This is a genomic window from Mesorhizobium sp. Arg314 (assembly GCF_053714275.1).
Genome location: NZ_JBSKBP010000036.1, coordinates 1 through 51,717, shown reverse-complemented (window position 1 = coordinate 51,717; position 51,717 = coordinate 1). Strand labels below are relative to the sequence as shown.

General features: G+C 60.1%; 50 protein-coding genes and 2 pseudogenes. 30 read left to right on the top strand and 22 right to left on the bottom strand.

The annotated features are described in order from the left end of the window. Positions 1 to 286 precede the first annotated feature (286 nt). On the top strand, positions 287 to 1,444 hold the full coding sequence (locus tag ACWGS9_RS27315) for an acyltransferase family protein (protein WP_454508165.1): 1,158 nt from the start codon (positions 287 to 289) through the stop codon (positions 1,442 to 1,444). Between the two features lie 167 nt (positions 1,445 to 1,611). Here ACWGS9_RS27315 and ACWGS9_RS27310 read toward each other — a convergent pair whose 3' ends face one another. The 4 genes from ACWGS9_RS27310 to ACWGS9_RS27295 form a co-directional block, all read right to left on the bottom strand. Continuing rightward, entirely contained in the window at positions 1,612 to 2,070 is a 459-nt protein-coding gene (locus tag ACWGS9_RS27310) for a hypothetical protein (RefSeq protein ID WP_454508164.1), read from the bottom strand. After that, positions 1,986 to 2,669, bottom strand: coding sequence for an acyltransferase family protein (locus ACWGS9_RS27305; RefSeq protein WP_454508163.1), 684 nt, complete (start codon positions 2,667 to 2,669; stop codon positions 1,986 to 1,988). The genes ACWGS9_RS27310 and ACWGS9_RS27305 overlap by 85 nt, the downstream gene beginning before the upstream one ends. A 327-nt stretch (positions 2,670 to 2,996) precedes the next feature. Next, complete coding sequence (locus ACWGS9_RS27300; protein ID WP_095769050.1) at positions 2,997 to 3,314, bottom strand: YMGG-like glycine zipper-containing protein; 318 nt, start codon at positions 3,312 to 3,314, stop codon at positions 2,997 to 2,999. Between the two features lie 166 nt (positions 3,315 to 3,480). After that, positions 3,481 to 3,741, bottom strand: coding sequence for a type II toxin-antitoxin system HicB family antitoxin (locus ACWGS9_RS27295; protein ID WP_454508162.1), 261 nt, complete (start codon positions 3,739 to 3,741; stop codon positions 3,481 to 3,483). A 64-nt stretch (positions 3,742 to 3,805) separates the two neighbouring features. Between ACWGS9_RS27295 and ACWGS9_RS27290 the strand changes: the two genes are divergently transcribed. Both ACWGS9_RS27290 and ACWGS9_RS27285 read left to right on the top strand, forming a co-directional pair. Next, entirely contained in the window at positions 3,806 to 5,371 is a 1,566-nt protein-coding gene (locus ACWGS9_RS27290) for a recombinase family protein (RefSeq protein ID WP_454508161.1), read from the top strand. A 2-nt stretch (positions 5,372 to 5,373) separates the two neighbouring features. Beyond that, positions 5,374 to 6,210, top strand: coding sequence for a plasmid partitioning protein RepB C-terminal domain-containing protein (locus tag ACWGS9_RS27285; RefSeq protein WP_454508160.1), 837 nt, complete (start codon positions 5,374 to 5,376; stop codon positions 6,208 to 6,210). Here ACWGS9_RS27285 and ACWGS9_RS27280 read toward each other — a convergent pair. The 3 genes from ACWGS9_RS27280 to ACWGS9_RS27270 all read right to left on the bottom strand — a co-directional run bounded on the left by ACWGS9_RS27280 (position 6,186) and on the right by ACWGS9_RS27270 (position 7,832). Continuing rightward, a complete protein-coding gene (locus tag ACWGS9_RS27280; protein ID WP_454508159.1) occupies positions 6,186 to 6,617 on the bottom strand; it encodes a hypothetical protein in 432 nt (143 codons plus the stop codon). The two genes, ACWGS9_RS27285 and ACWGS9_RS27280, sit on opposite strands and share 25 nt — an antisense overlap. Before the next feature lie 3 nt (positions 6,618 to 6,620). Next, positions 6,621 to 6,830: a hypothetical protein gene (locus ACWGS9_RS27275; protein WP_454508158.1), complete on the bottom strand. Its 210-nt coding sequence runs from the start codon at positions 6,828 to 6,830 to the stop codon at positions 6,621 to 6,623. A gap of 168 nt (positions 6,831 to 6,998) precedes the next feature. Next, positions 6,999 to 7,832, bottom strand: coding sequence for an alpha/beta hydrolase (locus tag ACWGS9_RS27270; RefSeq protein WP_454508157.1), 834 nt, complete (start codon positions 7,830 to 7,832; stop codon positions 6,999 to 7,001). 515 nt (positions 7,833 to 8,347) lie between these two features. Here ACWGS9_RS27270 and ACWGS9_RS27265 point away from each other — a divergent pair. From ACWGS9_RS27265 to ACWGS9_RS27175, 19 genes and pseudogenes are all read left to right on the top strand, one after another. Next, positions 8,348 to 9,277 (top strand): MBL fold metallo-hydrolase, encoded by a 930-nt coding sequence (locus ACWGS9_RS27265; RefSeq protein ID WP_454508156.1) that lies wholly within the window; start codon positions 8,348 to 8,350, stop codon positions 9,275 to 9,277. Further along, positions 9,222 to 9,611 carry a (2Fe-2S)-binding protein gene (locus tag ACWGS9_RS27260; RefSeq protein WP_454508155.1) on the top strand — a complete coding sequence of 130 codons (390 nt, stop codon included), beginning with the start codon at positions 9,222 to 9,224 and terminating at the stop codon, positions 9,609 to 9,611. The genes ACWGS9_RS27265 and ACWGS9_RS27260 overlap by 56 nt, the downstream gene beginning before the upstream one ends. Further along, positions 9,608 to 10,087: a VOC family protein gene (locus ACWGS9_RS27255; RefSeq protein WP_454508154.1), complete on the top strand. Its 480-nt coding sequence runs from the start codon at positions 9,608 to 9,610 to the stop codon at positions 10,085 to 10,087. Before ACWGS9_RS27260 ends, ACWGS9_RS27255 begins: the two co-directional genes overlap by 4 nt. A 104-nt stretch (positions 10,088 to 10,191) precedes the next feature. Continuing rightward, a pseudogene (locus ACWGS9_RS27250) lies at positions 10,192 to 11,099 on the top strand (MBL fold metallo-hydrolase); the annotation flags it as partial. Between the two features lie 744 nt (positions 11,100 to 11,843). Further along, a complete protein-coding gene (locus tag ACWGS9_RS27245) occupies positions 11,844 to 12,602 on the top strand; it encodes an SDR family oxidoreductase (protein WP_454508153.1) in 759 nt (252 codons plus the stop codon). A gap of 487 nt (positions 12,603 to 13,089) precedes the next feature. Beyond that, complete coding sequence (locus tag ACWGS9_RS27240) at positions 13,090 to 13,926, top strand: alpha/beta fold hydrolase (protein WP_454508168.1); 837 nt, start codon at positions 13,090 to 13,092, stop codon at positions 13,924 to 13,926. A 90-nt stretch (positions 13,927 to 14,016) separates the two neighbouring features. Further along, entirely contained in the window at positions 14,017 to 14,427 is a 411-nt protein-coding gene (locus tag ACWGS9_RS27235; protein WP_454508152.1) for a cupin domain-containing protein, read from the top strand. A 37-nt stretch (positions 14,428 to 14,464) separates the two neighbouring features. Further along, positions 14,465 to 14,902: a CBS domain-containing protein gene (locus ACWGS9_RS27230; protein WP_454508151.1), complete on the top strand. Its 438-nt coding sequence runs from the start codon at positions 14,465 to 14,467 to the stop codon at positions 14,900 to 14,902. A gap of 749 nt (positions 14,903 to 15,651) precedes the next feature. After that, positions 15,652 to 16,887 carry an HlyD family secretion protein gene (locus ACWGS9_RS27225; RefSeq protein ID WP_454508167.1) on the top strand — a complete coding sequence of 412 codons (1,236 nt, stop codon included), beginning with the start codon at positions 15,652 to 15,654 and terminating at the stop codon, positions 16,885 to 16,887. 140 nt (positions 16,888 to 17,027) lie between these two features. Beyond that, positions 17,028 to 18,638, top strand: coding sequence for an MDR family MFS transporter (locus ACWGS9_RS27220; protein WP_454508150.1), 1,611 nt, complete (start codon positions 17,028 to 17,030; stop codon positions 18,636 to 18,638). Between the two features lie 321 nt (positions 18,639 to 18,959). Next, positions 18,960 to 22,595 carry a PAS domain-containing protein gene (locus ACWGS9_RS27215; protein WP_454508149.1) on the top strand — a complete coding sequence of 1,212 codons (3,636 nt, stop codon included), beginning with the start codon at positions 18,960 to 18,962 and terminating at the stop codon, positions 22,593 to 22,595. Next, positions 22,592 to 23,248 (top strand): response regulator transcription factor, encoded by a 657-nt coding sequence (locus tag ACWGS9_RS27210; protein ID WP_454508148.1) that lies wholly within the window; start codon positions 22,592 to 22,594, stop codon positions 23,246 to 23,248. Before ACWGS9_RS27215 ends, ACWGS9_RS27210 begins: the two co-directional genes overlap by 4 nt. Continuing rightward, positions 23,235 to 23,624 (top strand): response regulator, encoded by a 390-nt coding sequence (locus ACWGS9_RS27205; protein WP_454508147.1) that lies wholly within the window; start codon positions 23,235 to 23,237, stop codon positions 23,622 to 23,624. Before ACWGS9_RS27210 ends, ACWGS9_RS27205 begins: the two co-directional genes overlap by 14 nt. Continuing rightward, positions 23,614 to 24,303, top strand: a complete 690-nt coding sequence (locus ACWGS9_RS27200; RefSeq protein ID WP_454508146.1) for a response regulator transcription factor — start codon at positions 23,614 to 23,616, stop codon at positions 24,301 to 24,303. Before ACWGS9_RS27205 ends, ACWGS9_RS27200 begins: the two co-directional genes overlap by 11 nt. Before the next feature lie 683 nt (positions 24,304 to 24,986). Beyond that, positions 24,987 to 25,970, top strand: a complete 984-nt coding sequence (locus ACWGS9_RS27195; RefSeq protein ID WP_454508145.1) for an alpha/beta fold hydrolase — start codon at positions 24,987 to 24,989, stop codon at positions 25,968 to 25,970. Between the two features lie 634 nt (positions 25,971 to 26,604). Next, positions 26,605 to 28,167 (top strand): ABC transporter substrate-binding protein, encoded by a 1,563-nt coding sequence (locus ACWGS9_RS27190; protein ID WP_454508144.1) that lies wholly within the window; start codon positions 26,605 to 26,607, stop codon positions 28,165 to 28,167. 49 nt (positions 28,168 to 28,216) lie between these two features. After that, positions 28,217 to 30,019, top strand: coding sequence for an oligopeptide/dipeptide ABC transporter ATP-binding protein (locus ACWGS9_RS27185; protein WP_454508143.1), 1,803 nt, complete (start codon positions 28,217 to 28,219; stop codon positions 30,017 to 30,019). Further along, entirely contained in the window at positions 30,016 to 30,879 is an 864-nt protein-coding gene (locus ACWGS9_RS27180) for an ABC transporter permease (protein WP_454508142.1), read from the top strand. Before ACWGS9_RS27185 ends, ACWGS9_RS27180 begins: the two co-directional genes overlap by 4 nt. Continuing rightward, positions 30,880 to 31,869: an ABC transporter permease gene (locus ACWGS9_RS27175; RefSeq protein ID WP_454508141.1), complete on the top strand. Its 990-nt coding sequence runs from the start codon at positions 30,880 to 30,882 to the stop codon at positions 31,867 to 31,869. An 18-nt stretch (positions 31,870 to 31,887) separates the two neighbouring features. Here ACWGS9_RS27175 and ACWGS9_RS27170 read toward each other — a convergent pair whose 3' ends face one another. From ACWGS9_RS27170 to ACWGS9_RS27150, 5 genes and pseudogenes are all read right to left on the bottom strand, one after another. Continuing rightward, a complete protein-coding gene (locus ACWGS9_RS27170; RefSeq protein ID WP_454508140.1) occupies positions 31,888 to 33,729 on the bottom strand; it encodes a PAS domain-containing sensor histidine kinase in 1,842 nt (613 codons plus the stop codon). 51 nt (positions 33,730 to 33,780) lie between these two features. Continuing rightward, positions 33,781 to 34,491, bottom strand: a complete 711-nt coding sequence (locus ACWGS9_RS27165; protein WP_454508139.1) for a response regulator transcription factor — start codon at positions 34,489 to 34,491, stop codon at positions 33,781 to 33,783. A gap of 628 nt (positions 34,492 to 35,119) precedes the next feature. Then, positions 35,120 to 35,476, bottom strand: a complete 357-nt coding sequence (locus ACWGS9_RS27160) for an SPW repeat protein (RefSeq protein ID WP_454508138.1) — start codon at positions 35,474 to 35,476, stop codon at positions 35,120 to 35,122. A 340-nt stretch (positions 35,477 to 35,816) separates the two neighbouring features. Further along, a pseudogene (locus tag ACWGS9_RS27155) lies at positions 35,817 to 37,004 on the bottom strand (ABC transporter ATP-binding protein/permease); the annotation flags it as partial. 237 nt (positions 37,005 to 37,241) lie between these two features. After that, positions 37,242 to 37,481, bottom strand: a complete 240-nt coding sequence (locus ACWGS9_RS27150; RefSeq protein ID WP_454508137.1) for a DUF680 domain-containing protein — start codon at positions 37,479 to 37,481, stop codon at positions 37,242 to 37,244. 555 nt (positions 37,482 to 38,036) lie between these two features. On the opposite strand from ACWGS9_RS27150, the gene ACWGS9_RS27145 reads away from it, so the two are divergent. From ACWGS9_RS27145 to ACWGS9_RS27135, 3 genes are all read left to right on the top strand, one after another. Next, positions 38,037 to 38,684, top strand: a complete 648-nt coding sequence (locus ACWGS9_RS27145; protein WP_454508136.1) for an HD domain-containing protein — start codon at positions 38,037 to 38,039, stop codon at positions 38,682 to 38,684. Positions 38,685 to 38,791: 107 nt separating this feature from the next. Next, positions 38,792 to 39,526 (top strand): sensor histidine kinase, encoded by a 735-nt coding sequence (locus ACWGS9_RS27140; protein ID WP_454508135.1) that lies wholly within the window; start codon positions 38,792 to 38,794, stop codon positions 39,524 to 39,526. Next, positions 39,508 to 39,759, top strand: a complete 252-nt coding sequence (locus ACWGS9_RS27135) for a DUF1810 family protein (protein ID WP_454508166.1) — start codon at positions 39,508 to 39,510, stop codon at positions 39,757 to 39,759. The genes ACWGS9_RS27140 and ACWGS9_RS27135 overlap by 19 nt, the downstream gene beginning before the upstream one ends. A 292-nt stretch (positions 39,760 to 40,051) precedes the next feature. Here ACWGS9_RS27135 and ACWGS9_RS27130 read toward each other — a convergent pair whose 3' ends face one another. From ACWGS9_RS27130 to ACWGS9_RS27085, 10 genes are read right to left on the bottom strand one after another with little or no spacing between them, the layout of a single operon-like run. Continuing rightward, positions 40,052 to 41,089, bottom strand: a complete 1,038-nt coding sequence (locus ACWGS9_RS27130; protein WP_454508134.1) for a Gfo/Idh/MocA family protein — start codon at positions 41,087 to 41,089, stop codon at positions 40,052 to 40,054. 7 nt (positions 41,090 to 41,096) lie between these two features. After that, positions 41,097 to 41,546, bottom strand: a complete 450-nt coding sequence (gene aroQ, locus ACWGS9_RS27125; protein ID WP_320217295.1) for a type II 3-dehydroquinate dehydratase — start codon at positions 41,544 to 41,546, stop codon at positions 41,097 to 41,099. Between the two features lie 33 nt (positions 41,547 to 41,579). Next, positions 41,580 to 41,948, bottom strand: coding sequence for a 5-carboxymethyl-2-hydroxymuconate Delta-isomerase (locus ACWGS9_RS27120; RefSeq protein WP_454508133.1), 369 nt, complete (start codon positions 41,946 to 41,948; stop codon positions 41,580 to 41,582). 14 nt (positions 41,949 to 41,962) lie between these two features. Further along, a complete protein-coding gene (locus ACWGS9_RS27115; RefSeq protein ID WP_454508132.1) occupies positions 41,963 to 42,823 on the bottom strand; it encodes a shikimate dehydrogenase in 861 nt (286 codons plus the stop codon). 18 nt (positions 42,824 to 42,841) lie between these two features. Continuing rightward, positions 42,842 to 43,615: an amino acid ABC transporter ATP-binding protein gene (locus ACWGS9_RS27110; protein WP_454508131.1), complete on the bottom strand. Its 774-nt coding sequence runs from the start codon at positions 43,613 to 43,615 to the stop codon at positions 42,842 to 42,844. Positions 43,616 to 43,622: 7 nt separating this feature from the next. Then, positions 43,623 to 44,447: a transporter substrate-binding domain-containing protein gene (locus ACWGS9_RS27105; RefSeq protein ID WP_454508130.1), complete on the bottom strand. Its 825-nt coding sequence runs from the start codon at positions 44,445 to 44,447 to the stop codon at positions 43,623 to 43,625. Positions 44,448 to 44,488: 41 nt separating this feature from the next. Next, on the bottom strand, positions 44,489 to 45,139 hold the full coding sequence (locus ACWGS9_RS27100) for an amino acid ABC transporter permease (RefSeq protein WP_454508129.1): 651 nt from the start codon (positions 45,137 to 45,139) through the stop codon (positions 44,489 to 44,491). A 9-nt stretch (positions 45,140 to 45,148) separates the two neighbouring features. Further along, positions 45,149 to 45,817: an amino acid ABC transporter permease gene (locus ACWGS9_RS27095; protein ID WP_454508128.1), complete on the bottom strand. Its 669-nt coding sequence runs from the start codon at positions 45,815 to 45,817 to the stop codon at positions 45,149 to 45,151. 46 nt (positions 45,818 to 45,863) lie between these two features. Continuing rightward, positions 45,864 to 46,685 (bottom strand): sugar phosphate isomerase/epimerase family protein, encoded by an 822-nt coding sequence (locus ACWGS9_RS27090; RefSeq protein WP_454508127.1) that lies wholly within the window; start codon positions 46,683 to 46,685, stop codon positions 45,864 to 45,866. Next, complete coding sequence (locus tag ACWGS9_RS27085) at positions 46,685 to 47,422, bottom strand: GntR family transcriptional regulator (RefSeq protein WP_454508126.1); 738 nt, start codon at positions 47,420 to 47,422, stop codon at positions 46,685 to 46,687. The genes ACWGS9_RS27090 and ACWGS9_RS27085 overlap by 1 nt, the downstream gene beginning before the upstream one ends. A gap of 258 nt (positions 47,423 to 47,680) precedes the next feature. Between ACWGS9_RS27085 and ACWGS9_RS27080 the strand changes: the two genes are divergently transcribed. From ACWGS9_RS27080 to ACWGS9_RS27060, 5 genes are all read left to right on the top strand, one after another. Beyond that, complete coding sequence (locus ACWGS9_RS27080; protein ID WP_454508125.1) at positions 47,681 to 48,574, top strand: intradiol ring-cleavage dioxygenase; 894 nt, start codon at positions 47,681 to 47,683, stop codon at positions 48,572 to 48,574. Positions 48,575 to 48,598: 24 nt separating this feature from the next. Then, entirely contained in the window at positions 48,599 to 49,381 is a 783-nt protein-coding gene (locus ACWGS9_RS27075) for a fumarylacetoacetate hydrolase family protein (RefSeq protein WP_454508124.1), read from the top strand. Positions 49,382 to 49,389: 8 nt separating this feature from the next. Continuing rightward, positions 49,390 to 50,181: a 4-hydroxy-2-oxoheptanedioate aldolase gene (gene hpaI / locus ACWGS9_RS27070; RefSeq protein ID WP_454508123.1), complete on the top strand. Its 792-nt coding sequence runs from the start codon at positions 49,390 to 49,392 to the stop codon at positions 50,179 to 50,181. Beyond that, entirely contained in the window at positions 50,168 to 50,851 is a 684-nt protein-coding gene (locus tag ACWGS9_RS27065; RefSeq protein WP_454508122.1) for a transporter substrate-binding domain-containing protein, read from the top strand. The genes hpaI and ACWGS9_RS27065 overlap by 14 nt, the downstream gene beginning before the upstream one ends. Positions 50,852 to 51,234: 383 nt before the next feature. Continuing rightward, positions 51,235 to 51,597, top strand: a complete 363-nt coding sequence (locus tag ACWGS9_RS27060) for a hypothetical protein (RefSeq protein WP_454508121.1) — start codon at positions 51,235 to 51,237, stop codon at positions 51,595 to 51,597. Positions 51,598 to 51,717: the final 120 nt, after the last annotated feature.

The window sequence follows — 51,717 nt, the reverse complement described above, 5'->3', positions numbered from 1 at the left end:
CTCGATATCGACGCCCAAGCGGCCATGAAGTATCTCAGGGAAGAGGATGCGGGCTTCTTCGACTGAACCTTTCCTCCAGCCTGCAGACGCGAACCGCTTACGCAGACTATCGCCCGAATGACATGCTTAGGGCCATGCACGAAACAACCAGGTTTGCACCTTAAGACTGCCGGTCCGCTTCCGGCCCTCGAACTGCCACTACGAGCACTTGGGCTCTCGCGCTATGCCGAACCAGGTTGACATTCCCACCCCGGTGACCATGCTGCAATGCAACATGGAGTGTAGCATGAGCCAGTCATCGCGCATCGAATGCCTGGACGGCCTTCGCGCTGCCGCCGCATTGTGGGTGCTGGTCGGCCACTGCCTGCTCCTCACCGGCTGGCATGTTCCGGTGCTTGGCGATCCTGCGCTCGGCGTCGACCTCTTCATCATGCTTTCCGGCTTCCTGATGGTGTTTCACTATCAACTGCGCCAGGACAAGGAGCCCTGGCAAAGGCCTGAGACCTGGCTCAAATTCTGGACGCGGCGTTATTTCCGCATCGCGCCGCTGTTCTACGTCATGCTGTTCTTCGCACTGGCGCTCGGCCCGTATCTTTATGAATCGCGGATGGTCATCGATGCATTCCTGCAGCGCGCGCCGCAGGCGCCCGAGCGCTTCCTCGACAGCGGCCTGAAGAACATTGTAGCCCACCTGACATTCCTGTTCGGCCTTTCCCCGAACCTCGCCTACCGGACGCCGCTGCCCGACTGGAGCCTCGGGCTGGAAATGCAGTTCTACGCGGTCTTCCCCGCGCTCATGCTTTTGGTGCGCCGTTTCGACTGGGTCTGGAGCGCGATAGTCGTGGCGGCGCTCGGCGGCATCGCGGTGATGGTCCTTGGTTGGATGTCGGTCCGTTTCCCGATGCCGTCATTGCTGCCGCTGAAGATACAGGTCTTCCTGTGCGGCATGCTTCTGGCGGGCGTTCTGGGTCAGAGGCAACCGCGGCCGCTGCTGCACCTGGCCCTGGCCATGGCGCTCGCGGCCATCCCCTTCGGCGATGGCTACGGCCTTTCGAAGCTCGTGATACGCGAAGCGCTGGTGCTCGGGTTCTTCGCCCTTGTCCTCTACCGGATGCTGCCGGGCCAGGCGGGCGCCGTGGCGCGAAGGATCGCCGTCGCATTGGGCGGAGGCGTCTTTCATGTGCTCGGCGAACTGTCCTACAGCATCTATCTGATCCACCTTTTGGTTCTGCAACCAGTGGCGGCGTTCGTCATTGCCCGCTATGGCGACGGCCTCAGCGCGCCGCTGCGCTTCGCCATCGTGCTCGCGGTCGTGATGCCCGGGGTTTGTCTCCTGTCCTGGGTCACCTACACGGTCTTCGAAATGCCCGGCCAGAAACTGGGCCGCGCGGTGTTGCGGCGGTTCGCGCGTAAGCCGGCGCTGAAGCCAAGTCCCGCCGAGTAGCATCGGCAACGGTTGCAAATCGTTGGTCCGGCGCATTGTCCGATCGCCGCCGATGCGGCAGGACTAATGCATGTCGCCCAGAAGTGTACGCGGTTCTGGGACAACGACATGCATAAAAACAAGGACTTAAAAGCGCGTCGCCTGAATCCGTTTCAGCGCGACGCGCTTTAGAACTGCGTCACCCCCTCGCGTGCGCGCCGCAGTGAAAGCAGATGCCGCAGCAGCGTCCGGACATTCTTGTCGTAGACATAATGCGCGAACGCCGAGACCGCGATGACGAGAATGGATGTTCCCACGACGAATGGCAGGCCGTGCTGGTTCCACAAGGTTCCAGTGACGGATTCGTCCAGGATGTTCACGATCCTGATCAGCGGCGTGTGAAGCGCATAGATGGCGTAGGAGATATTGCCGGAGAACAGGGCGATCGCGCGCCAGAAGCCCGAGAGCCGCAAGCGGGAAGCCGTGAGAACAAGCCAGGGCCAGACCAGCACTATAATCGCCAGATCGTACAATTGCGCATTTCCGGCGGGACGGAAGATCATCAGTCCCGCGCAAAGCGCCAGCAGGATCGGCATGTAAAGATTGCCGTCCCGGCTGTCCCCGGTCGCATATCGCCGCAGATACACCCCGAGGAAGAAGGAAAAGGCGATCCGGGCGGGAGCCGCGATCGTGCCGTCCCATGGGCGCCGCCGCCCAGGATGACGCCGTCCCAGGCCATCAGCGCCAGCGCCAGGAAACCAAGGCCGAAGATAGCGGCCAGCGAGCGGCGAGCAAGCCTCAGGGCCAGTGCGGCGAAAACCGCGTTGGCGACGAGTTCATAGAAAAGCGACCATGCCGGACCGTTCAGCGGAAAAAGCACATCTGGACCGACTGAAAGCGACGGCGGCGTGGGCAGGAAAAGAAGGGAAAACGCAAGGCTCGCAAGCAAATCCAGCCGCGAATACGAGCCTAGCCCCTGCGTTGCGATGACCGCGCCCACGCCGACCATGGCGACACCGATGGCGGCGAAGTATAACGGGTAAAGCCTGATGATACGGGCCTCTGCGAATTGCCAGAAAGACATCCCTTTTCGGAACTTCTCGTCATAGGCGTGGGCAATCACGAAGCCGCTCAGCAGAAAAAACAGGTCGACGGCAAGAAAGCCTGACGGCGCCAGATCAAGATGCTGCGCCGTAAGCTCGCTGAAATGACCAAGCATCACCAGAACGGCAGCGATGCCTCGCAACCCGTGCAACGCGTCGAAGTGGGTCGTCTCCGGTCTCAGATCCGCTCTCCGGTCATCCTGAACCCGCCAGCCTTACCCAAAGCCATCTACGCATTGATTGTTGCGTTGCACAAGAACCTTTTGCGGTGCACGCGACCGGTATGCGTCCACCAGTGTTCCCTGGCCCTCGTGCAAGGCACAACATGGGCGATTCCCGCGCCCGCCAAGGCCGCTTCTGCTCCAGCACTCGACAGCGTCAGAATCTGAGACCTTGGCGCTGCCCCACCCTTCGGGGCACCTTCTCCCCGTGAACGGTCCGTTCACGGGGAGAAGGAAGAGCCGACACGATCAATAATTGCCGTTGTAGTACCGGTCGTCGCAAGGCGCGGTGTAGATGCGGCCGTAGCGATCCTGGTAGCGGCAGAGCTGCTCGCCGCGGCGCTGCGGCGTGGTGGCCGAGCCGACGACGGCGCCGAGCAGCGCGCCGCTCGCCGCGCCGATGACGGTGCTCTTGGTGTTGCCGCCGATCGCCTGGCCGACCAACGCGCCGCCGGCGCCGCCGATCAGCGCGCCGGTGGTGGCCCGCTGCTGGCCTTCGGTCTGCGTCTCGCAGCCGGCGAGCGCTGCGGTCATGAGCACGGCCAGAATGGCCTTCTTGATGATCATCACTAGAACTCCTCTGAAGCCCCAGGGAAATGACAACAGGTTGAAAACAGGGGCGATTTCGCCCAAGTGCGGGCGCATTGCGGCGGAACGGCGGCGGAGCTCGCTCACGAAGTGAATCACGGTTTCCCGGCAGTTGATCGCCATGGTTGCCAAAGAGGAAAGACGTTCAGCGGGTCCTAAGCGGAACCATGATGGTTGTAAGTTCCCCACGGTCAGCGTTTGCCGCGACCTTCTTAAGGGAAGTAGGATCAGGAACAACGTCGCCGTCGTCGATAAGACCCTCGACGTGGAGGGCAAGAGCCTGTTCGGCTAACTCGCGCACCTCTTCGAGACTTGCGCCGGCCGTGACGACGCCGGGGAAGTCGGGAAAGGATACACCGTAATCGCTGGCGTCCTCTTTGTGGATCAGCCCGACGTACTGGAGCATTCCGTTCTCTTGCCGCGCGGTCATCGACCGCTAGTTTAAAGCACCAGCACGACGGTGCAAGTCGATGGACAAGTTTGCGATGCCCCACAATCCTCCGCCAGCGAGGCGAAGGGTCCGTGCGGCCCAGTATCTGCGCATGTCCACAGACAGGCAGATCTACTCGATCGACAACCAGAGAGATGCGATCCGCAATTATGCGAATGTCATGGGTTACGACATTGTTGCAACCTATGAGGACCCCGGACGAAGTGGCCTCAGCCTTGGGGGGCGCCCAGGCTTGCAGCGGCTATTGGAAGATGTGGAAAGCCGGCGAGCCGATTACGAAACCGTCGTGGTCTATGACGTCAGCCGTTGGGGGCGCTTCCAGAATACAGATGAAAGCGCCTCTTATGAATACCGGTGCCAGATAGCTGGAGTGCGGATCGAGTTCTGCGCCGAGCTATTCGTCAACGATGGGAGCATCGGGTCCGACGTGTTGAAGGCCATCAAGCGCAGCATGGCTGCGGAGTACAGCCGCTTGCTGTCGAACAGGGTCTTTGCCGGTCAAAGCCGCATAATCAAACTGGGTTTCAGCGGCGGCGGCCCGGCCGGCTACGGCTACAGGCGCGTTCTTGTTGACGGCTCGGGAAATCCCAAGGCAATGCTTCATCGCAATGAGCGAAAAGGCCTGGCCAGTGACCGCGTCATTCTCGTCCCGGGGCCTGAGAATGAGGTCTCGACCGTCCGGTGGATGTTCAATCAATTCGTGAAAAAGGGAAAAACGGAAGCCGAAATTGCGGCTGCCTTAAACGCACGCGGCCTGGTCACGGAATTCGGCCGACCATGGACCAAGGCGTGCGTAGGCACGATACTGGCCAGCGAGAAATATATCGGCAACAGTGTTTGGAACCGGATATCCCATAGGCTTCTGCAAAACCGGGTAAGAAATCCGCCAAGCGCATTTGTTCGCGTCGACAACGTCATCGAGCCGCTCGTAACCCGGGCGCTGTTCGATCGTGCGCAAGCTATCAGGCGAGCGCGCGCTTACCTCAAACCCAATGAGGAGTTGCTGGCCGATCTGACCAAGCTCCTGAAAGAGCGGGGGAAGCTGTCGAGCCCAATTATTGACGCCGCCCCGGGCTGTCACTCAGCCAGCATCTACGGACACCGATTTGGAAGCATGAAGGCCGCCTACCAGTTGATCGGATACGACGCATCGGCGAACTTTCGGAAACTCGATGTCAGCAACCGGCTAATTCAGATCCGGCAGCAAACGATCGAGGACTTGATGTCGAACATTGGCAAGGGCGGTGGCTCGGCACTTTACGATCCCAAAACAAAGCTTATTCGTGTCAATGAAGAATTCTCCGTCGCGATATGGATCGCGCGCTATCGGATTGTCGTCACCGGTTTTCCACGCTGGATATTCTGGAACCGGGGTATCGTTGGCCCCGACGTGACGATCTTGATCCGAATGGAGCCTGATCATCAAACTGTTCATGACTTCCTGATTGCGCCCGCTCATGAAGCGCAGTCTGCCCTTCGCATGCTCAAGGCAGACAATGGCGTGCGCCTTGATACCTTCCTCTTCGCTTCGCTTGATCCAGTGGTTGAGATGGCGAGACGAGAACCGATTTCGGCAATTCCGTGAAAATGACCAACGCCGAGCTTCGTCGCTTCGTCGAGAACAACCGGCATGCCATTCGTCTGACTGACAATTTGCAGGCGCCGCTGAATCCATTGCGTGGCCGGGCATTCTTGCGGACCTACAAGCGCCAGTTCGATCGTATGCAGGATTTCATCAGAGAAGCCGACGCAGCGCGGCATCAACTCGAAAGCGTCGTCAATGCCACCGGTCAGATCCTACCCAACGCTGCCTTTCGCGCCTTGCTGCAGACGCATGATCTCGGAACGATGCCTTCGATCTTGACGCGAGGTTCGCCAGCCGGCGGACCGAATTGCCGTTCTGAGGAACAGCAAGGCCCGTTGTGCTTCACAGCCGAGCCGCAGCTTGTCGGCGGTGTCTGTCTCGAGGTTCTCTACCTTCTGAACGATTTTGGCGCCCCCTTGAAGATTTTCCCCTTGTTGCGAGAGGTTGTGCCGAGCCGCCAAGTTGAAATCGTGCGGCTCATGATAGCGTTGGACCGCGTGCAATTTCGAGTGGTGAAAGTCTTGATCGCGCTCACACCACGATCGCAGCTCACCGATCCCTTTGCTCGCCGAAAGCAATATGAGGGCATCTCCTCGTCGCAATTGGCTGCCATGGAAACCGACCTGGCCAAGGTCAGCCATGAATATCTGAGCTTCGCCAGCACCCATGGCGCAACAGTGCTCAACCTAATTGCCGTTACGAGTTATTTTGACAGATTGTTGAACAACCCGAAGTTAGTGCGGTTTGTAGCGCGCAATTTTGTCGGGCACCTTGAGGTTTATCAGAAATTGCTCGACTTTCGCGAAAGTCGATTTCAGAAACGTGCACCGACCGTTTGAACGAGCGAGCGGGGATCACTCAGCTTCAAAACGGTCGAATCGGATCGAGCGCCATCGCTCGGCCGCGAAGGTGCCAACCAGCGACTGAAGTTCGCCGGCTTCTTCGTTGATGCCGATCGTGCGTAGCGCTCGCCGCTGTTCCATTTCATGTCCGTGACGGTGAAGCTGCGCTCCGGTGTCTCCTTCCAGAATTCGTACTTGGAATCGTCAGCATTCTTCAGCGTCGCCGCGGTTGACTTCAAGCTCGCAAGGTCAAGCTTGCGCACCGTTTGGTCGGACGTGACTGCTACAATCGCAGGCGTCTTATCCGCTCCGACGCTTACTGCCAGGTACACCTCGCCAGAGTCAGGCCGCGCTGCCATGTCTTCAACCGTGAGCTTGCCCGGGCCGAGCGAGTTGGACAGCAACTGCTACAAGTTCATGATGTTGAAGGTACCTTCGCCCTTCCTCGGCACAGGTGCCGGCAATGTCAGCGCAAGCACCTGGGCGCCTTTCCAGTCGGCTACAAATAGAATGTTGTCCGGCCCGAATGCGAGCCTCGATACGGACTTGATGTCCGCTGCAAAGGCTGCAGTAGATGCCATAGCTACCGCGACGGCGACTAGTATTTTCGCAAGCATCTCAAAACTCCTATCGCAGTTCCAGGTGGCGTTGCCGCTCAAATCGATTGGCGACGAGGCAGTGACCTTTTCAACCGAGTTAGTGCCGCCGCCGTGCCGCTCGAACGAGAGTTAGACAGTCATAGCGCCGGACGCCTGAGACAACTCGTGGGGGCAGCCTCGCGCTGATCAAGAACTGCCGACCTTGAAGGCGACTGGACCGCCAGTAGCCAAAGAACCTTTGGGCGCGGGGCCGTTCTTCACAGCCCAGTCGAGCGCGAAGTCGGCGACTTCCTCCCAGCCCGGCTGAATACAGGTCCAGTGGGCGCGGTTAGGATAGATCATGAGCTCGGTGTTCGACGGCGCCTGCTTCTGCTTCTCGAACATTGCCTTGGTCATCTTAGCCTCGGCAATGAGGTCGATGCCACCGCCAATGAGGAGCAAAGGCGCGCGATTAGGGTTGTTCCAGCGGATCTTGCCTGCGGCCGAAACCAGGCCGTCCCAATAGATTTTCCCGGGCGTGGGGACAATGTAGCGGTCATACATGGCATCGATCTGCCCCGGCTGTACGACCTGCGCGAAGCGGTCGCTGAAGAACCTGCGCGACATGGTCATGACGCGCCGCCAGCTTCCCCAGGAAAAGAACACGGGGAAGGTCGACTTGATGGTCTGCCACCCGACCAGCACGCCAGAAGTCGGCGCCGGGTCGATGACGACGCCGGCCAGGCCGAGGCCGCGATCAAGCAGGTGCTGTGTAACGGTGCCGCCGAACGAGTGCCCGATCAGGATTGGCGGCTCGGGCAGGTCACGGATTAGGCGATCGTAGTGATTGATGAGCTCGTTGATCCCGACTTTGGCGAGAGCGGGGTTGGGGGACGCACGGAGCTCGGCCGGAGAACGGTCGTCGAGCGGCCACGACGGAGCGATAACCGTGTAGCCCCTGGCTTCGTAGCGGGCCTTGAAGCCTTCCCAGCAGCGGGCGTTCAGCCAGGCGCCATGAATTAGCATGATGGTCTTGGACATTGGTCGCTCCGTTGGTTCTGCCTGATAGCCGTGAGGCGTCCGTTGCGTAGCGCCATCACTAATTATGCCGACCTGTCTGTCGGTGCCACACGCCCGTGCTTCACATCTGCCCGATCGACCAGCGTGCCGACCGGAGTCATGTGGTGAACGCTATGCCGAGAGCGCGCGTGCAGTCGACTGCATCAAGGCCGTGAACGACAGATACCGCAGTATAGGATTGATCGTGATCTTACGCGCCGGGTGTACCAGCGACATGCAAGAGGCACAGCCGTTATTCCCTGACCGAAGCGGCGCGTTCCGACGTTTGCGGGAGGATCACCCGTGCTTGCAACGGGTCTGCCATGGACCTTCGAATTGCCTGACCGATACTTCCGTTTGATGGTCGCGCACGCCACGGCGCCGCAATCTCTTCTGCAGACGCCGGGTGGCCGTCCTTGGAGGCACTTGCCAATCCACGGGGCCAGCGGCCGAGGCGGCCGATAGGGCCGTGGGAAGGCGATCAACAGGAGACAGACATGAACGCAAAAATGAGCCTGGACGACATTTCACACTCCGGCCGATCGAGCCCCGACGAACTGGTTCCGTCGCGCTACGCACTTAAGGTCGGCGAGATTGATGTGCTGATTGTCAGCGATGGAATCCTACCAATTCCATCCCCGACTATCGCATACAACGTCGACCCGGCCGTCCGCGCAGCCTGGCTGGAAGACGAGTTCCTGTCGCCGGAGATGCTCGAGTGGCCACTGAACGTGGTCGTGGTGCGCAGCGGCGGCCAGACCATACTCGTCGACGCCGGCCTCGGGGCGGACCCGGACTTGCACTTGCCGCGGGCAGGGCAGTTGATCCATCGACTGGAGGCCGCTGGTATCGATCTTGCGTCAGTGACCGACGTGGTGCTGACCCACATGCACATGGACCACATTGGCGGGCTGCTGATCGGCGGAGTGAAGGAGCAACTGCGTCCGGACCTTCGTATTCACGTGGCAGCCGCTGAGCTCGAGTTTTGGAAGTCGCCCGATTTCTCCCGCGTCTCCATGCCGGAGGGGTTCCCGGACGCGCTTCGGCGGGCAGCCAAGCGGTTCGCGAACGAGTACCGCAGCCAGCTGCGTCCGTTCGATCAGGAATACGAGGTGGCGCCGGGGGTAGTCGTCCGTCGTACCGGCGGCCACACCCCCGGGCACAGCGTGGTTCGCCTGGCGTCCGGCGACGACCGGCTGACGTTCGCCGGGGACCTCGTGTTCCAAGTCGGATTCGACCATCCCGACTGGTACAACGGCTTCGAGCACGACCCCGAGGAGGCGGCACGCGTCCGCGTCAGTCTTATGCGGGAGCTCGCGGCGAACCGCGAGCCGCTGGTGGCCACCCACTTGCCGTTCCCGTCGATCTGCCATGTGGCGGTGGACGGCGACGCGTTTCGCTGCGTACCGGCTGTCTGGGACTACTGATCGCTTGTCGGGTGAGGATCGAACCAGCCTAGAAAAGGTCGTCGTCGGGAACCATCGCACCATGATCATCTGTTCATGCAATGTGTTGAGCGATCAGGATGTCCGCTCCGTCGTCGAAGCGGGGCGGACACGCTCAATCAGTCAGGTCTATGGTTGTCTCGGCTGCAGCCCCAAGTGCGGCCGTTGTGTGCGGATCATCCGCCGCCTCATGGAGGAGGCGGTCGGTGGCAAGTGTGCGGCATCCTGCAACGGCTGCGCGCGGTCCTCCCAACCCTGCTCGGCCGTCGCCGACCGGTCTTCTGGGAGTAACGCTACCAAAATGGAGCAACCATGACAGACCCCGCCCCCCGCATCGACTTCGCCAACCTGCCCGCGCCAACCGAGGGCATTCTGGTGACATTGTTCATCGCAGTGCGCAAGGTCGCCCGGTCCCGGGACTTCTACTCGCGCGTCCTGGGGGGCACCGTCGTCCTGGACGAGAACCCGTGCATGGTCAAGCTGTCCAATTCGTGGATCATCATGAACCCCGGCGGGCCGCCCACCGACGACAAGCCGGGCATCTCAGTGGTCGACTACCAGCCCGGCAACACCGCCTCGATCTTCCTGAACTTGCGGGTCGCTGACATCCAGGCCTGCTACGAGGAATGGAAGGCAAGGGGGGCGGAGTTTGTCACGCCGCCCATCGATCGTGGAGCGGAGATCCGCTGCTACATGCGTGACCCGGACGGCTACCTCATCGAGGTCGGCCAGTCCACCGGCCTGCCGCACGGCAAGCTCGCCGTGAAGCGCCCGGAGGACCTCTCTGGCTGAACTCTGTCATCGGCCGGCAACTCCGGCCGGTGACCCACCATCCGCTAACCTGGCGCGCTTACGACAAGCCCATGAACAGCAAGATGACGAAAGGAGCACAGACAATGACAGTGATCACGAAAATGGACGGCATTCGGCCGGGACCCGACGAGCTGGTTCCGTCGCGCTATGCCGTGCGGGTCGGCGACATTGACGTGTTGGTGATCAGCGATGGTGTGGTAACGCCGCCATCCGAGTCAATGGCCACCAACGCCGACCCGGCCGTCCGGGGGGCCTGGCCGGATGACAGGTTCCTGTCGCGGGACGCGTTCGATTGGGCGCTGAACGCGGTCGTGGTGCGCAGCGGTGGCCAAACCATCCTCATCGAAAGCGGAATAGGAGGGGAGGTCCCGGACTTCCCGCGGGCCGGGCAGTTTGGACATCGACTGGCGGCCGCCGGCGTCGATCTCGCGGCCGTGACCGACGTGGTGCTGACCCACATGCACTTTGATCACGTCGGCGGGCTGCTCGTCGACGGGGTGAAAGGAACAGCTTCGCCCGGACCTGCGGATTCACTTGGCCGCCGCCGAGGCCAAGTTCTGGGAGGCGCCCGATTTTCTCGCGCACCGCCATGGGGCCGATGCTCTCGGACGTGGCTCGCCGGGCTGCCAAGCACTTCCTGAACGAGTACCACGGCCAACTGCGGCCGTTCGAGGCTGAGTACGACGTGGCACCCGGGGTGGTCGTCCAACGCACCGGCGGCCACACCCCCGGGCACAGCGTGGTCCGCATGACGTCCGGCGGTGAGCGGCTGATGTTCGCCGGCGACGCGATTTTCCCGGTCTCGTTCGACCACCCCGAATGGCACAACGGTTTCGAACACGACCCCGAGGAGGCGACCCGTGTTCGGCTCCGTGTGATGCGGGAGCTGGCGGAGACCGGCGCGTGGCTGGTGTCCACGCACATGCCGTTCCCGTCCGTCGGCCGCGTGGCGGCCGTCGGCAACCTCTTCCGTTGGGTGCCGTCCTGGTGGACTACTGACCCGCCCGCTGGGTTAGGGCCGAACGAGCCGCGATACGATTGCCGTCGAGAACAATCGCGCCATGATCATCTGGTCATGCAATGTGTTAGTGATCAGGATGTCCGCTCCGTCGTCGAGGCGGAGCGGGCGCGCTCGATCAGTCAGGTGTATGGCTGTCTCGGCTGCAGGCCCAGGTGCGGCCCTTGCGTGCATCGTCGCCTCGAGCGGCTAGGGCTCGCGGCTTTGACGACATGGATCACGGGCGCTGTCGCACTGCAAAGTGTGCGCGGGTTCGATTCGATTGGGCGCCACCGCCTTTCCCCACGCTCGGGAAGTGTTGGGCGTGATGACCTGTCTCGCTCCGGCAAGAAGCTGTGGGGAACGGGAAAGTCTGACCCGAAGCAGACGCACGTTTTACACGACGCGAACGGCAGCTTTGCGCCCCATCCTGGTCGAGGAGTTTTGGCGTTGGCCGAAAGCTGCCTTCCGCCGGCCTAGCTGCTGAATGGGGTCTTCCGATCACTCCTGACCGCATGTCGGCTTGGCTAGCACTCAGACGGTGTCTCCTTGCTGACTAGGGTCCCCAATCTACGGATGCATCTATCCTAGACCTTGGCATCGCATGACAGATGCTTCCGTTCGATAGTCTGGGCCTGCAGCTCCGGTGCATCGTCTGGAGCGAAGACAGCTGATGCCCACTAGGCCATTGGCTCGATCAGACAAATCAACCCTGAAACACGAACGAGGAGGTTCGTTATGAAGATCGTGGTCATTGGTGGTACCGGGCTGATCGGCTCGAAAACAGTCGAGCGGCTGCGCAGGAAGGGACATGAAGTATTTGCCGCGTCTCCGAACGGCGGTGTCAACACGATTACCGGCGAAGGCCTCGCCGAAGTGCTCACCGGAGCGCAGACCGTCATCGACCTGGCGAATTCGCCTTCCTTCGAGGACAAGGCCGTTCTGGAGTTCTTCGAGACCTCCGGCCGGAACTTGCTCGCGGCAGAAAAGGTGGCGGGCGTGAAGCACCACATCGCACTTTCGATCGTGGGGGCTGAGCGTCTGCCCGACAGCGGCTATATGCGCGCCAAAGTGGCCCAGGAAAAGCTTATCCGAGGCTCCGGCATCCCTTACACCATCGTCCACTCGACGCAGTTTTTCGAGTTTCTGGGCGGGATCGCCCAGTCAGGAACGGTTGGGGACACCACAACAGTTTCCAGTGCCTATTTTCAGCCAATCGCGTCTGAGGACGTCGCGGACATCATGACCGATGTTGCGCTCTCGCCGCCGGTCAATGGTGTGATCGAGATCGCAGGCCCGGAGCCGAGCCGCATGAGCGAGCTGGTCGCGCGGTTTCTGAAGGCAACGAACGATCCGCGCAAAGTAACCGCGGATCCCCAAGCGCGATATTTTGGCACGGAGCTGAACGACCGCTCGCTCGTGCCAGGCGACCATCCACGCATCGGTGCAACGCGCTTCGAAGACTGGTTCAGCCACGCCTCGCTCCAGCGGCACTGATGTGCGGCACGCATGTCCTCGATGTTGCGATATTCAAATTAGCGCGAAGCAGCACAACATGCTGACAAATAAGAAAGAAGAAAATCAGATGACATACCACGTGATAGAGCAAGCGATCACAAACGGACTTACTGGTTTTTACGTCTACAACGACGAAAAGTACATCGCCGGGCCGTGGATCGAGGGCTGGGAGGCTGAGCATTACATCGAAACGCTGGCTGAAGGGCGCTATATGGCAAAAGCCGACCGAGCGACCGTCATGCGGGGCCGCAGAAGTAACGGCAAACTTGTACTGCGCGATAGGGGCGAGCATCAATCCCATGATGCCGGCGACTTCGAACACGATCTTGGTCATCGCGCGTCGCGCCGCGATGTCTTGTTGGGCGCCGTCCCCACCTCGGTTGCGGCCTGTCTTGTCCGAGCCACACCCGCTCGGGCGAAGCACCAAAACCTTCCATCTTCCGAGGCAAATTGGGGAGCAACGAGCATGGGCACGATCACCACCCGTGACGGTACGGAAATCTACTACAAGGACTGGGGCTCCAAGGATGCCCAGCCGATCGTATTCCACCACGGGTGGCCTCTGAGCGGCGACGATTGGGATGCGCAGATGCTCTATTTTCTCGGCCAGGGCTACCGCGTTATCGCCCATGACCGGCGCGGCCATGGCCGATCGGCGCAGGTGAGCGAAGGTCACGACATGGACCACTACGCCGCTGATGCCGCCGCCGTGTTCGAACATCTCGACCTGAAAAATGCCGTTCATGTCGGTCACTCCACCGGTGGCGGCGAAGCTGCTCACTATGTCGCGCGGCATGGTCAGCGCCGGGGTCGCGTCGCCAAGCTCGTGCTGATCGGTGCCGTGCCGCCGATCATGGTGAAGACCCCTGCCAACCCTGGCGGCCTGCCAACCGAAGTTTTTGACGGCTTGCGTAAGGCGCTCGCTGACAATCGGGCTCAGTTCTATCTCGATTTCTCGGGTGGTCCTTTTTACGGGTTCAACCGGCCGGGCACGAAGCCAATTTCGGGTGTAATTCAAAACTGGTGGCGGCAGGCGATGATGGGCAGCGCCAAGGCACAATATCAAGGCATCAAGGCCTTTTCAGAGACCGACTTCACCGACGATCTAAAGACCATCAATGTGCCGACGCTCGTGATGCATGGCGACGACGACCAGATTGTTCCCATCGCCGACTCGGCACTGCTCTCAGCCAAGATCCTGAAAAACGGGACACTCAAGGTTTACGAGAAATTCCCGCATGGCATGTGCACGACCCACGCCGACACAGTGAACCCGGACCTTCTTGCCTTCATCAGGTCATAGGCTCGCGCCGCGTCCCCCCGGCAAGAGCCCGGTCGCCGGCCGCCCCTCCCATCGGCCGGCGATCCCCCTTCACAAACAGGAGCCAAGACAATGATCAGAACGACCCTCTTCATCGCTGCCGTCGCAGCTATCTCCGCAACCAGCGCCCTGGCCGACGATACGCACGGCGCCAAGGCCACGCTGGTCTACGACCAGCCGCTGCCCAACGTGCCAGGCAAGAGCATCAAGGGCGTGCTCGTCGAATACGGGCCTGGCGGAAGTTCCCAGGCGCATACTCACGCTAAATCGGCTTTCATCTATGCCACGGTTCTCGAAGGAGCAGTCAATACTCAGGTCAACTACGGTCCGGTGAAGACATATCGCGCCGGCGAAAATTTTTCTGAGTTTCCGGGTGATCATCACACCTTCGAGGAGAATGCCAGCAAGACGGAACCCGCGCGCATGCTTGCCGTATTCGTTGTCGATACGAACGACACCAACCTGACGACATTCGAAAAGTGAGCTCGACGGAAAGAAGGCGATCTCTCGGAGGACGTTCATGCAAATCGAACAACTCAACGCGATGACGAAGGCTCGCCTGTTGGTGATCAACGCTGATGCGGCGGTGCAAGCCGCCGCATTGTCGCTTTCGAAGCCCGGTATTGGCCTTGTCGTTGTGTGTGACGACAATGGAGCGGCGGCAGGCGTTCTAAGCAAATCTGACCTTATCCGCCACCTCACCAGCCCGGGATCGCCGGCGCCGCTGGCCTCGGCCCTCATGACCAGCCCAATCGTGTCATGCGGTCCGCAGGATGATCTCCACACCGTCTACCAGGCCATGGCTTCGCAAAGCCTGCAAAACCTCCCCGTGCTCGATGTCGGCGCAAAGCCTCTCGGCATATTGGACATACGCGATGCGATGAGAGCTCTTTTCCGTGAAGAAGAGGTGGAGGAGCAAATGCTCTTCAATTACGTCACGGGCGTTGGATACCGGTAGATAGTCTCTGTAACGGGGTACTGCCGCGGCGCGACCACGACCTTGCCGGGCTAGGCGTTAGCGCGCGTGATGATCATGTCCAAGCTCCCGATCTCAAAGCTTTCTTTAGGATTGCGATCCGCCAGCTTCAAATTAACCGCTCTGGCTATTGCCGCTCCGGCAATCATGAGTTCGTCCGCACACACCGGCGATCTGCAAGCGCAATGGAACCGGGCACCGCTGAAGCCATCGGCACTGGATCCGTCGCGCCTCGATTTCCGATCTCTGGGGCGCATGCATCCTGCACCTTTGCAGAGGGTCTCAGATACTCCCGTAGAATAGTTTCGCATGACGGGGCGGGGCATTCTGCTCTCTGTACTGACTACGAAGCTTTGATGGAGGAAAGCAATGTGCAGTGTCATTGGAATGCCGTCGCACCGGGCCTGCCTGGCCGTGCCAGCCTTCATTGGCCGTGCCATCGTTGCGATGTCGGAATTCATCCAACTGCCATCTGCGGCGCGCGACTTCATCTCACCGCTCTACCGGCCCGAGCTTCTCTACATCAGGCGCGCGGCACCGGTCTGCGCGCGTCGCGCAACCGGTGTTGTATCGAGGCAGGTGCCTCTAAGGTTGAGGTCCGAGTCTAGGGGAGCGGGAGGCAGTTGGGGAGTATCGCCCGTCCAACGGCAGCTCTCGCGGAAAACGCCATGAACGACAGGACGAACGAGATGTCCGAAATGTCCCCAACCGACTTCGGAGACGGAACCGAGATGGTCTTGTCGGGGAAGCAGCCGGCGGCCTTCGTCGAGCGACCGGCGAGTCCCTCCGTCGAACAGCCCGACTCGCTGCCGGTTCGCGGGGAGGTTACTCCCGGTGGTGTCGTTGCGCCCGTACCGAGGCGCCGCTTTAAGCGCGTGGCTCTCGCGACTACACTTCTGGCCAGCATAATTGGCGGCGGTTATTGGGGTCACGGTTACTGGACCACGGGCCAGTACCTGGAGTCGACTGACGACGCCTATTTGAAGGCCGACTACACGACTGTGGCCCCAAAGATTTCGGGCTACATCGCCGCCGTGCTGGTGCGTGACAACCAGATGGTCGAGGCTGGGCAGGTTCTCGCCCGCATCGACGACCGCGACTTCCGTGCCGCGCTTGCCCAGGCGTATGCCGAGGTCAAGGCCGCCGAGGCGGCCGTCCGTAACCTCGACGCACAGATTGCGCTCCAGCATTCGCTAATCGAGCAGGCAAAGGCGACGGTCGCCGCAACGCAGGCCTCGCTGACGTTCGCCAGCGCCGACGCTGATCGATACACGACGTTGGCAAAGAGCGGCACTGGCACTGCCCAGAAAGCCCAAGCAAGCCGCGCCCAAGCCGACCAGCTCGTCGCCGGCCTGCAGCGCGACGAGGCTTCCGTGGCTGCAGCGCAAGCCAAGATAGATGTGCTCGCCACCGAGCGCGACAGTGCCGTGGCCCAAAAGGACCGTGCCGAAGCAGCCGCCGAGCAGGCCCGGCTGAACCTTTCCTACGCTACGATCACGGCACCGGTGGACGGAACGGTCGGCGCGCGCACGCTTAGGGTCGGGCAGTATGTGGGATCAGGCACGCAACTGATGGCTGTCGTGCCGATGGACGCGGTCTACGTCGTCGCCAACTTCAAAGAGACGCAGCTCGCCCATGTCCGCGACGGTCAGCCGGTGCGCGTTACCGTCGACGGCTTACCGAGTGTCCAACTGAAGGGGCACGTCGACAGCCTGTCGCCGGCGAGCGGCCTGGAGTTCGCGCTGCTGCCGCCCGACAACGCAACAGGCAACTTCACCAAGATCGTGCAACGCATCCCAGTGAGGATCGCCATAGATAATCATGAGTTCGGCGGGCTGCTCAGGCCCGGCATGTCCGTCGAGCCGACCATCGACACCAAGGCGACCGTGCTGGCTGAAGCAGGCATGTTCGCCCAGGCCGACAAATTCCCCCGGAACACGGAGGCTGCCGAGGATGGCGTCCGGTAGAAAGCGCCGAGCGTCAAATCAAGCCGAGCTTGCCAGAAACGCCAATCCGACGGTGCGGACTGACAGCCTTTCCACCGTTCGCGCGACGATCGACACGGGCTGTCAGGCCCATTCTTCCATGCGCTCGAGGAGCCGCAACCATGACCGCCGCCGTCTCTTCGCTCGCAACTTCGGCTCGCGCCCAGAGCGCTGCCGGGACAGCTGGTGCCGCTAATTCGGGACGGGTTTGGGTGGCGGTGGTCGGCTCTGCCCTCGGCGCATTCATGGCCGTGCTCAACATCCAGATCGTCAATGCTTCGCTTGCCGACATCCAGGGGGCGATTGGCGCCGGCATCGACGACGGGGGCTGGATCTCGACGTCCTACCTCATTGCCGAGATTGTGGTGATCCCGTTAACCGGTTGGTTGTCCCAGGTCTTCTCACTGCGCAACTATCTGATCACCAATGCCGTGCTGTTCCTCGCGTTCTCGGTCGCCTGCGCCTTCGCCGCCAACCTAGGTCAGATGATCGTTCTAAGAGCGATCCAGGGTTTCACTGGCGGCGTGCTCATCCCGCTCGCCTTCACCATCGTCATCACACTGCTGCCGAAAGCCAAGCAGCCGATCGGCCTGGCGCTGTTCGCGCTGTCGGCTACGTTCGCGCCGGCGATCGGCCCGACCATCGGCGGCTATCTCACTGAAAACTGGGGCTGGCAGTACATCTTCTACGTCAACCTGGTGCCCGGGGCACTGATGGTCGGCATGCTGTGGTTCTCGCTCGACCGCCAGCCGATGCAGCTTGGCCTGCTCGCCAAGGGCGACTGGTCGGGCATCGCCACAATGGCCCTCGGGCTCGCCGCGCTACAGACCGTGCTCGAGGAGGGCAACAAGGACGACTGGTTTGGCTCGCCCTTTATCGCGCGGCTGGCGATCGTCGCAGCAGTGTCGTTGACCCTGTTCGTCTGGATCGAGCTAACATCGAACCACCCGCTGCTGAATCTCAGGCTGCTGGCCCGCCGCAACTTCGGCTTCGGCATCCTCGCCAACTTCCTGCTCGGCATCGCGCTCTACGGCTCGGTCTTCATCGTACCTGTCTATCTCGCCCGCATTCAGGGCTACAACGCCGAGCAGATCGGCATGGTGCTTGCGTGGACCGGCCTGCCGCAACTCGTCCTGATCCCGCTTGTGCCTGGCCTCATGCAGCGCTTCGACATTCGTCTCCTCATCGCGGTCGGCTTTGCGCTGTTTGCCACCTCCAACTTCATGAACATCCACATGAGCGGATCATATGCCAGCGACCAGCTGTTCTGGCCGAATATCGTGCGCGCCATCGGCCAGGCCCTTATATTGGCGCCGCTCTCGGCGATCGCCACGTCAGGTATTGAGACGGAAAATGCCGGCTCGGCCTCGGCCCTTTTCAATATGACCCGCAACCTCGGTGGCGCCGTCGGCATCGCGCTGCTGCAAACCTTCCTCACCAAGCGCGAGCAGTACCATTCGAACGTGCTGGTACAATCGGTGTCCCTGCTCCAGGAGGCAACCCGCGTGCGCCTCGCGCGCCTCACCGCCTACTTCCTCTCGCATGGCATCAACGACCAGGCACTCGCCGCACAAAAAGCGATTCTTGCGATCGCGCTGAGGGTCCGCCAGCAGGCCTACGTCATGGCCTTCAATGACACCTTCTTCCTGCTTGGCGTTAGCTTGGCGATCGCTTTGGCGGCGGTCCTGCTGCTGAAGAAGCCCGGCCACGTAACAGCCGGCGGTGCCCACTGACACAGTGTGATCGACGAGATGGACTGAAGCCCAAACGCGTGAGCATTCAGGAAAAGTCTCCGTTCTTATCTTGGATCCAGTCTGCGATTATCGTGGTAAGGTAAGGGGAATTCGCGCTCCTGCCAGTAGGGAGCGATGGACGCTATGAAACAGCCTTCGCTGGTTCGTGCCCCAGGGCCAGTAGCGCGCAATGCATGGATTTCCATAGGATGCGCCTTTGGTATGGTGGCACTAGGATGCTGTGTGAATTCGCGCGCCCAGGTAGGTGCTACGCCAAGCGCTGACGGTCCTCACGCCGTCCTTGTCAGGCAGGAGAAGCCGATGATGCGCGCCTGGTCGCACCGTCCAAAATTCTTACATTTGGGGCTTTTTTTCGCGGCTTATGTCTTGGGCTGCGGTTTTGCTCAGCTGCTCGCAATCGTACCTGGAACAGGCATTTCCGTTTGGCCCCCGGGCGGGCTTTTCATTGCCACGCTTGTTGTTGCCTCAAGGCGCAGCTGGCCATGGTGGGTTCTGTCCGGCTGCCTGGCTGAAATGTTCAGCAATTACCTTTGGTTCCACAGTCCGCCGGCCGCGGCCTTGCTGATATATGTCGGCAACGCTCTTGAGGCGGCAACTGGCGCCTGGCTCGTGAACCGGACCAGCAAGCGGCCGGGGGAACTGGAAACCCTCCAGGAAGTACTTGCGTTCGTCGTGCTTGCCGCTGGAATTGCGCCGGTCGTAAGCGCGACGGTGGGGAGCGCCACACTTGCTTGGTTTGGCATGCAATCGCAAACCTTCACGGGGGCTTGGCCCTTATGGTGGATCGGAGACGCCACGGGGGTTCTGATCGTAGCGCCGCTGGCGCTGGTTGTGGTCCAGAACTGGCGAGCCAAGGCCCACCTCTCGGCCACGCGATGGATGGAAGTTTGCGTCCTGGGGCTGATCTTTCTGGGTGTCGCCGCACTTTCCTTGAGTGGTTACTTGCCTTTCGCCTACATCATCATGCCGCCTCTTCTTTGGGCCGCGGTGCGCTTTGAGTTCAAGGGCGCTGCTGTCGCCTTGATCCTCCTTGCTCTGATCACAGCGGTATTCACAGCATTTGGCGCTGGCGAATTTGCCGGCGATCCCGAGGCCCTGAAGCACAACCAGATTATGCTGCAGCTTTTCCTGGGGATCTCCGCATTTTCAGCACTCATCGTGGCCGCCATATCCCGACAGCATCAGCTGGCACTGCTCACATTGCGTGAAAGCGTGGAGGCGCTGCGCGACCGTGAGCAAGAACTCTCGCTGCTCGTGGACATGGTTCCGAGCCATGTTTGGCGACTGACGCCCGAAGGCGAACCGACCTTCTTCAACAAGCGAATGGTCGATTTCCTCGGCCTGAATGTCGCCGATTTGGACAAGCCTGGGATGAGCAGGCTCGAAGCGGTTATGGAGACAGTCCATCCAGACGACGCAGCAGGGTTCGGCGGTTCGCTCCATCGCTGCCTCGACACTGGCGAGAGCTTTGTGATGCGCTATCGCCTGCGTCGCGCCGACGGCGTCTACCATTGGATGTCGAGCCGGGCGGAGCCAATGCGGGACCAGGTCGGGCGCATCGTCCAGTGGTACGGTCTGTGCCATGACATAGACGATCAAGTGAACGCCGAGGAAGCGCTCCGACGAAGCGAGCGGCAGCTCCAGGAGATGGTCGACGCCGTGCCGGTCCGGATCTGGAGCGCAATGCCTACGGGCGGGCAGGTCTGTTTCAACAAGCGATACGTCGATCATTTCCGCAACGTCATCGCGAATTTCGAAACTCTTGAAGAACCGCGCATCGAAAATCTGCTGCAAGAACTGGTTCATCCCGACGATAGTCCCGAGGTGGAGCGCACATTACAGCATTGTTTCGAAACTGGCGGCTCGTCCGCCATGCGGTTTCGTTGGCGCGAGAAAGACGGCGCCTATCGCTGGGCAGAATGCAGGGTAGCGCCTCGGCGCGACGAAGTCGGAGCGGTTGCGCAATGGTATGGTGTTTCTCTCGACATCGATGATGAGGTGCGCGCGCAAGAGGCGTTGCGCGATCGGGAGCGCGAACTCTCGCAGCTCGTGGACATGGTCCCGGTCCAGATCAGGCGTATGACACCCGACGGCGAGCCGACATTCTTTAACAAGCGCTTGCTGGACTTTTTCGGCCTGGACGACATAGCGGCTTTGGACAAGCCGGGCATGAGCCGGCTGGCTGCAATCATAGGGACCCTCGTCCATCCCGATGATGCAGGTACCCTGCTGGACACAGCCCGCCACTCCTTCGCCACAGGCGAGCCCTTCTCCCTGAAATATCGCATGCGCCGCGCCGACGGTGTGTATCGCTGGGTTGATGGCCGCGGGGAACCGCTGCGAGATCAAAGCGAAGCGATTGTGCAATGGTACGTGGTTTCCATCGACATCGACGATGAGATGCGCGCACAGGAAGCGTTGCGCGACCGTGAGCGGGAGCTCTCGCAACTCGTGAATATGGTTCCGAGCCTGCTCTGGCGGTTGAGTTCGGAGGGGGAGCCGACTTTCTTCAACAAGCGCCTGATAAATTTTCTCGGCCTGGACACAGCAGATGCAGACAAGCCGGGCATGAGCCGGCTGGCGGCCTTCATGGAAACCGCGGTCCATCCTGATGATGCGGCCAGCCTTGAAGAAGCGCTCAACCATTCCTTCGTCACCGGCGAGCGCTTCACCAAGAAGTATCGCCTGCGGCGTTGGGATGGCGTCTACCGCTGGGTCGAAGGAACGGCAGAGCCGTTGCGGGATGAGGGTGGGCGCATCGTCCAGTGGTACGGCCTGTCGCATGACATTGACGATCAACTGCGCGTCGAGGAAGCGCTGCACGAGAGAGAGCGCTCTCTCTGGCAGCTCGTTGAAACGCTACCGGCAATGATCGATTGCGCCGCGCCGGATGGCGAGCCGAGATATCGCAGCCAGCAGCTCCGCGAATTCCTCGGATACCACCTTGAAGAATTGGACGGAACTGGAAAGTCACGGTTGGCCGGTACACTCGATGCGGGCGTTCATCCCGATGACCTGGCGGGTGTCAAAGACAGATATGCCCATTCGTTGTCCACCGGTGAGCCCTATGCGCGAAAGCACCGGCTAAGGCGTTTCGACGGCGAATATCGTTGGGTTGAGACGCGCGCGGCGCCGATGCGCAACGCCGAAGGTGCCATCGTGCAGTGGAACGTGATCTGCCTGGACATCGATAGCGAGGTTCGGGCGCAGGACGAGCTTCGGGTAGCGCGAGAGAGCCTTGCCCGTGCGAGCCAGGCGGCGAGCCTTGCCGAACTCTCGGCTTCGATCGCGCATGAGGTCAATCAACCCTTGGCGGCCGTGGTGGCCAACTCACACGCGTGCCAGCGTTGGCTCATGGCGGAACCGCCAAACATCGAGCGGGCGCAGAAAACGGTGGAGCGCATCATCCGCGACGCAAATGCCGCCGCCGAGGTCGTTAGCCGCATCCGCGCCCTGTTCAAGTCATCCACAGCGACGAGGAGCTCTATGGCGCTCGATGGCGTCATAGCCGAAGCGCTGGATCTTATGGCCGACGAGGCGGCGCGGCATCGTGTCCGCATCGATACGGAAATCGAAAGGGATCTTCCGCCCGTGGTGCTCGACCGTATTCAGATTCAGCAGGTGTTGATCAATCTGATGCGCAACGGTACCGAAGCGATGGATTCCATAGGGGATGGCAGAATTCTGGGCCTGCGTGTGCGCCGGATGGCGGATGCGATCCAAACCGAGATCAGCGATCGCGGGTGGGGCGTCGAGTTCCCCGACAAGATCTTCGAGCCTTTTTTTTCGACGAAGGAACATGGGATGGGCATGGGCTTGGCGATTTGCAGATCAATCGTCGAGTCGCACGGCGGGCGGCTGTCGGTGGAGAAGAACGAGCCGCACGGCGCGAAGTTCATCTTCACCTTGCCGGTTGAAGCGAAAGTGGCGGCATGATGACGGATGACCATATCGTCTTGATCGTGGACGACGATGCGCGTATCCGGGAGGCGCTCGTAGAGTTGCTGGCTTCTCACGGCATGCGTGCCGTCGCGTTCGGATCGGCCGGCGATTATGTCGACGCTGATAAGCCGAACGTCCCAGCCTGCCTGGTCCTCGATGTCGAGTTACCGGATATCAACGGCCTCGATCTGCAGGGGCAGATCTCGGAAAGGGATCATCCACCGATCGTTTTCATAACTGGCCATGGCGACATCCCGTCCTCGGTGCGTGCGATCAAGCACGGCGCGGTGGACTTCCTGACCAAGCCTTTCAGTGATGCCGACCTCATGGCTGCAATCCATGCGGCGATCACCCTGGATCGGGAATTCAGATCGGAGCGTGCTGAACTTGGCGTGTTGAAGCAGCGCTATCTGGAACTCACGCCACGCGAACGCGAGGTGCTGCCGCTGGTGGTGAGTGGCCTGCTCAACAAGCAGGCCGCCGCCGAGCTGGGGATCAGCGAGGTCACTTTGCAAATTCATAGAAGGAACGTCATGCAGAAGATGATGGCGGCGTCCCTAGCCGATCTCGTGCGTATCGCGGAGCGACTGGAAATACCGATAACCCACTCGCGCCGAGCGGGAGGGAGTGAGCGTGAGCAAGCATAAACTTGTAGTGGCGGTTGTCGACGACGATCCAAGACTCCTCGAGTCAATGGAGGAACTTTTTGAGTCCGCCGGCTATGTGGCCCGCAGTTTCTCATCGGCGCGACAATTGTTGATCAGCGGGCTGTCAGGGCTGGACGTGCTCATCACCGACATCGGGATGCCTGGCATGGATGGCTTTGAACTTCGTGACCTGGTGAGGAGGGCGCGTCCGGAACTGCCGGTTTTCCTGATCACAGGGCGCCACGAGATAGCCGATCAGGACCGCGCGCAGGGCATCAGCGGATTCTTCCGCAAGCCCTTCGATGCCCACGCCTTGCTTGCGGTCGTCGGCGAGACTTTGCGCAACCATGATACGGAGGACGGACATGAGAGTTGACCAGTCGCTCTTACGGAGATCGGCGCCGTCAGTGCAGCGGAAAGATGAAGCGGAGCAGCCACTCGTCATTATTGTCGATGACGATGCATCTGTTCGGGAGGCGTTGTCGGAATTGATCCTGTCTGCGGGTTTCCAGCCGGTCTGCTTTGCCTCGACCCGCGAATTGCTTGACGCCGATGTGTTGGACAGTCCAGGCTGCCTGATCGTCGACGTGCGGATGCCAGGAGCGAGCGGTCTCGATTTGCAGCGTCATCTGGCGAAAAGCGGAAACCCTAAACCCATCGTCTTTCTGAGCGGGCATGGCGACATTCCAATGACTGTCCAGGCAATGAAGGCCGGCGCCGTGGACTTTCTCACCAAGCCGGTGCGCGACCAAACATTGCTTGACGCTCTGATCGCGGGCATTGCGATGGATGCTGCGCGGCGGGCGCAAGCGGTTGTAGTCAAGCGCAACATCGAGCACGTCGGGACCCTGACGCCACGCGAGCGCGAGGTACTGCGCGAAGTCGCCCGCGGGCGGCTCAATAAGCAGATCGCGTTCGACCTCGGCATCAGTGAAGTGACGGTCAAGCTGCATCGCGGCAATGTCATGCGCAAGATGGAGGCCGCTTCCATCGGCGAGTTGATCCGGGCATGGGAAACACTGCCCGCGCCGATGCGCGAAGATAGCGCGACCTAGACCCTGGCATTAGCCTATCCATGCCGCGGTCCAATAGGATTGCCCTGCGCCGCGGACCATTCTTCGTGAAAAAGCTGCGGCCATCGCCAGTTCAGCGGTGCGTCGGCTCACGACCTTCGCCAGGTCCCCAAATTTTCAGAAAGCAGCATATAAGACGTCTGCGTTGAGCAGGAACATGGGATCCACTCTAGTCTAGTGGCCCAACACCTGTCTCGCCCCAGGCTGGGAAATCGAGCAATGGACTTCGATCCTGCATTCATCTCGCGACTTGAATTCGCTTGGGTCATCGGCTGGCAGCGTCTCGCTGCCGGCCATTCCCGGGGGACTGGCCGCGTTCATCGCGGCGCTGGAAGGTCCCTGCTCAATCTGCTCCATGGCACCGCTGTCAGGCTTGGTCAGCAAGAACGGCAGGTTGTGCGATACCGAGCACCGTAGCCCTAGTCTACTCACCGCGAAGGCCTCCGGACATCTTGGCATGCCTGTCCTGCACCTTGGCATGGCACGAGAGATGCTTCCGTAGAATAGGTTCGCGGCCCGGATCGGCGCATCCTCCTCGCAAGCCATCACGACTGTCGAGTCTCGATCGCTCCTTCGCCCGCCCTCCCGAGTGCGGCTGCGCAGGTCGACCTGATGATCGTGATGGTGAGCCGGACCTTCAATGCCACACATCACGGATGGATACGATGACTAAAGATGGACTTTTCTCCGTTCGCGGATCCCGCCGCGATGTCTTGTTGGCCGGCCTGATCGCCACAGTTGCGGCGGGACTGCCTGTTGCTGCTGCGGCTCGGACTACCCGAAAGCAAAGCCATCCCACCTCTCAATCAAACAAAGGTACCAAGACGATGAGCACCATCACAACCAAGGACGGCACCGAAATCTACTACAAGGACTGGGGCAAGGGACCGGTCATCACATTCTCACATGGATGGCCGCTGAGTTCCGATGCTTGGGACGGCCAGATGCTCTTCCTCGCGCAGAACGGCTTCCGAGTCGTGGCGCACGACCGGCGCGGCCATGGCCGGTCCAGCCAAGCCTCGTCTGGCAATGACATGAACGGCTATGCCGACGATCTCGCGGCGGTAATCGAGGCCCTGGACCTTCAGGACGCGACGCTGGTTGGACATTCCACTGGGGGAGGCGAGGTCGCTCGTTATATTGGACGGCACGGGACCACGCGGGTCGCCAAGGCCGTTCTTATCGCCGCTGTTCCGCCGATCATGGTGAAGACGCCGGCGAACCCTGAGGGTTTGCCGATCGAGGCATTCGACAGCATACGGGCCGGCCTCGTCAAGGACCGCTCGCAGTACTACCGGGACCTGGCACCGTTGTTTTATGGCGCAAACAGGCCCGGTGCCAAGGTTTCCCAAGGGACTCTGGACCAGTTCTGGCTCTGGAGTATGCAGGCGGGTCTCTTGAACGCCTACGAGAGCGTCAAGGCGTTCTCGGAGACCGACTTCACCGAGGATCTGAAGAAATTCGACGTGCCGACCCTGGTCTTGCACGGCGAGGACGACCAGATCGTTCCCGTCAAGGACTCGGCGGTCAAGTCGGCCCGGTTGATCAAAGGCGCAAAGGATATCTACTACCCCGGGGCGCCGCATGGCATCACCGCTACGCACCAGGATCAGGTCAACGCTGACCTGCTCGCTTTCATCAAAGGATAGCGTTCTTTCAATCACGAACTCGGGTCGTCGGTGACTCCCTGGAGGCGACAATGACCATTTTTGGCAACCTTTCGCGCACATTGAATCGCATGTCGGGCGGCCCGCAAGGCCAAACGTTGTGCGCTCGCATTGCTGAACGACAGCCCGATTGCTGGTTCTGTCGGCTTATGTCTCGGATTGTAGAACCGAACCACTGCGCCATCGAACTGGCGAACTGGGTCAGGCTCGGGAGACCGACTGAGGCGGAATGGCGGATGGACGATCAATGGAGCCACAACCGCTAAGGCATGAAATTCCTGGCCGAATAGGCGGCCTGTGCATACGCGCAACCCGTCAGCGAGCTAGCAGCCAATCCTCATTTGAGGGGCCATGGGCGGCCCGGCGACGTGCCAGCATCCTATGCCTAGGCATAGGATAACCAGTGCCCAGGACTCTATAGACCCCGACCGACCGGCAGTAGTACCGTCTGGGCGGTACACCGCTTGGTTACAACCGCGAGGATAGCGATCAACGATTGAAAAACCATCATCGGGTCGGCGCACTCCGAGTTCACAAGATCCAGAGATGCCTCGTTGGCCACTGCATTGATTGCGGGCGGCCTTGCTGCAGTCGCTGAGAGACCGAGCCAACGGGAATGCTCATGCAGATATACGCTTACCCAACCAAACGACCCGGCAAGCGCAGCTTCTGTCTGTGGATGCTGCTGCTTGCGGTCGGCTTGCTGCTTTCGGTAGCGCCAGTCTGCGCTGAGGGGGTGCTCCGCATACCCTACGTGGCCGATATAGGCACGTTCGATCCGGACAACGGGTTTGAGACCGGCGCGATGAGCGCAATCAACAACGTCTACGAAGGCCTTGTCGAATACGAGCCGGGTTCGACCAGGATCGTTGGTCGGCTCGCTAGGAGTTGGGATATCTCGGACGACGGGCTGACTTACACATTCCACCTGGTCGAAGGCGTCAGGTTCCATGACGGCACGCCATTCAATGCGGCAGCGGTCATAAAGTCGTTCGAAAGGCGCCGCGATCGTGGGCTGAGCCTGAGCTACTCCCTGGCCAACGTGAAGGACATGAGGGCGCCGGACGCCTCGACGGTCGAGTTCACGCTGGGCCATCCTCAGCCTTCGCTCCTCGATGCCCTTTCCAGTCCGTGGGGGCCTAAGATCATCAGTCCAGTAGCGCTCGCCGAGTATGACAGCGGCGACTTCGCGAAGACCTGGCTCAATGAGCATGCGGTCGGCACCGGTCCATTCAAACTGGCTGAATTCAAACGCGGTCAGCGCTATGTGCTCGAACGCAACGATGACTACTGGGGTAACAAACCGTTCTTCCGGCAGATCCAGATTTCGGTTGTCCCCGATATCAGCCAGCAGATACTTCAGTTGCAGGCGGGTTTGATCGATGCCGTGCCGCTCAACTATCCGTTCGCGCAACTCACCAGCCTGCCGGGGGGTCTGGAGATCACCGCCGCCCCGAGCATGATACCGTACGATCTCTTCGTTAAGCCGAACTCGCCGCTCGATGACGCGGAGGTCCGCAAGGCCGTTTTGACGGCGATCAACCCGGCGCTGTGGATCAAGGACGCCTTTGGAGAGTTCGCAAGCCTGTCAAGGTCGGTATATCCGAACGTGATGCTCGACCCAATGAATCCGATCCGGTTCCCGACCGACTTCGAGGCAGCGAAAGCCACGATCGCCAAACATGGCGCGGTCAATTTGGTCATTGGCCTCCACAGCGCTGCCCCGAGCTACAGTCGCATCGCCGACCTGATGATAGCGCAACTGGCGTCGATCGGCGTAAAGGCAACGGCTTACGTGCTGCCCTCCGGCGCTGCTTACACCTTGAAGGACGACCCAAACCCTCCCGATTTGTTGCTCACGATCGCGGGCCCTGACGCCGCTCATCCGGAGAGCCAGGCTAAGGTGTTCTTCACAAAAGGCGGTCCCCTTAACTTTTTTGGCCGGGTCGTGCCGGAAGCCGATGCCATCGTGGATCAGGCCGGAAAGTTGACCGACGTCAAAGAACGCGACGCTCTCTACGAGAGAGCGGGGCAGATGTATTTCGATGCCGGCGTCGTCATCCCGCTTGTCGACGTCAACGATGTGGTTGTCCACGCCAAGGGTTTGAAAGACCTTGGGCTCCGTCCCGTGTACCCTCCCGGCAACATCGACTTCAGCACGGTTCGCTGGGGACACTGAACTCCGGCCGTCCGGTTCGTTCCGGAAGCAGGTCAGGCTCGCACCGCAGATGATCAAGCTTTCGCATCGAATGTCCGAACCTGTGACCGAGTCCGTTCTCGCCGTCAAAGACCTCTCCGTCTTCCTCAGCCGCGAAGGCCGTCCTTCCCGCGTCCTCGATGGCATCAGTTTCGACATGTTTCCGGGCGAGATCATCGCGCTGGTCGGGGAAAGCGGTTCTGGCAAGACAAGCATCGGGCTGACGCTTCAGGGGCTCCTGCCGCGCGAATACCTGCCGCAGGTTGCAGGCTCAATCCGGCTTGCGGGGATCGAGCTTGTCGGCGCGGGAAGGCGCACCTGGCAGTTGGCCCGCCGCCAACTCGTCCGTGCCATCTCGCAAGATCCGATGGGCGCGCTCAACCCAACGATGACGATCCGCCGCCAGATGCGAGAATCCAATGGCGGGGCCGAGGGATCGATCGAAGAATGGCTCAGCCGAACCGGGGTGCCAGACCCGGACCGCATCGCCGATGCGCTGCCGCATCGCCTTTCGGGGGGGCAGCGTCAGCGCGTGCTGATCGCCATGGCCATGATGGCAAGACCGAAGGTGCTCATCGCCGATGAACCGACCACCGCGCTCGATGTCACCATGCAGGCGCAGATCCTCGACCTGTTGCGCGATCTCGCCCGCGAGCAGCAGACGGCAATTCTGTTCGTCACGCACGATCTGGGGGTGGCGGCCTCACTGGCCGACCGCGTCCTGGTTCTTTACGCCGGACGCATCGTTGAAATGGGCCTCATGCAGGACGTGGCCCGCAATGCCGCGCACCCCTATTCCGCCGGCCTGCTCGCTGCTCGATTCGATCTGGACTCTGACCGAAGGCGCCCGCTTCCCACGCTCCCGTCCGAGCGCACGCCCTCCATGAATACTGAGAACGCCTGCGCCTACGCGACACGTTGCCCGATCGCCCAGACTGATTGCACCGCGATCCGCCCACCGCTGGAGCCTGCTTCCCTCCACGGTGGCTCGGTCGCCTGTCTTTTCCAGGAACAAACCCCGTTTCTCTTAACGCAGCGCGCTGGTGCGGAACCATGGCCGCCCCAGGCGATCCAGCAAACCGCCGCCTTGAGGCTGTCCAACGTCGGAAAAACATATCCGACAGGCGCTCGATCGTTTTGGGGCCGGCGTCGACCGCAGCCTGTTCTTAAGTCGGTCAACCTCTCGATCAAGCTTGGCGAGTGCGTGGCGCTGGTGGGCGAGAGTGGCGCCGGCAAGTCCACCCTTCTGAGGATTGCTGCCGGGCTTGTGGTGCCGGAGAGCGGCACTGTTACGCGCTTCGACAAGGTCCCTCCGCAAGTCGTGTTTCAAGACCCCGTGGCGGCACTGACGCCATGGCTCACGATCGGCGAGCAGATCGGCGAGCGCCTGCGGGCCGTTTCGCTGGACAGCGATTACGGCCGCCGTCGCGTCGGAGAGGCGATAAAGCTGGTCGGCCTCGATCCGGTCCTGATGGACGCGCTGCCGGCCGAGATGTCGGTCGGACAGTGCCAGCGCGCCGTTTTAGCTCGCGCGGTAATCGTCCCCCCGAGGCTTCTGCTCTGCGATGAGCCGATCAGCGCCATGGACGTGTCGCTGGCGGCAACCACCTTGAACCTTCTTAGCGACCTTCGGCGGCGACTCGACATGGCGATGCTGTTCGTGACCCACGATCTGGCGGCCGCCAGGATCATCGCCGACCGTGTCGCGGTGCTGAAGGACGGCGAGTTGGTCGAGGTTGCCGATCCAGATGCCATTATTGCCGCACCACAGTCCGCCTACACACGGTCTCTCATCACAGCGATGCCGAGCCTGCAGGCGGGAGCCGGACGATGACCAATAGGCCGAGACCGGACACGCTTCCTGCGCGGCCTCGGTTCAACTGGCGCGATTTTTTCCGGCGCGCCGGTTGGCTTGAAAGCGTCGGTATAATCGGGGTGCCTGTCGTCACCGTTGTGGCCGTGCTGGCGCCCTGGATCACGCCGTTCGATCCACAACTGCGCGTCGCCGCGACCTTCCTGCCGCCTTCAGCCGAACATTGGTTCGGCACCGACGAGATCGGTCGCGACCTGTTTTCGCGGGTAATCCTCGGCGTACGATATACGTGGCTGCCAGGGCTTATTGTTATCGGTTTCAGTCTTACTTTGGGCTCCCTGGTCGGACTGATTTCGGGCCTGATGGGCGACAAGGTCGGTCTGGTCATCGAGCGGATCGTCGACTTGTTCTTAGTACTTCCAGGAACGCTCATCGCACTGGCTGTCGTGGCTTCGCTTGGCCCCGGGCTCGTCAACACAATGATCGCGCTCGCTATTTTCTGGTGGCCCTGGTACGCGCGCATATCCCGTGATGAAATTCGTCGCCTTAAGGCCCGTCCTCATGTCGAGGCAGCGCGTATCGCCGGGGTCCGCGGTCCGCGCTTGCTGTTGCGTTACTTGTTGCCGGGAGTGGTGCCGGCATTGGTCATCGGGGCGTCATTGGATGTCGCCAACATAATCATGACGTTGTCGCTGATGTCGTTCCTTGGCCTAGGATTGCCTGCACCGGCGCCTGAACTCGGAGCGATGACGTCACGCACTCTCGACAGTCTCACCGTCTATTGGTGGCTGCCGATCCTGCCGGCCGCGATCATCTTTCTCCTCTGCCTCCTCGCCAACCTTGCGGGCGACGGCATTCGCGGCGCTCTGAGGGGGACCTAGATGCTGGCATATCTCACCAAAAGCATCGTCGGCGCCGTCGTCGTTCTCCTCGTGATGAGCTTCATCGTTTTCGCTCTCCAAAGCATTATACCCGCCGATCCAGCGCGGGCCATTGCCGGGCCGAGCGCTCCGCCAGAAACGGTCGAAGCGATGCGCAAGCAGCTCGGACTGGACGACCCGGCTGTCGTTCAGTACGGGCGCTTTCTATTGCGCCTCGCGCATGCGGATCTGGGGACGTCGGTAAGAACCCGGCGGCCGGTGTCTGACGACATACGGCAATATCTTCCCGCCACGCTTGAACTCGGTCTGACGTCGATCGCCTTGGGAGTGGCGCTCGCCGGCGTGATGGCGGCACTTCAGTTCCTGATTCCGAGATCGGCCGGCATTAGGCTCGCTATGGTGGGCGTCGGCTCCACGCCGATCTTTCTGACGGCCTTACTTCTCACCTACTTTTTCTGGTTCCGACTCAATTGGCTTCCCGGCGCGGGTCGGCTTGCCTACCGCGACTTCGCAGGCCCCACGGGACTCAACGTCATCGATGGAATACTAGTCGGCCGGCCCGAAGTCAGCGTGGATGCGCTGCTGCACATGATCTTACCAGCGCTTGCACTGGCGTTGCCCATTGGCGTCGCGGTTGGGCGAAGCTTGAACGGTGCGCTTCACGACGTTATGAGCCAGGCATACGTTCGGACAGCACGCGGCAAGGGTCTCAGCGAGACGAAGGTGCTATTGCACCACGGTTTGCGCAATGCCGCCACGGCCCCACTGTCGATGCTCGGCCTGCAGATACGCCTTCTCTTCGGCAATTTGCTTGTCGTCGAGCGCGTTTTCGGGTGGCCTGGTCTGGGTCTTTACACGGTCCAAGCCTTTGCAAGCGCTGATCTCCCAGCAGTGCTGGGCGTCGCCATCGTCTTCGGAATCTTGTACATCCTGGTGAACACGCTCATCGAGATCGGGCAGTCGATAGCCGATCCCCGGGTCAACCTCTGAGAGCGCCCACTCAGGCGCTTACTGTCGCGGCAGTGGTGTCTTGGTCGAGTCGGCAGCGCGGATGGGGAGGCTGAAGGTTATAGATGCTCCCCCTGTCTCGACATTTTTCGCCCAAAGCCGCCCGCAATGTGCCTCGACGATCGAGCGGCAGATTGCCAGGCCCATACCCATTCCATCCAGCTTGGTTGTGTAGAACGCATCGAAAATCCGCTCCAGATCGCTAAGCCCGCGGCCGCGATCTCGCACTTCGACCTCGACTGTTCCGTCATCCTGACGCCGCGACACGATCCGCAGGCTTCGCGCGTTGATGCTGACGTCCTGCATCGCCTCGATGCCGTTGCGGACGAGGTTGAGGACGACCTGCTCCATCTGAACGTGATCGGCAGCCGTCGCAGGAAGGCGAGGATCGAGTTGAAGGTCCAGCTTGACGCTGCTCGATGCGAGCCTATCACCCAGCAGATCGCACACTTCGTGGATCACCGCGTTCAGATCGATCGCATGCGGTTCGCCTTCGGCCTTGCTGAACAGCGCTCGGATGCGACTGATCACCTGGGCGGCTGCGTCGGCGTTTCTGATGATTTTTTGGGCGACGCGGCTGGCGTGATTGAAGTTTGGCGGATCTGCGGTCAGCCATCGCTGGAACGCGCCGGCGTTGGCCACGACCGCCTGCAGCGGCTGGTTGAGTTCGTGCGCAATGGACACCGACAGTTCGGATAGGCTGGCGGCGCGCAAGGCGAGCGCGAGCCGTTCGTCCGCCAGACGCAGCGATTCCTGGGCGCGGACCTCGTCGTCTATGTCGAAGTTGACGCCGTACCAGCGAAGGATAGTGCCGTCTTCGTCGCGTAGCGGTTCGAAACGCGAATCGGTCCAGCGATATTCGCCATCCTTCCGGCACAACCGAGCTTTGTGCTGGAGTGGCTCTCCACGAGCAAAGGACTTCTGGAACACCGCCTTGACGGCTGCCCTGTCATCGGGGTGGAACAACTCCACATGCGAGGCGAATTGCCGCGTGCCTCGCGGTTCCTCCTTGGCCGAGTCGATGCCCGCCCAGTCGACGAACCGTTTGTTGAAATAGTACGGCAATCCCGCCGGCGTCATCAGCCAGATCATAGTGGGAACCGTATCGACCAGCAGCCTGAGCTCCCTCTCGCTCTGGCGGAGCGCCGCTTCCGCCTTGCGCCGGTCGTCGATGTCCTCAGTATGGCCATACCAGCCGACAATTCGCCCCCGCTCATCGCGCGAGGCAACACCCGTATCGCGAAACCATCGATAGGTGCCATCGAACCGGCGCAAACGCTTCTCTTCGATCATCGGCTCGCCGGTCTCTAGGCTGTGGCGCCATTGCGCCATGCTTGTCTCGACATCGTCGGCATGGACAAATCTCCGCCACCAGGAAAAGTCGTCGGCGTTCATGATCTCGCGCATTTCTTCGGCCGTGACGCCAACGTATTCGAGGGCTGCGGGATTGAGGAACCGAAGACGCCCGTCTGGATAAGCGGACCAACCGAGGCCCGGAGTGTCGGTGAAATTAGGCCCAGCCCCTTGGTATACCCGGTCATAGAAGGTGATGGTTCTGAAGATTTTGACCACCACCCACAGCCCAAGCGCTCCGGCAACAAACGCGGCCAGTTGGACGAGACCGTTTTCCGCCCCGTGTGCCCGTGACAGCAGGATAACAGCTGCAAGCAGGCTGGCCGCTGCAACCGACGCCAATCCCACCTTCCAGCCGACGCAGATGCACACGGCTGCAACCGCGACCAACAGGCCAGATGGCTCGTGTGCGAACCAAGCAAGCAAGACGCTCGCCGCTCCTATCGCCGCAGCCACGACGCGACGCTGATGCGATGACGTCAGTTCCATTAGAGACCTCTCGAGACCGCCTCTCCGTTCGGCTCGCCGTCGCGGCCCCGTTTAATGAGTTAAATGCGCTCCTGCCCCTGATGATGCGGCTGTCTTCCCCACAGCGGAAGCCATCTTCAATTGGTACAGTATATCGGGTGGAAGCGATTGACAGACGTTGAATAGATGAGAGACAGACCGCGCATCCATCTTCTTCATCATATTGCTGCGATGAAGCTTCACCGTGATTTCGCTAATACCAAGATCGAACGCGATCTGCTTGTTCATCGCACCGGAGATCACAAATCTCAGAACCTCCCGCTCACGGGGCGTGAGTGTCTCATACAGGGCCGAGTTCTTTCGGGCTACGGCTGACGCCGCCCTTCGAGCGATGTCGGCAGCGATGGCTGTCGACACAGCGTCTAGGAATGTCTGGTCGCGCACCGGCTTGGTCAGGAAATCCACTGCGCCCGCCTTCATAGCGTCGACGCTCATGGCAATGTCACCATGACCCGTCAAGAATACGATCGGAGTCAGTATCTCTTTGGTTGCAAGGAGCTGCTGGAGATCCATGCCGCTTAGTCCCGGCATTCGAACATCGAGAACAATGCAACCAGGACGGTCTGGAAGCTTTGAGCCGAGCACTTCCTGGGCCGAGGAAAACGATATCGAGTCGATGCCAACCGAACTTAGCAACTCCTCCAAGGAGTCGCGGACCTCCGCATCATCGTCGACCAGAATTGCTAAGGGACTGTCTGCGGTTTGCGAATTTGCCAAGCCCATGATCCTTACCTCCGGGCGATCTTTGCTGGACACGAATTGACCGGGTTCGCGCGGCTATTATCAACCCCGCGTCCTTCACACGTCAACCAAGCTGCACTTGCATCTGTCGGCGAAAAACTAGCGTGCGGCCGATAGCCAGGAGATAGCGTGCTGATACTGCACCTTTCCCTCAGGGTCTTGACGTAGCGGAATGATGGAGGTCCGTGCAACAGGACAAAGGGCGATCGATGCCTGAAGATTTGATTGGCTAATCTAGACTTAGGTATAGGGTCTGCGGCGGTTCGGCTTGAGGGCGTTCACCACACCGGGGATATTCCTCCGGAACGACACTCAACTAGATGCCATAGTGCTGTCGCCGCAACGCAATCTGGACGATCAGCCGCACAGCGTTTGCGGCAGGACAAGCGCGCGGCGGTCGGAGGCCTGATCGCAGGATTCATCTCGGCTGCCGAGGAGCGTCGTTGAGTTGCGGCGGGATACAATCAAACCACGTCGATCAAAGCGAGCTTGGCGATCGAGGCTGAGGCGGCGTGTCACCGGCGCCGGTACTGTGAGGGGCGCCGAGGCACAGGAGCAAGCCGATGACTTCCTCTTGCTGAACTGCACCAAGACGCCCCTGTATTCGAAGTTAATTGGTGCTCGAAGGCGCCCGCGCCCTGCGACTTGCCACAAGCTGCAAGGCAGCGAACGTCGCTACGCAAATCCCGATCAAGACATGCGTCCACATCGGCCCCTGCGCCGATCCGAAGCCGAGCAGGAACGGAGCTACCGCCGCCCAGCACCCTAAGGTGAGGTTGGACCATTCCGCCCAATCCCCATAGCGATAGAGGGCCACTGCAGAACTGCATACAATCAGTGAGCCCACGACCCCAGCGTTCCAAGCCGCAGCAGGCAGCCCGACGAACATGATTGCAGCGCAGGCCAAACCTGCGCCGAGAATAAGGTTGGTCCATTCCAACCCCTTGCTTGGCACATCATTTCTCATCTTCATCTCCTTCTTCAGCCGTGCCACGGAGGTGGCCGGTAGGTGGAGGATGAGGCAGTCGGGTGCGCCAGCCTATTCTACGCAGGCACCTGTCCGTCGATGCTAAAGTCTAGGGCGGCCATGCGCGGTGATTGTAGAAGATATCGAAGCACTCGGGTCACCGCCCGTCAGGACAGAGGAATGCCCGGGTCTGCGTGCCTGTGGCAGTCCGCCGGTCTGAGGAGCAACAGAGTTCAGCTAGTTTAAGTTGGCGGCTATCTATGCTTTCAAACCACAATGCATTGGGGGAGGGTGGATCAACCTCGCCACGAGTACGAAGAAGACGCTGCGGCCTTTTCTATTCGGGATAGCTGGCCTCGAGTTTCTTGAAGGTCAAGCTGCCATCGGCATTGTCGCCGGACTCGGTGCGCTTTTCCTTGTCGAGTTGCACATCGGCTTTGTTCAGCGCGATGCGAAAATCGGCTACGCGCATCAAGGTGGCGCGCCAGTCGGCGATGCTACCGATGTTGTTGATGAACCAGCGCAGCGAGGAATTCACCTGGTTGAAGGCGCCGACTGCCATCATCAGTCCGCCGAAGCCGATGTCACCCGAGAAATAAACAGGTGCTGCGACAAGGATCGGAGCCACGACGGTGATCCAGCCGTAAGTGCTGGTCAGCCAGGATAGTTTGATCTGCGCGGTGTTGATGCGCCGCACGGCTCCCAGCACCCTGCCTAGGTCGATTTCGAGCCTTCGCCTGGCGTCGGCTTCGCCATGGCGGAGCGTAATGGCATCGACGTTCTCGTTGACGCGCACCATAGAGGAGCGCTGTTCCGCTTCGCGTGCGTAGCGATCGCTGTCGAGGTCGATGAGCGGGCGCCCGACCAGCCAGCTCAGCCACGATGCGACGCCAGCATAGAGCAATGCCGCCCATACCATGTAGCCTGGTACCGCCAGAGAATAACTGCCAATGTGGAAGACGAAGCCGGAAGAAAGTTGCCAGAGCACGTCTACAAAAGACGCAAGCAGGATGACCGACTGCAGCAATCCGACGCCGAGGTCCGTCGACAGATCGGAAAGATGGCCGGCGTCCTGCTGCATGCGCTGATCGGGATTGACGCCGATGGCGTCGGTATTTGCCAGCCGCAAAGCCCGCGCCGGACGCATCCACTGGTCGATCAGGTCGAGCGTCAGCGCCTCGCGCAGCTTCAGCCGGATCATCTGGTTAAGCCAGGTCTGGCCGATATTGAGCAGCAGAAGCCCGCCGGCAATGACGGCAAAAACCAAAAGCTGATGCAGGAAATCCGCCATGTCGCGGCGCGCCAGTGCATCGTAGAAGGGCTGGTTCCAGCTGTTGAGCAGCACCTGTCCGATCGATGTCGCGACGATGACGGCCACGATGCTAACCGATGTCCAAAGCAGCCAGTTGCGGACCGGCGACGCCTTCAAGCCCAGCATGATCGTCGCCAGTTGGTCGCTGAGGCTGCTGGCCTCGACCGAGACGGCGGCCTTCTCGAAACCGGACTTGTCATCCGCTTGGTCAGCCATACATGAGATCCATGCTTGCGAGGCGGGTTCACATCAGCCCCGGAGCCGAGCCGCGACATCGGCATTGCTGGCCCGACTTCCAACCCACCGCGCCTTCGTGAATATCCTCACTGCAAGCATGTTGGTGTTTCGATTGGCGTTACGTCGCGGTTACCTTGCTGCCCAGGATCTTTACCGGTTGAGATTGCTAAAGGACCGAGTCTCTCGCCCCGGTCCTTGAAATTTCCGCCATCAGGATTAATGGCCCCAGATGCCCTGGCCATATTCCTCGTTGGGAACGATCGGCCTAAGCACGGTCTGCGGCCCGCCCTTCTTGGTTGATGCGGTGTTCACGGTGTCGGTGGTGGTCGCTGGCCGCTGCGGATCGACGCCCGACCCATAATGGTCACTTCCGGCGATTGCGCCTCCCGCTGAGATGAGGAGAGCGGCAGTAAGAAGGATCATTTTCATCTTGGTGACTCCGGTGTTGATTTTCATGACATTCACCCCACCAAAGATACGGGCGGAGCACCTGCCAAACGATCAGACCGGCGGGCTGTTTGACCCATACGAAGGATTGTGGCGTGCAGGCCAAAAGCCGGGGACGCTATCGTTGACGAGAGGCTTCGCTGTCTTAGGGTTGCCGGCTCACCGGCGCGTCTTTCTTGGCCTCGGGCGCACTAATCGGTTCGCCAACGACATGCCTGCCCGTCTTCATTGGTCGTAATTTCGATGCCTATTATGGATTATGGTAGCTGCCCGACATCCGCACCTGCGTTAGCGCCTTCAGGCCGAAATGCGATAAGTCGCTGCCGTCTCCCGTGTGACCCTGGCTGTCGAGCCTGCCTACCCTGCACCTTGGCATCACGTGACAGACCCTTCCGTAGAATAGCTCCGCAGGCCGCCCGCGCGCACTCTCCGCCAAACAGAGCGTGTCTGCTGGCGATCGTCGTCGACAGCAACGAGAAGAACCCGACGGGGTACCGGAAATGAAGTTGGAAGGCGCCCCGGTCAAACGGGGCGCAGTACGCCCAGGAAGAAAGGGTTACTGGCATGAACAGGATTGCTGATCGAATGCTCGCTGGGATCGCCGTTCCCGACGCGCCACTTGTCGATCGGGCGATCGAATACGCTCGGCAGAAATGTGAACCCTACTTGTTCAACCACGTCGTCCGGTCTTGGCTTTTCGCGGCACGGATCGCACAACTTCAAAACATCGAGCATGACGCGGAAGTGGTTGCTGTCGGAACGCTGCTGCACGACGTGACCCTCAACGAGAACTTCGCCGGCCCTCGTCGTTTCGAAGTGGTAGGCGCTGATCTCGCTCGGACCTTCGTACGGGAGGGAGGTTTCGATGAGCGTCGCGCTCAATTGATATGGGACAGTGTGGCTCTCAACTCAACGCCGTCAATTGGACTCTACAAGGAGGCTGAGGTGGCATTGTGTACCGCCGGGATCTGCCTTGATGTCGTCGGCTTGCAGTACAACCTCATCTCTTCAACCGAGATGGCAACGATCGTGAGCGAATTTCCGCGGCTGGGAATGAAGCAGCGGATGACGCGATGCTTTTGCCACATCGCAAAAGTCAGCCCGGAGACGACCTACGATAACTTTGCCCGGGATTTCGGTGAGCGCTTTGTCCCCGGTTACAGGGCACCCTCGTCAGTTGATTTTGTGATGAACACGGCCTTCGACAGCTGATTCCCGCTCCGAAGCATCCTACCCGCCGCGACAGATATTCACGCACTATAGCGTCTTCATAGCGTCTTCTTGCAGCCAAATTTCAACCGAGCGAACGGGGGAAAGGAATGTCACGCTTAGTGCCAAAAGAGGATGTCGTCGACCTCCCGATCGGTGCTGATCGAGGTAGCCCACCCAGGCAGATATCGACCGCCGGCATCGTTCACGACCTGGGCAATCTCATTCAGGTGGCCTCATCGGCGTTGAACCACTTGGCCCGTGACCCCAGCATCTCGGCGGCTCCCGCCCTTCGTCCCGTTATTGCCGGCGCCAGAACTGCTTTGGAACGAGCTGGCGGCCTTGTCAGGCAGACGATCAGCATAGCCCAAGAAAGCCACCTGGAAATCGAGCATGCTAATGTGGGCGTTTGCCTGGTTGAGATCGAAGCGTTCGTTCGAAGCGCTTGGGACACTAACATCCGTTTCGAGGTGAAGGTCGGGTCCGATCTGCCCTTGGTAAGGTGCGATCGGATTGGATTGCAAAATGCGGTTCTGAATCTTCTACTCAATGCGCGCGACGCGATGCCTGACGGCGGTTTGATCTCGGTTGAAGCCGCCTTGGTGTCTGAACGCTCTATAATCACGCAGGTCGATATTCGTGTCGTGGACAACGGAATTGGAATGACCAGCGAGACCATGGTCCGCGCATTTGATCCCTTCTTCACAACGAAAGGCGAAGGCCTCGGCGGCGTTGGGTTGCCGATGGTGAAGCGCTTTGCCGAGGAGTCGGGCGGAAGCGTCGCCATGCAGAGCACGCTGGGGGCAGGCACGACCGTGACGTTGCGATTGCCTGCGATGCGATAGGTGATCTCCGACGCTCGTCGGTCGTTCCAGAATGCATTGGCACGCTATTAAGGCTCTCCGATTTGAGCGCTCACGCCGACTGCGGCGATGCTGATGCGAGAAAATTGCACGTGTCGCTTTCGTTGTTTTCCGAAGCGAACAACGACGAGTTCCTGTTCGAGACCATGTTCGACATATGGTTCGACGGTTTGCTCGACGAAGACACGATGAACGAACTCAACTTGATGGCGTAGGGTTCGCCGGCGTCGTCAGAGCGTACTGGCCGCATGGCGATGGCAGAAGCCGTATGATGCGCAGCCCACGAAACCATCAGCATCATATCCTGTGGCAAAGGGCTGAGTTGGTATGTCAGGCATGCGGCCTTCGCGCCAATCTGCCTTTACTTGCTCGATCCGTTGGGCCGAGGCGGAGGCGACGTCAAATATGGCGAGGGTCGGCGAGCGGCTCGCCACCAATGAGCATCAACCGCCAAAGGTCGACAGCATCCCGACGTCAGACCACATCGACCGTTGCAGCAATCTGGCGTCAGGTCAACTCGATACGTTCTCCCGTTGCCGCCGAGCGTTTTACCGCATCGACTACCCTCAAGGTTTTGAGCCCCTCGCGCCCGCTGACAAGCGGCGGTTCGTCTCCGCGGATCACCTTGCAGAATTGCCTGATCTGCAGAACGAGTGGGTCCTCGTCGTCGACCTCGATACGCGTTTGGTCAAAGGGTTCCCACCAACTCCGTTTACCGGGATTGCGCCAGACCTCGAGTGACGGAACAGCCAGCGACCCGTGCGTTCCTCCGATCAAGTAACAGGATTGCTGGGTTTTGGGGTAAGCCGGATTCTCTCCGGTTGTCATCTCCCAGCTCCACGGTGCGACCACCGCGTCCGAGACCGTCGCAGTTCCCAACACTCCGTTCTTGAACTCAATCAGAATCACTGCCGTTTCCTCAACTGCGTTGCCGCGCACCGCGTTGGACTCGCGTGCCTGAACCGCAGCCACATCGCCGAAAAGGTAGCGCAAATTATCGACATCGTGGATGAGATTGAGGAAAACCGGCCCCGCACCGCGCTCACGACGCCACGAGATGTCGAAGTAGTCGTCGGGTTTGAATAGCCAGAACATCGCATTGACAACAAGAACACGGCCGAGCTTTCCGCTTTCGATGATTTCCTTTCCCTTCTGCATCACCGGATTGTGTCGCCGGTGATGACCGGTCAAAAGAGGAACACCTTTTGCCTCAGCCGCTGCGATAAGCTTTTCCCCGGATATAATGTCGTCGGCGATAGGCTTCTCGATGAGTGCGGGAATGCCGGCTTCAACGGCTTCCAACCCGTTCTGGAGGTGAGCCGGGTTGGGCGTAGCCACGATGATGCCATCAGGTCGGTCTGCGGCAATCATTTCCGCGAAATTTGGAAACCACTTCACGCCGGCTTCCTTGGCAATGGTCTCGCCAGCCAGCGTCGGATCGACCACGGCGCTGAGTTGCGCCGAGGGCTCGGCCAGGACGTGCTGAATATGGCGCTTGCCGATGAGGCCGGCCCCAACAACGGCCAGCTTAACCCGTTGGGTCATGGTCACCTCAGCCCTTGCCGGCCGCCTTGCTCATAGTCGCCGCGCGTCGGATGGCAAGCTGGTATCCTTCCGTTCCAAGGCCGCAGATCACACCATCCGCGCGGTGCGAAACGAACGAATGGTGTCGGAAGCTTTCGCGCTTGTGCACATTGGATATGTGAATCTCGATCACGGGCCCCTCAAATGTGTTCAGAGCGTCGAGGATGGCGAGTGAGGTATGGGTGAAGGCTGCCGGATTGATGACGATGCCTGCACCGTCCTCGCGCGCCTCATGAATCCAATCGATGATCTCGTATTCCCGGTTGCTCTGATGAAAGCGGATTTCATGGCCGAGTTCGGCTGCCAGCTTGCGGCAGTCCGCCTCTACGTCTGCGAGCGTTTCATGCCCGTAGATATGCGGCTGGCGTTTGCCGAGCAGATTGAGGTTTGGTCCATTGAGAACGTAGATCAGGCTCATAGCATAGTGTCCTTCTTGAGCACTCTGTTCTGGTCAGACGAACGCGATTGCTTGAACAGCGAAATCAGGGTCCGACTCGTAGAGATCTGCGCGCAAGCCGAGCTTTCCAGCTTCGAGAGCAGGCGCGGCGATCGTCCGCGCGGCCTCGAGAACGGCAGTGAGAAGCTTCTGCCTGGTCTCTGCAGTACGACCCGGTGCCATCCGCACGATGATTTGGATGAAGTGATGATCGACATGCTCGTTGCCCACGCAGGAGTATGTCGCCTCCCGCGCAAGCGTGCGCACGGCGGAAGGTTTCACAAGGCCGCCATCGCGAACGCAGCGATGCACGGTCAGCGTCAGTCGGTCCATGGCTACATGCTCGCCTGCGCCCCGGCTATAATCGATGATGATATGCGGCATTTGGGATATCCCCATCAAGCCGACAGGCGGCATAGGTCCGTAAAGTGAAGGGACATGCGCTCTGCGTCCGGTGCTATCCCGGTGAACAATTCGAAAGCCGCCGCTGCCTGGTAGACGGTCATGCCGCCGCCCCGAAGGGTCCGGCAGCCTTTTCCTTCGGCGAGAGCAAGGAGCTCGGTGACGAGTGGCATATAGACAATGTCGGCCACCCAATGCCGTGGCAGAAGCCATTCCGCATCGATCGGCAAACCAGGATGGCTCTTCATACCCGTCGGCGTCGCGTGGATAAGGCCGTCCGCGGAGCGCAGGGCGCTGCCGACATCCGTCGTGGCGCGCGCGCAATCCCAGGAGAACCGATCGTTCAACTGCTGGGCCAAGGTTTCTGCCCGTTTCGCTTCCTGGTCAAAGATCGATAATCTGTCAAATCCGAGCTTGATGGCGGCATGCGCCACGGCGACACCGGCGCCGCCGGCGCCAAGCAGGACGGCATGCGACTTCGCGACGTCCGGAAGGCCGCGCTGGAAATTCTCGTAGAAACCGTACCAATCCGTGTTGTGGCCGATCCTCTCGCCGTTGCGGAAGACCACGGTGTTGACCGCACCGAGCATCTTTGCATCCTCGGAAAGGCGATTGAGGTGGGCGATCACTGTCTGCTTGCACGGATGTGTAATGTTGCTGCCGGCAAAGCCCCGCTGCTCTTCCTCGTCTAGGAGATCCGGCAGCGCGGAGGCGGGAAGGCCTCGCTCGACGAAGTCGAGAAGCTCGTAACGGTAATCGAGGCCCTGGCGTCGCCCCTCCATTTCGTGGAGGGCCGGGGACTTTGACATTTGGATGTCGGCACCGATCAGTCCCACGAGGAATTTCTTGTCGTGCATTGGCGTCGCTTTCGAAAGTCAGTGATGGGCCAGGATTTCACCGAGGAAGGTTTTCGTGCGCCGGTGCTGGGGAGACTTGAAGAAGACCTCCGGTTCGGCCTCTTCGACGATTTCTCCGGAGTCCATGAAGATGACGCGGTCAGCGACCTGACGGGCAAACCCCATTTCGTGCGTGACACAGATCATCGTCATGCCGTCACGGGCGAGCCCGATCATGGTGTCGAGCACCTCTTTCACCATTTCGGGATCAAGGGCAGAGGTCGGTTCGTCGAAGAGCATGACCTTCGGCTCCATGCAGAGCGCGCGGGCGATGGCGACGCGTTGTTGTTGTCCGCCCGATAGCTGCGCGGGATATTTGTCCGCCTGGTCAAGGATTCGAACGCGCTCGAGATATTTTCGAGCCAGTCGCTCTGCGTCAGCGTGGCTTACGCCTCGAACACGCATTGGGGCGAGGGTACAGTTCTGAAGTACGGTTATGTGGGGGAAGAGATTGAAGCTCTGGAAGACCATTCCCACTTCGCGACGTACAGCGTCGATGGATTTGGTGCTTCCGTCCAGTACGTGACCCTCGACGACGATCTTGCCTTCCTCGATCGCCTCGAGGGCATTGATGCAGCGGATCAACGTTGATTTCCCGGAGCCTGACGGCCCGCAGAGGACGATTTTTTCGCCTTTGCGGACCGACAAACTGATGGATTTCAAAGCATGGAAAGTGCCGTACCACTTCTGCACGTCCTCAAGGGAAATCAGCGTCGATTGATCTTTTGCGGAATTGTGCACGGAACCCTCCATTTGGGCTTTACTTCACGGTGAACGGGATGTTCGGAATGGATTCCGGGAACTGCGGCAGATCGATCGCCATCCACTTCTTCGTGATGGCGGCAAGCTCACCATTGGCCTTGATCTTGTCGATGAAGGCGTTGACGGCTTCGTTCCAGTCCTTCTCGCCGAGACGGGTACCGACGCCGTTGTAGGTCGTCATAAAGTTAATCTTGCGCTCGTACGTTCCGGCACTCGCCGCATCCAGACGCTGACCATAGAACTGGTTGCCGCCAACCGCCTTTACCTGTCCGGAGACCAGAGCCTGGATGGTTGCGGCGTCGTCATCAAAGCGGCGAACCGTTGCGGTGGATCCGACGGCGTTCGTTACTGCCTTGTCCTGCGAACTGGATTTCGGAACGCCGATCTCCCATCCGGCAAGATCTTCAGGCTTCGTAACCGTGTCGGACTTGGCGGCATAAAGCGAAATCGTGTTGGCGGCGTAAGGCTTGCTGTATTGAATTGCTTTCGCGCGTTCTTCCGTCATCGCCATCGTTGCGAACAGGATGTCGACTTTGCCGGTGGTAAGCGCCGGAATTCGGTTGGCAACAGCGAGCGGCTGGAATTGAACCTTCACGCCTAATTCCTTGGCAAAAAGGTTGGCGACGTCAGCGTCGAAGCCGTCCTGCACGCCGCTTGTGTTGACGAACCCCCATGGCGCATTGTCGCCCTGGATGCCGACCACGAGCGTGCCCTTTGCCTTGATTTCCTCTACAGTTGCCGCAGAGGCCGCGACAGTGCCAACGGTTGCGAAGGCAATAGTTGCCAGTGCAAGTCCGAGAAAAATCCTACGACTGTTATGCATGCTTATTCTCCTCCTCAAGAGTTTTGCTTCGAGCGAAGCGGTTAGCGGGCAGCTTTCGCCATCCGTTTTTCAAGGCGACTTCCCGCATGGGAGAGCGGCCAGCAAATGATGAAGTAGATTGCGCCGACAATCCCGAAGACGAACAGCGGACGATAGGTCTGGTTTGAAATGATCTGACCGGCGCGAGTCAGTTCAATGAAGCCGACGATTGCTGCCAGCGATGTGCCCTTGGTGAGCTGGACAAGGAAGCCGATCGTGGCCGGCATCGAAATTTTCAGGGCCTGCGGCAGAATGACGTCTTTCATCCGCGAGACATAATGCAGACCGAGGGCGTTGGCGGCTTCCGTCTGGCCCTTCGGCACAGCCTCGATGGAGCCGCGCCAGATCTCGCCCAGGAAGGCGCTGGCATGGAGCGTGAAGGCGACTGCGACCGCGATCCACGCGTTAACGTCGATGCCCAATAGTGCAACGCCGTAATAGACAACGAAGAGCTGCATCAGAAGGGGCGTGCCCTGGAAGACGCCGATATACCCTGCGGTGATCGTCCGGGCGACCTTGTTCTTCGAGGTGCGCAGCAGCGCGATCAGGATTCCGAATATCCCCCCACCGATGAAGCCCACGATCGCAAGCAGCACGGTCCATTTCAAACCCTGCATCAAAAAGAAAAATTGATCTTCCCCGATGGGACCCATGGCTACTTCCTATCGCGTCGGGTAGTTGAAGTAGTGGCGAGAAATGAGGGCAAAGAGGCCCATCATCAGGCTTGAGATGACCAGGTAGATAGCGGTCACCGTGAAATAGACTTCGAAGCTGCGGAAGGTGTCAGACTCAATGCGCTGAGCGGCCGAGGTCAGCTCGTAGGCGGCGATCGACGTGCAGACAGACGTGGTCAGTGTCAGCATGATGAACTGGCTTGTGAGCGAGGGATAAATCGCCCGCAGCGCCGGCTTGAGCACGATGAGCCGGAAGACGTCCGCCTTGTGAAGACCAAGTGCGAAACCCGCCTCGATCTGGCCGCGCGACACGCTCTCGATCCCGCCTCGGATGATCTCGATTGCGTAGGCCCCACCATTGATGCCGAGGGCAATGATCGCGGTAACGGTCGGATTGAGGCGGATGCCCATGAGAGGAAGGGCAAAATATATGAAGAAGATCTGCACCAGGAATGGCGTATTACGCACAACCTCGACGAACACGATCACGACAGCGCGCGTGATCTCGCTCTTGGAACTCCTTGCAACGACGCCCAGGAGCCCGATGACGAGTGCGAGGAGCATCCCAGCTAACGCAAGGCCAACCGTTCCAAGCGAACCCCATAGCAATTCCGGGGCGCGGTCGAGGACCGCACCGAAATCGAACGTATACCGCATTTAAGACTTCCTCCTCCCTGACGGCCTAGGCCGCGTCGGCGCCGGATCAATGATCCGGTTTCAAAACTCCCAGTGCGCTGGCATGCAGATGTTTTAGATGTGCCTCCGGGTCGACCGGCCCGACGAGTGGCACTTCGACCGAGATATGAGCGCCGTATTCAGTTGCCGCACAGAGGTCCTCCAATGGCAGTTCACCTTCTCCAGGAGCGAACCTACCGCTTCTCGCCTCGGCGATCATTGCGTCCGATGTTTTGGGCGCAGGACCCCGGACGTCGCAAAGCTGGATGTGTTTTACCTTCCCTGCATTTGCGCGAAGCTCGTCGATCGAGGCTCCGTTTCGGAAGAAGTGAATCCCGTCAACGAGGGCACCGGCGTTCTCTGCTCCACAGGCATTCAAGACCTCTACGCTGTCCCGAAAGGTCCTTACCGTCCGCCAGCCCATGTTTTCGATGTCGACCGACATGCCATATCGCGCCGCGACGGCGCAAAACTCTGAAAGGTTTGTGGCAAGACGGCCGACGTCTCGATCATCGCCGCAAACACTCAGCCGGCGCGCCCCTATGTTCGCAGCGGCTGCCACGGTCGCCTCATGGGAGGCCGCAAGGAAGCTCTCGTCGATCACGAAGAACTCGATATCGAATATCTTGATGCCTTCGCCATCGGCAATTGCCTTGAATTCCTGGGCACTGCGGCTGCCCACCGGCAATTCGTAGAAAGGGGCTCCGGGAAAAGCGGGGTGAAGACGAAGCCCTATCGACGCAAAACCCGCCCGAGCAGCTATCACCGCGAATTCCTTGGGCGGCAGCCCGATCGATGAAAAGTGCGCCACGCCCAGTTCAAGGCCCGGCCCTGGCGTCGCGACGGTCATCACAAGGTCCCCTTTGTCGCAAGGTGATTGCGCAGATTGGTTCCCGTGCGGTGAATATGCTGACGCAACATATCGCACGCATAGTCCAGATCCCGGGCGACGGCTCCCTGAGCGATCTCACTGTGCTCCTGGCTGACGTTGCGGTCACCCGACGTGCGGGTCAGAAACACCCGGCGATAACGGTCGTTGAGATTAAGCAGCAGGCTGCAGAAATGGAGCAGGATCGGCTTCCCGCAGCCGGATATAAGTGTCAGATGGAATTCGCGGTGGAGCTCTTCCCAGCGCTCAAGTGTCTCGGGGCGGGCCGCGTCACGCTCAGTGCGGTTAAGGCAATGCAGCGCTCTCATAACGTTGCCTTCCCACTCCACATCGCCGATCCGCATAGACTCGCGAAGCGCAAAGACTTCGAGCTCTTCGCGCAGGATGGTTATCTCTTCCAGATTGGCCAAGGAGATTGATGAAACGCGGTAGCCGCGATTGTCCTCGAACTCCACTAGACCGTCCGATATCAGCCGCGCCAACCCCTCACGCAGCGGACTGAGGCTGACGTTGAACGTCTTGCGCGCCTTGTCGAGATTGATCTTGCTGCCAGCCTGAAGCTCGCCGGAGATGATCGCCTCACGAAGACGGGACGCAAGCTGGCTCCCAATCGTGTTTTTGCCGTCATCGAGAAAGCCAGAAGACGGTGGAGCATCTTCTGTCGGCGGAGCAGATGCGCCGTCATCATGCGGTACCATTGCTTCTGCAGGCTCCCAGAATTTGATCGTCGATGATCGGTATAATAAACGATTATCGCTGTCAACTTAGGTGCACTGAAATTTTGCGAAAAAGCCAGGCGACAATTTCGTGTTTGAAAACAAAATATAAATAAATCAACCAATTGAACGCTTCGATCTGATCCTTTCGGCATCTCGACGTCGCAAGAATGCACGGCGACGGCCTTGACAGATAATCGATTATTTGGATAGTCGAGCAAATCGGGAGGTAGCCCCCACATGGTGATCAAAACTGAAAGCGATCTGACGCGAGCCGTCCTCGCTGTGATGAATCGCACCGAAGACCCCCGCCTGCGAGAAATCCTCGTGTCGATGGTCACGCATCTTCATGCTTTCGTGCGCGAGGTTCGACTGACTGAGGTCGAGTTTCGGGAGGCGACAGCCATGCTCAACGAGATCGGGCAACTGCATACTGATCACCACAACGAGTTTGTGCTGATGGCCGGTTCTCTTGGCGTGTCTTCACTTGTCTGCCTGCTGAACAATGGCGACAGAGGACAGACTGAGACCTCCCAGTCGCTGTTGGGCCCATTCTGGCGCCTCGACTCTCCGCAAGTCGAAAATGGCGGGTCGATCATCCGATCCGAGACGCCGGGCACTCCCTTATTCGTGCATGCCAAGGTCGTTGACCGCGACGGAAAGCCGATTGCCGGCGCCGAAGTGGATGTCTGGCATGCATCTCCCGTCGGTCTCTATGAAAACCAGGACCCGGACCAGGCCGAGATGAATTTGCGCGGCAAATTCACGACCGACGAGCAGGGTCGGTTCTGGTTCAGGACCGTCAAGATGGTCGGGTATCCGATACCAGTCGATGGGGTGGTCGGACGCCTGCTCAAAGCTCAGGGGCGCCATCCGGACCGACCAGCGCACCTACACGCACTGATCTTCAAGCATGGATACAAGACGCTGATTTCCCAGGTCTTCGACCCCAGCGATCCGAACATCGACTCCGATGTTCAGTTCGGTGTCACGGCAGCGCTGACCGGCGACTTCCTTCGTCACCAGGAGCCCCATCCGACCGAAACGCATGTTCCTGGTCCGTGGTTCTCGCTCGACTACACCTATGTCATGGAGCCCGGCGAAGCCGTTTTGCCGCGTCCCCCGATCAAATAGATCACGATCAACAGAGCAAACGATATGATCACCGAAGACGAACGCCGGGCCGCGGCAGACGCGCTGCTCAAAGCTGAAATCGAGCGCAAGCCGATCATACAGCCTAGCGAGACCTACCCGAACCTCGAACTCGAGGACGCCTACCGAATTCAGGCTTTGTGGGCGGAGGCGAGGGTAGCCAAGGGCGCACGGATCGTCGGGCATAAGATTGGCCTGACGTCACGCGCAATGCAGATGGCCTCGAAGATGACGGAGCCGGACTACGGCTGCATTCTTGACGATGCGCTTTACAACGACGGAGCGCAGATCAGGGCTGACTTGTTTATCAGGCCGCGCCTCGAGGTCGAGCTGGCCTTTGTCATGGGTGAGGATCTCGTCAGGCCCGGCACCAGGATCTATGACGTCATGCGTGCTACCGAGTTCGTTGTCCCGGCGCTCGAGATTATCGACTACCGGACCGAAGTCCCGCGAGCGATCACGGATACCATCGCGGACAATGCGGCTTTCGGCGCCCTCGTCGTTGGCGGTCGTATAATTCGCCCGATGGACATCGATATCCGTTGGGTCGGAGCGACTCTTTCCAAGAACGGCATCATCGAGGAATCGGGCGTGTCGGCGGCGATCATGGGACATCCGGCAGCCGGCATCGCGTGGCTGGTCAACAAACTTCATGCTGTGGGCGGTGGCCTGAAGAAGGGACAAATAGTCCTGGCCGGCTCCTTCACGCGTCCTGTCGATATCGCGAAAGGTGATGTCATCCAGGCCGACTATGGCCCTGTTGGCTCCATCGGCGTGTCGTTCGTGTGAGGTGCTAGATGGAACATCCTGTCAATCGGTTCAAGCGGAAGCTCCTTGCTGGTCAAAGTCAGATCGGCCTGTGGTGTGGCCTGCCGGGAAACTACGCCGCGGAAATCGTCGCGCCTTCAGGTTTCGACTGGCTCCTGTTCGACACGGAACATTCTCCGGGGGACGTTCTGACCGTCCTGCCACAATTGCAAGCGGTCGCACCATACGACGTTTCCCCAGTCGTCCGCCCGGCCATCAACGACCCCGTTCTCATCAAACGTTTCCTGGATATTGGCGTTCAGACATTGCTCATTCCCTACGTCCAGAACGCGGAAGAGGCGAAAGCCGCAGTCGCGGCGGTGCGATATCCTCCGGATGGAATTCGTGGTGTTTCTGCCCTGACGCGCGCCACTCGTTTCGGCCGAGTTGCGCACTATGCGCAAAATGCGGAGCGGGAAATTTGCCTGTTGGTGCAAGTTGAGACGCAGGAAGCGCTTGGCAACCTCGAGTCGATTGCCTCGGTAGAGGGAGTGGATGGCGTATTCGTAGGTCCGGCAGACCTTGCAGCGAGTTTCGGACACAGGGGCCAACCGAGCCACCCGGACGTGGTCGATGCAATTGTCGAGTTGATTGAACGCCTGAAAGCTTTGGGCAAGCCTGCGGGCATTCTTACCCCGGATGAGAAGTTCGCGGCACGGTGCATCTCGCTGGGAACACTATTTACTGCCGTTGGTGTCGATGTCGCTGTTCTGGCGAGGGGATCGGAAGCACTCGCGGCACGATTTGCATCGCAAGGAGCGTACCGCGATGCCGGAACTTGATGAACTCCTCACTGAAATCGCACCGACGGGAGTCATCAGAGCGGCGGTCAACATGTCGAATGCCGCACTTGTCCGACTCGATCAAGTGACAGGCGTTCTAACAGGGCCGAGCGTGCAGATCGCGATCGCACTTGCGGCAGAACTCGACTGCTGTTTGTCGCTGGTTCGATACGGCTCGGCCGCTGACATTCTCGCGGCTGCCGAAGGCAACGAGTGGGACGTTGCATTCATTGCTCCCGATCCGTCACGTGCCGACAGGCTATCCTTCTCGCCCCCCTATACCACGGTGACCGCCAGCTTTCTGGTGTCAGACAGTAGCCCGCTAGGCAGCGTGGGGCATGTCGACGTCGAAGGGGTGCGCATCGCCGCCGCCAAAACCGCTGCGTATACAAAGCAGCTTGAGCGACAGGTTAGAAATGCAATCCTGCTCCATACCGAAAATCCCGCCTCCACCCTGGACATGCTTATTTCCTCCCAGTGCGATGCGGCTGCGGGCTTGACCCAGTCCCTGTCACGTTTCTGCGAAGAGAATCCAGGTTTCCGCGTTGTTGATGGGACATTCTCGAAAGTGCCTCAGGCGATCGCTGTGCATCGGAGGTGCGTTCACGCTTCATCTTTCCTGTCGGACTTCATCCGGCAGCATTGCAGTGCGGGTCAGCCGAGCAATTGAAGCAGGTGGCTATTAAGGGATCTACTCGGTCAGACGAAGCAGACCCCGCGCTTGCGCCACAACGAGACTGATTGCGGGCGAGCATGTCTCGCGGGTTCTCTGCGGGCTCCAGCAACTCCTGGAAAACGCGTTCTGGGCGCAGGCTGTCCGGCGGCGATCAACGCCAAAGGGGCGAGTCCGTAGCGCAAGCGCCTGGTTTGGCCTTGGGACTATCTATCCTGACGTGAATGCGCGAGCCGTCATGCTACAGTACCTGGTGCCGTTCGCAACATCCGGGATGCCTTAGCGTAAAAGGAAGAGGAGAGATAACCACGACCAGGATCAATCGCCGCGCCTTGCTCCTCCATTCCGGCGCCGCCGTTTTCGCCTCTTCGGCAGTGGAAATGGCGCGCGCCACAGAGCCGCCGCACCAGGTCCGAGTGCCTACCAACAAGTTGCAGGCACTGATCGAAGCGCACATGACGGCATACTTCGCGTTCGTCAGGGCCGTCCATGAAATGGGTGGCAGTAGCGGCGACTGCGACACAGCGAGCCGGGAGGAGGCGGCGCTGCTGGGTGTCTGCGCTTATCCTGCGGTCAGCAAAAGCGATCGCTTCGCCAAGGCCCGATATCTTTTAGAGATCGAGGCGCGCGGCGAGCTCGACTTGCCAAAGCACATGCAGAGCTCTTCTTCGCTCGACGATGTCGAAGACATGATGCCGACCACGCCGATTAGCCTATCAGATCAACCGAAGCCCTTCGGCTAGGCATATAGCGCGTCTAGGCATCATCAACGGCCGCTTTGCGCAGCATGCACGAACCCGCTTCGCGGGAGGGGCGCCTCGTTCTGAGATGGCGCGACAGGCATTGGTCTTGAGCAGGTAGAA

What these genes read in the sequence shown, in the direction of transcription:
- ACWGS9_RS27315 (WP_454508165.1), top strand. Translation starts at nt 287, where the DNA reads ATGAGCCAGTCATCGCGCATCGAATGCCTGGACGGCCTTCGCGCTGCC.
- ACWGS9_RS27300 (WP_095769050.1), bottom strand. Translation starts at nt 3,314, where the DNA reads ATGATCATCAAGAAGGCCATTCTGGCCGTGCTCATGACCGCAGCGCTC.
- ACWGS9_RS27295 (WP_454508162.1), bottom strand. Translation starts at nt 3,741, where the DNA reads ATGCTCCAGTACGTCGGGCTGATCCACAAAGAGGACGCCAGCGATTAC.
- ACWGS9_RS27290 (WP_454508161.1), top strand. Translation starts at nt 3,806, where the DNA reads ATGGACAAGTTTGCGATGCCCCACAATCCTCCGCCAGCGAGGCGAAGG.
- ACWGS9_RS27285 (WP_454508160.1), top strand. Translation starts at nt 5,374, where the DNA reads ATGACCAACGCCGAGCTTCGTCGCTTCGTCGAGAACAACCGGCATGCC.
- ACWGS9_RS27275 (WP_454508158.1), bottom strand. Translation starts at nt 6,830, where the DNA reads ATGCTTGCGAAAATACTAGTCGCCGTCGCGGTAGCTATGGCATCTACT.
- ACWGS9_RS27270 (WP_454508157.1), bottom strand. Translation starts at nt 7,832, where the DNA reads ATGTCCAAGACCATCATGCTAATTCATGGCGCCTGGCTGAACGCCCGC.
- ACWGS9_RS27265 (WP_454508156.1), top strand. Translation starts at nt 8,348, where the DNA reads ATGAACGCAAAAATGAGCCTGGACGACATTTCACACTCCGGCCGATCG.
- ACWGS9_RS27260 (WP_454508155.1), top strand. Translation starts at nt 9,222, where the DNA reads ATGTGGCGGTGGACGGCGACGCGTTTCGCTGCGTACCGGCTGTCTGGG.
- ACWGS9_RS27255 (WP_454508154.1), top strand. Translation starts at nt 9,608, where the DNA reads ATGACAGACCCCGCCCCCCGCATCGACTTCGCCAACCTGCCCGCGCCA.
- ACWGS9_RS27245 (WP_454508153.1), top strand. Translation starts at nt 11,844, where the DNA reads ATGAAGATCGTGGTCATTGGTGGTACCGGGCTGATCGGCTCGAAAACA.
- ACWGS9_RS27240 (WP_454508168.1), top strand. Translation starts at nt 13,090, where the DNA reads ATGGGCACGATCACCACCCGTGACGGTACGGAAATCTACTACAAGGAC.
- ACWGS9_RS27235 (WP_454508152.1), top strand. Translation starts at nt 14,017, where the DNA reads ATGATCAGAACGACCCTCTTCATCGCTGCCGTCGCAGCTATCTCCGCA.
- ACWGS9_RS27230 (WP_454508151.1), top strand. Translation starts at nt 14,465, where the DNA reads ATGCAAATCGAACAACTCAACGCGATGACGAAGGCTCGCCTGTTGGTG.
- ACWGS9_RS27225 (WP_454508167.1), top strand. Translation starts at nt 15,652, where the DNA reads ATGGTCTTGTCGGGGAAGCAGCCGGCGGCCTTCGTCGAGCGACCGGCG.
- ACWGS9_RS27220 (WP_454508150.1), top strand. Translation starts at nt 17,028, where the DNA reads ATGACCGCCGCCGTCTCTTCGCTCGCAACTTCGGCTCGCGCCCAGAGC.
- ACWGS9_RS27215 (WP_454508149.1), top strand. Translation starts at nt 18,960, where the DNA reads ATGATGCGCGCCTGGTCGCACCGTCCAAAATTCTTACATTTGGGGCTT.
- ACWGS9_RS27210 (WP_454508148.1), top strand. Translation starts at nt 22,592, where the DNA reads ATGATGACGGATGACCATATCGTCTTGATCGTGGACGACGATGCGCGT.
- ACWGS9_RS27200 (WP_454508146.1), top strand. Translation starts at nt 23,614, where the DNA reads ATGAGAGTTGACCAGTCGCTCTTACGGAGATCGGCGCCGTCAGTGCAG.
- ACWGS9_RS27195 (WP_454508145.1), top strand. Translation starts at nt 24,987, where the DNA reads ATGACTAAAGATGGACTTTTCTCCGTTCGCGGATCCCGCCGCGATGTC.
- ACWGS9_RS27190 (WP_454508144.1), top strand. Translation starts at nt 26,605, where the DNA reads ATGCTCATGCAGATATACGCTTACCCAACCAAACGACCCGGCAAGCGC.
- ACWGS9_RS27185 (WP_454508143.1), top strand. Translation starts at nt 28,217, where the DNA reads ATGATCAAGCTTTCGCATCGAATGTCCGAACCTGTGACCGAGTCCGTT.
- ACWGS9_RS27180 (WP_454508142.1), top strand. Translation starts at nt 30,016, where the DNA reads ATGACCAATAGGCCGAGACCGGACACGCTTCCTGCGCGGCCTCGGTTC.
- ACWGS9_RS27175 (WP_454508141.1), top strand. Translation starts at nt 30,880, where the DNA reads ATGCTGGCATATCTCACCAAAAGCATCGTCGGCGCCGTCGTCGTTCTC.
- ACWGS9_RS27170 (WP_454508140.1), bottom strand. Translation starts at nt 33,729, where the DNA reads ATGGAACTGACGTCATCGCATCAGCGTCGCGTCGTGGCTGCGGCGATA.
- ACWGS9_RS27165 (WP_454508139.1), bottom strand. Translation starts at nt 34,491, where the DNA reads ATGGGCTTGGCAAATTCGCAAACCGCAGACAGTCCCTTAGCAATTCTG.
- ACWGS9_RS27160 (WP_454508138.1), bottom strand. Translation starts at nt 35,476, where the DNA reads ATGAGAAATGATGTGCCAAGCAAGGGGTTGGAATGGACCAACCTTATT.
- ACWGS9_RS27150 (WP_454508137.1), bottom strand. Translation starts at nt 37,481, where the DNA reads ATGAAAATCAACACCGGAGTCACCAAGATGAAAATGATCCTTCTTACT.
- ACWGS9_RS27145 (WP_454508136.1), top strand. Translation starts at nt 38,037, where the DNA reads ATGAACAGGATTGCTGATCGAATGCTCGCTGGGATCGCCGTTCCCGAC.
- ACWGS9_RS27140 (WP_454508135.1), top strand. Translation starts at nt 38,792, where the DNA reads ATGTCACGCTTAGTGCCAAAAGAGGATGTCGTCGACCTCCCGATCGGT.
- ACWGS9_RS27130 (WP_454508134.1), bottom strand. Translation starts at nt 41,089, where the DNA reads ATGACCCAACGGGTTAAGCTGGCCGTTGTTGGGGCCGGCCTCATCGGC.
- aroQ (WP_320217295.1), bottom strand. Translation starts at nt 41,546, where the DNA reads ATGAGCCTGATCTACGTTCTCAATGGACCAAACCTCAATCTGCTCGGC.
- ACWGS9_RS27120 (WP_454508133.1), bottom strand. Translation starts at nt 41,948, where the DNA reads ATGCCGCATATCATCATCGATTATAGCCGGGGCGCAGGCGAGCATGTA.
- ACWGS9_RS27115 (WP_454508132.1), bottom strand. Translation starts at nt 42,823, where the DNA reads ATGCACGACAAGAAATTCCTCGTGGGACTGATCGGTGCCGACATCCAA.
- ACWGS9_RS27110 (WP_454508131.1), bottom strand. Translation starts at nt 43,615, where the DNA reads ATGGAGGGTTCCGTGCACAATTCCGCAAAAGATCAATCGACGCTGATT.
- ACWGS9_RS27105 (WP_454508130.1), bottom strand. Translation starts at nt 44,447, where the DNA reads ATGCATAACAGTCGTAGGATTTTTCTCGGACTTGCACTGGCAACTATT.
- ACWGS9_RS27100 (WP_454508129.1), bottom strand. Translation starts at nt 45,139, where the DNA reads ATGGGTCCCATCGGGGAAGATCAATTTTTCTTTTTGATGCAGGGTTTG.
- ACWGS9_RS27095 (WP_454508128.1), bottom strand. Translation starts at nt 45,817, where the DNA reads ATGCGGTATACGTTCGATTTCGGTGCGGTCCTCGACCGCGCCCCGGAA.
- ACWGS9_RS27090 (WP_454508127.1), bottom strand. Translation starts at nt 46,685, where the DNA reads ATGACCGTCGCGACGCCAGGGCCGGGCCTTGAACTGGGCGTGGCGCAC.
- ACWGS9_RS27085 (WP_454508126.1), bottom strand. Translation starts at nt 47,422, where the DNA reads ATGGTACCGCATGATGACGGCGCATCTGCTCCGCCGACAGAAGATGCT.
- ACWGS9_RS27080 (WP_454508125.1), top strand. Translation starts at nt 47,681, where the DNA reads ATGGTGATCAAAACTGAAAGCGATCTGACGCGAGCCGTCCTCGCTGTG.
- ACWGS9_RS27075 (WP_454508124.1), top strand. Translation starts at nt 48,599, where the DNA reads ATGATCACCGAAGACGAACGCCGGGCCGCGGCAGACGCGCTGCTCAAA.
- hpaI (WP_454508123.1), top strand. Translation starts at nt 49,390, where the DNA reads ATGGAACATCCTGTCAATCGGTTCAAGCGGAAGCTCCTTGCTGGTCAA.
- ACWGS9_RS27065 (WP_454508122.1), top strand. Translation starts at nt 50,168, where the DNA reads ATGCCGGAACTTGATGAACTCCTCACTGAAATCGCACCGACGGGAGTC.
- ACWGS9_RS27060 (WP_454508121.1), top strand. Translation starts at nt 51,235, where the DNA reads ATGGCGCGCGCCACAGAGCCGCCGCACCAGGTCCGAGTGCCTACCAAC.